Origin of the sequence: Shewanella gaetbuli (assembly GCF_023284065.1) — a bacterium.
GTDB lineage: Bacteria > Pseudomonadota > Gammaproteobacteria > Enterobacterales > Shewanellaceae > Shewanella > Shewanella gaetbuli.
Map to the genome: position 1 here is coordinate 230,685 of NZ_JAKIKP010000005.1, position 46,585 is coordinate 277,269.

The window sequence follows — 46,585 nt, forward strand, 5'->3', positions numbered from 1 at the left end:
ATTCATGTTTCGATGCCGAAGCCGTTTGTCGTTATCGAGAGTGGTACTTGCTCAAGGTTGAAGACGGCATTCTTGGCAAACGTTACTATGTTCAAGAAGTCGATTACAAGCGAAATGATTCTCAAAGTGAATGGTATAGCTTTATTGATTTTCGGTTTAACCAGTATGAGTTAATTGATTTAGACTACTTTAATCAATCTACGTCAGAAGTGCAGGCAACAGAGTTACAACGAGTAATTAATAATTTTGGTTATACTCACTTGGGATTTAATGCTCTTTTTCAGTAGCTTATAAATAGAATAAAAAAACCAGTTGCCCAGCAGCTGGTTTTTTATGTTTGACGTTAATTAATAATAGCTACAACAGTATTCTGAAATAACCGAATTACGAATACTAAAACTAACGTTTGCAGCTAGCTCGAATTGATTGCCTGCCGCTACGGTTATCCACTCTGTTGCATCTGGTAATAACACCTCAAACTCACCTGAAGTGATTTGCATAATCTCGTTTTCAGTGGTGCCAAAAGTGTATTCTCCCGGTAATACCACACCCAGTGTTTTGCGAGTGTTGTCTGCAAAAGTGATGGTACGACTAATAACTTTGCCGTCATAGTAGACATTGGCTTTAAGGTTTACGTTAACTTGATTGATGGTATCCATTAGAGATCTCTTAAAAATATTGATGAAGTGAATTTATAGTTATTTTTTATAAATATCTATTCATTTTTAAGTGTTGGTCATGAATCTTTTTTATGAGAAGAATAAACGGCCACAAAAAAGCCCAGATTAACTGGGCTTTTATTGGTTACTGATATTCGCTACTTACTGATTATGCACCAGCGCGACTTGCGCGTTTACGGTCATTTTCAGTTAGGTTTTTCTTACGAACACGAATGTTTTTAGGGGTTACTTCAACTAATTCGTCATCATCAATGAACTCAAGCGCTTGCTCTAGTGTCATTTGAATATGTGGCGTTAACACCTGTGCTTCGTCAGTACCTGATGCACGCATGTTAGTTAGCTGCTTACCTTTAAGACAGTTAACCGTTAAGTCATTTGAACGTGAGTGAATACCCACTACTTGACCTTCGTAAACTTCAGCAGCGTGACCAATCATTAGGCGACCACGATCTTGTAAACCGAATAGTGCGAATGTTAGTGCTTTACCCGTTGCATTTGAAATTAATACACCGTTTGCACGTTGACCAATTTCGCCACCTTTATGTGGACCGTAATGGTCAAACGAGTGGTAGATTAAGCCAGTACCAGACGTTGCAGTTAAGAATTCAGTTTGGAAACCAATTAGACCACGGCTTGGAATGATGAAGTCAACACGTACACGGCCTTTGCCATCTAGTTGCATGTCTTTCATTTCAGCTTTACGAGTACCTAATTTTTCAATCACAGTACCTTGATGATCTTCTTCTACGTCAACGGTTAGAGTTTCGTATGGCTCACATAGCTCACCGTCAATTGTTTTAGTGATAACCTCTGGACGAGATACCGCTAATTCGTAACCTTCACGACGCATGTTTTCAATTAAGATTGAAAGGTGTAATTCACCACGGCCTGAAACGCGGAAACGATCTGGTGAATCAGTTTCTTCAACACGTAGTGCCACGTTATGAACTAATTCTTGCTGTAAACGCTCAAGAATATTACGTGAAGTAACATACTTACCTTCTTTACCAGCAAATGGTGAAGTATTCACTTGGAATGTCATGGTCAATGTTGGTTCGTCAACAGATAACGGTGGTAATGCTTCAGCATGACCCACAGCACATACAGTGTCAGAGATTTTTAGCTCACCTAAACCTGTGATTGCAACAATGTCGCCTGCACTTGCAGAGTCAACTTCGTGGCGGTCAAGACCCATGTAACCTAATACTTGGCCAACTTTACCGTTACGGGTTTTGCCATCAGCGCCCACTACAGTCACTTGTTGGTTAACTTTTACGCTACCACGCTTAATACGACCAACACCGATTACACCAACATATGAGTTGTAATCAAGTTGCGAAATTTGCATTTGGAATTCGCCTTCAGCATCTGCATCAGGGAAAGAGACTTTTTCAACAATTGTTTGGAAAAGTGGGTTCATGTCTTCGCTAGTTTCGTCTGGATCTAACGTTGCGAAACCATTTAATGCAGAAGCGTAAACAATTGGGAAGTCTAATTGCTCGTCAGTAGCACCTAAGTTATCAAATAGGTCAAATACTTGGTCGATTACCCAGTCAGGGCGTGCGCCTGGACGGTCGATTTTGTTGATAACAACAATTGGCTTAAGGCCTTGAGCAAAGGCTTTCTTGGTAACAAAACGCGTTTGTGGCATTGGGCCGTCAACTGCGTCAACAAGAAGTAATACTGAATCAACCATAGATAGTACACGTTCTACTTCACCACCGAAGTCGGCGTGACCAGGAGTGTCTACGATGTTAATACGGTAGTCGTTCCATTTGATGGCAGTGTTTTTTGCAAGAATGGTAATACCACGTTCTTTTTCAAGAGCGTTAGAATCCATTACACGTTCTTCGGCTTCGCCTCGACTTTCAAGGGTGCCTGACTGAGCCAAAAGCTTGTCTACCAAGGTCGTTTTGCCATGGTCAACGTGAGCAATAATGGCGATGTTACGTAAATTCTCTAACACGGATAAAACCTCTAATACCATCAAATAAAAAATAGGACTTTATGATAACAATTAATACCTAGTCACCATAAAAAAGCGTGCCATTCTACTCCACCACGACAATAGTAGATAGGATTTTTTTTGAACACATTAAAATTCACCTTTATTAAATGATGAGAAAAATGGCTGTTTGTCTATTATATCGCCACTTTATGACACTGTAATTAAACACTAAAAACACTGTTTTCTGTATTAGGTTCAGTAAATTGCTATTTGGATAGTCTTTTTCTATCTCAGTCTCTATATACTCAGTTTGAGCACGATGCACTAAACTGGTGTGTTGCACCAAAATGGTTCATTGTGTGGATCTTTATGGTGCGTTTTAGTGTGTAAATGATTACTCTCTAAAACTAAACCCTTATAAATCATTGGGTTATATTTGTGGCATGAAACTGGCTTTGTAAGCGCATCATGTTTCAAAGAATTCGTTATATCGGTTTATTCATAGCAGTGCGCTGAGTAAACAACAAAATTAAATTAAGAAGACCCTACCGGAGGCTTAAGAATGTCAGTTGAATCAGTTTTAAAGCAACTTGAAGAATTAGAAGTAAAGTTTGTTGATTTACGCTTTACCGACACTAAAGGTAAAGAGCAGCACGTATCTATTCCTAGCCATCAAGTTGATGCGGATTTTTTTGAAGACGGCAAAATGTTTGACGGTTCTTCAATTAACGGTTGGAAAGGCATCAATGAATCAGACATGGTGTTAATGCCTGATCCATCTACTTTTGTTTTAGACCCTTTCACTGAAGAAACAACTGCACTTATCCGTTGTGATATTTTAGAGCCAGGTACAATGACGGGTTATGATCGTGACCCACGTTCTATCGCTAAAAAAGCAGAAGAATATTTAAAGTCTACAGGTATTGCTGACACAGTATTAATTGGTCCTGAGCCAGAGTTCTTCTTATTTGACGATGTTCGTTTTGGTACTGACATGTCTGGTACTTTCGTTAAAATTGATGCGAAAGAAGCAGCATGGAACTCAGCTAAAGAATACGAAGATGGCAACACTGGCCACCGTCCAATGGTTAAAGGCGGTTACTTCCCAGTTGCACCTGTTGACTCTTCACAAGACCTACGTAGTGCTATGTGTTTAGTACTAGAAGAAATGGGTCAAGTTGTTGAAGCTCATCACCATGAAGTTGCGACTGCTGGTCAAAACGAAATTGCAACTCGCTTCAACACCCTAGCTAACAAAGCTGACGAAATTCAAATTCTTAAGTATGTAGTACATAACATGGCACATGCTTACGGTAAAACTGCAACCTTTATGCCTAAGCCAATTGTTGGTGATAACGGTAGTGGTATGCATGTTCACCAATCTTTAGCAAAAGACGGTGTTAACTTATTCTCTGGCGACAAGTACGCTGGTTTAAGTGAAACCGCACTTTACTACATTGGTGGTATCATCAAGCATGCTCGTGCATTGAATGCATTCACTAACCCAAGCACTAACTCATACAAGCGTCTTGTTCCACATTTCGAAGCGCCTGTAATGTTAGCTTACTCTGCACGTAACCGTAGTGCTTCAATCCGTATCCCAGTGGTACCAAGCCCTAAAGCGCGTCGTATTGAAACTCGTTTCCCAGATCCAACTGCTAACCCATACTTAGCGTTCTCTGCGCTATTAATGGCTGGTCTTGACGGTATTCAAAACAAGATCCACCCTGGTGATGCAATGGACAAAGATTTATATGACTTACCTGCTGAAGAAGCGGCTGAGATCCCACAAGTTGCAACTTCATTAGAAAATGCACTAGAAAACTTAGCAGCTGACCATGAGTTCTTAACTAAAGGTGACGTATTCAGCAAAGACTTTATCGAGTCTTACATTGCGCTTAAGTCTGCTGAGTGTGAGCGTGTATCACGTACAACTCACCCATTAGAATTTGAAATGTACTACAGCTTATAATTCAGGCTTTAGTCAGTTAATTTAATTACTGACTTAAAAATAAAACCCCACTTTTTTGAAGTGGGGTTTTTTATTGGCTGATATTGTTGTTTGCTGCTAAACGAGTTACCTAATTAAAATAATTACAATTTTTTACAAACTTAGCTCATCAAAGCTTACTCACTTCAATAGCGTTGCCTACCATTATTTCAGCTTACTAATGTACTCAATAAACTCAAGGTTAAACCAGCCTTAGTTGTTGATAATTATGATTAATATATATAGTTACTTTATCTTGATAAAACTTCAGTAAACAGTGCTGCAATTTACGATTGTGCAGTATGTAAAGTGTGATCTAGTTCTCAATGTTGTTTTTTGGTGAAAATGTAACAACTTGGTTGCAATGACGTGTTTTATGGGTAAACTTGCGCGCACAAGTGTCGAGTATTTGCTCTAATCTGGGGAGGTTAGTAGGCAATGGCACCCATAATAATCACGAGAATGACAATGAAAAAAACATCACTAACTTTGGCCATGACGTTGGCTTTTTTAGGTACGACCTCGCAAATACATGCCGCTGGATTTCAACTAGCTGAGTATTCTTCTACTGGATTAGGTCGTGCTTTTGCTGGTGAAGCTGCTATGGCCGATAACGCAGCATCTCAATCACGTAACCCTGCTATGTTATCTTACCTTGAAGGTCGTCAACTTTCTGCTGGAGGCATTTATGTTGTGCCTAACATTGATGTGACCGGCGACATTGCTATTTCATCGCCTGTGTTTGGCGATCAGGTTATGCACGTTCCAGCTAGCGCACATGATGTAGCAGGTCCTGCATTAGTCCCTAACTTTTATTACTCAAACCAGCTAAATGACCAATGGACTTGGGGGTTAACCGTTAACTCAAACTATGGTTTGGCCACTGAAATTGATAAAACCCATGCAGCGGCATTATTTGGTAATGAAACGGCTATCACTACTGTTGAGTTCAACCCTAATATTGCCTATAAAGTGAATCAACAGTTCACCATCGGGGCAGGGGTACGTGTTGTTTATGGCGAAGGCAGTATTAGTGCAACAACCCCTTACTGGGTTGATGGTATTAAATATAACCCAGCGGTACCTGCTGAAGTTGCGGCGCGTTTACCTGAGTCAGGCACTAGCTTGAAAGCAATGGAAGGCGATGACATTAGTTATGGTTGGAAAGCCGGTGCAAGTTGGCAAATTAATCCGCAGCATCGTATTGGTTTGGCTTATCACAGTGGCGTTGAGCTGGAGTTAGATGGTTATGCATCAGGATTGCTTTACGATGGTGGCCAAGATTTATCAATTGAAGGCTATTTACCTATTGAATTACCAGCCTTTGCTGAGTTAGCGACACACCACCAGATATCTGAAAAGTTTGCTCTGCATGCCAGCATTAACTGGACGCAATGGAGTGTTTTTGATGAGTTAGTTGCCTACTTCCCTGGCGAGCAAAAACCGATATCGGGTGTAGATTCTGACTTAGTTAAAGATGAAAACTTTAAAGACAACTGGCGTTATGCTGTGGGTGGAACTTACCAATTAAATCATGATTGGGCTTTGCGTGCCGGATTAGCTTTAGATACTACCGCAGTTGAAGATGATTACCGCACCACAACAATTCCTGATGCTGATCGTTTATGGTTTAGTGTGGGTGCAAGCTATCAAGCGACCGAAAATTTAACTATTGATTTTGCGGCTACCTATATCAAAATGTATGGTGATGCGCCGATCAATGAAGCCCAAGATCTTGCTGGTTTAGCTTTAGTTAATTTTAGTGGTGAAGCCACCGGTGATGTTTGGTTAGCGGGTATTCAGTTCAGTTACAAAATGTAATGGTGAATACTTTGCTTGTTAACCTGTTTGTATAACGCGGTTGATGCTTCAATTAATGTGAAAAGGCCTACTGTTATCGGTGATAGTTGGCCTTTTTGTTATATTAGATGCCATTAACTTAAGTATATGACCCCTTTCAATGTCAAAAATTGATCTGCTATATCAATTTTATATGAGTTCCTTAGTGATTGCGGTATTGAATAGTGTGGTTAAGCCAATAGCTTAAAATTGCTGATAATATTCGATGCTTTTAGGTAACTGAGTCATAGACTTAGATGACTCATCTGCTAAAAAGAAGTAACTCACACCTTGTTTTATTGCTTCTTTCACTATTTTATCAATATCTCCTTTATCAAGGACAGCATTTGATTCTGATTCGGCTAAATCATTAGCAAATACTGGTTTATTTACTACTCGGTCTTTTAAATGAAATGAGCTAAATCTTCCTGGATACCGTCTTAATAAAGTCAGCGGGTCAACCTTAGCGTGTGCAACTCCAAAGACGTCCATCTGAAACTCTGTATATAGAGTATGAGTGACCATATAGTCGAACACAGTGCTATTGAGGTAAGGTGCAAATTCATAGCCATGCAGATGATATTGAAGAGTAATCCCATGTTGTAGAAGAAGTTTTCCTGCGGTGTTTAATACAGCAACCGCTGCTTTGGCATCATCGATAGTAAATTGACCTGCGTCGTCGTGTGGAATCCAATAGAATATGGCAAATTTAGCGTCAAAAAAACGGGCTTTGTAAACCGCAGCAATCGGATTATCACGTAACTCTTCAAAGTGAGTTTCAATACTGATGAGCTGTAATTTATGTTTTTGGAGTAATGAGCGATATTCATCAATAGTTAAGCCACTTAAGTCTCGACCACCTTCAACCTGGGTGATTCCCCAGTTGTGGATTATTTCAAAGGCTGAGTCTGTATCTTGTTTGATTTGTTGACGCAAACTATAAAGTTGTATGCCAGGCTTAGGTTTGGTTGTGTTTATCATGTTCGGGTCGATTGCTAACGAGTCAAAAGACACTATTAGCAAAATGCCCAACAAAGAAACTAGCAATATTCCAATTAATGATTCCATTTTAAATTGTCCATATCCTTGTTTTAACAGCTCACTTTTTGAGTAGTCTTAACTGATGGTTGAGAAACTTTTCATGAAAGCCGATTTTACCGTCTTCCTTAACTGTCATCGTTTGACTAACAGAATCTTCGTCTTGCATAAAGCGTTTATGAGGTATTTATTTAATTGAGGAGTGTCACTGTATTCACTCGATAATGTGTTGGCAATTCTCCAAACATCGCTTTAAAGTGCTGACTAAAATAGCTATGACTAGCAAAACCTGCATTTTGCGCAATATCAGAGATAGGTAATTGTGTTTCGATTAACATTCTTCTGGCTTTTTCTAACCTGAACTCTCTGAGGAATTGTTTTGGGGTTTTTTGTAAATGCTTTTTAAAACGCCTTTCTAAGGCACTTACGGATAAATGAGAAGCATTGGCTAATTCTTTTATGCAAATATCTTGCGCATAGTGTTGATTAATATATTCGATGGGTTTTTTCAAAATATCCACGCCCATTAAATTTTTTACCGTTTCCTGAACATTTCTGGCCACCCCATAAGATCCAATAATTTTACCTTGTTCATTTTTAAGGGGTCTTTTAGAGGTCAACAACCACTTAGGTGGGCAGTTATATCCAAAATTCATTTCTAAATGATTAACGATGACATGACCTTGTAAGACTTTTTGATCATCTAACATAAACTTTTTTGCAATATATGCCGGAAAGAGGTCTATATCATGCTTTCCTACCACCTCAGAAAATGAATGCTTGCCGACACTTTTGATATAGGCATCATTACAAAAAACAATCTGACCTAAATCATCTTTTATCCAAAAAACAACATCCGAAACTAAATCGAACATTTTTATAATCTTTCGAATCGAGATGCTTTCCAATACCTGCTCCATGGAGAATTCCTAGTGATATCGTATTTACTGTATTTCTAGTATTGTCGAACAAGCTTTAATAGATTAATTATTAATTATTATTTTGAATGATGAATAGAGCGACCTTTTTGCCTTATGAATCTATAGCGGGCATTATTGGTAGTCTTTTACCAAAATTTAGAATGGTTGTGTCTAGTCAGTAAGATAAGGTGAGTCGTGATGATGTGTCGATTACCGAAATAACCTTTAAGCAGTGGATAACGATGGCTGAATAAGTGCTTATTTAGGCGAGGCTATCACTCCCTCTGTGGTGATTAAGTGTGCCTAGGTAATGCTTATTTGTTGGTTTTGGCAGCAAAATAAAGGCCTATTCTGTTTATAGAATAGGCCTTTATATGGGGGATTAATTCAGTATTAGTCAGTTTTGTTAAACTGCATCTATGGCGCTAACTTTTGCAGGTGAATGAACCTTGCGGATAATAAATGCTAGCAGAGCAAAAATAATGATTAAGCTACAAGGGAAAATGACCAAGTTACCTAAAACTATTTGCCCGGCAATTAAATCGATTTTTTCAGCTGAGGTTTCTGTAAGTGCAGCATGTTCTTTTGCTGAGTCAATCCAGCCCCCAATAACAGGATTCCACATACTCACTGCAAACATGCCCATGCCTCCCGCAACAGACAACCCCATAGCGCCAGTTTTAGGAGTATACTCTGCTACACAACCTAGCACCGTAGGCCAGAAGTAAGTTACTCCAATAGCAAAAAGAATAGCGGCTAAGTAAACCATATTGCCCGTTGCAATACTCATTGAGTAGATACCTATTGCCGCAATAATGGCCGAGAAGAATAGTGTCCCAACAGGGCTTAATCGATGTACTAATGCCCCAGCATAAAAACGTCCAACCGCCATTAAACCAGTAATTAATGCCAAAATAAGCATGGGTGATGCACCGCTTGCGCCTAGTATGCTTTCAATCCATTGTTGTGTGCCAAGTTCGGTTGTTGCGGTAAGGCTAATGCACAATAGAAATAGCAGATAAAGCGGAGAAAACAAGCTTTTGATATTGCTAATTGTTGAGTGTTTTTGGGTATCAAATTGGGGGAATGTGCTTTTAAGTAACATGACACCATATATCAAGGTTGGGATGATAATGATGGCCACCTGTAATTGCCAAGCCAGACCAAAACTGGTCATCAAGTTTGAAATTAATGCGCCAATAACGATTCCTCCAGGGAACCAAACATGGAACTTATTTAGCATTGTGGTTTTATTTTCTGGATGTAAATCTGCTATCAGTGGATTACAGCCCGCTTCAACAGAACCGTTAGCGAATCCGATACAGAATGTTGAGATTAACAGCCCCCAAAACCCTCCTGCTGTGATGGTTAAAATTAAGCCTAACAAATGACAGCTAAATGCCAGAGTAATGAGTTTTTTAGCACCTAAAAGGTTATATAACGCCCCTCCCACAATGGTGGCAACAGGGAAACCCAAGAATGCCATGGCATTTATCCAGCCAAGTTCCTCTCCTGTTAGCCCAAACTCTTGGCCTAAATCGCCTAAAATGCCTGCTCTAATAGCAAATGTCATTGCTGTTACGATTAATGATACACAGCAAAGGTTAAATATTCGTACTTTATCAACTTGATTTATCATCATTATTATTCTCTAGTTGTTGAGCTAATTAAGCTTTATGGGTTAGCGTATATTTAACCCTAACACTCTGTTATTCAGTTCTGTGTTCGTTTCAACGGCTGCAAAGTCATCAAATGCTTTGTCTGTTGGACGAATTAAATGCTGTTGAATAAATCTAGCGCCTTCAGCTGCACCATCCTGTGGATGCTTTATACAGCACTCCCACTCCATAACGGCCCATCCATCAAATCCATAGGCAGTGAGTTTGGTAAATATGGCTTTAAAGTCAATTTGTCCATCACCTAGCGAACGGAAACGGCCAGGTCTATTTATCCATGACTCGTATCCGCCGTAAACACCGGCACGACCGGACATGACAAACTCAGCATCCTTAACGTGAAATGCCTTAATTCTATGATGGTAAATATCAATAAAAGCTAAATAATCAAGCTGTTGAAGTACAAAGTGACTCGGGTCATACAATATGTTTGCTCTTGGGTGATAGTCAACAGCCTTTAAAAAACGATCAAAAGTTACCCCATCATGCAAATCTTCGCCGGGATGAAGTTCATAACAAACATCAACGCCAGCAGCATCGAATTCATCTAAAATTGGCTTCCAGAGAGCGGCGAGTTCTTCAAACCCTTGTTCTACTAACCCAGAAGGTCTTTGTGGCCAAGGGTAGACGGTATGCCATAGGAGCGAACCTGAAAAAGTGGCATGCGCCTTCAGCCCTAAACGAGCGCTAGCTTTTGCGGCAAGCTTCAATTGCTCTATCGCCCAGGCTTGTCTCGCTTCAGGATTGCCCCGTACAGAAACTGGAGCAAATCCGTCAAACATCTCATTATAAGCAGGGTTTACGGCAACAAGCTGGCCTTGCAAGTGTGTTGATAGCTCACTAATTTCTAAGCCGTGCTTTCTGACCGTTGCCAAAACATTATCACAATAGTCTTGGCTATGAGCGCCTTGAGTCAGGTCGAAAAAACGCTCATCTCCGGTGGGAAGCTGGATGGCTTTAAAGCCTAATTCAGCTGCCCATTTACAGATGTCATTTAAGTTATTAAATGGCGCATGATCTTCAATAAACTGCGCTAAGAAAATGGCGGGTCCTTTGATTTGTTTCATACTGCTTACTCCTTATCTGCCGCTTGATTAAGCATCGGATACCACTTGTTAGATTGCTTGCTTGCAGCCACAACCGAATCGATAAATGCCATGCCTCTAACGGCTTCTGTAATGCCTGGGACAGACTGGCTATGATGATGAGTTTCTGAATTAAAATGACGAACTTGCTCTATGAATTGCAGATAAATATTGGCAAACGCTTCAATATAACCTTCTGGGTGGCCCGCGGGAGTACGAAGTAAACTATTCACTTCTGGTGATAGGTTTGCGACTCCGGTGCGAATAACTTGCATGGGTTGATTTTGGTATTTTTTATAGAGGCTATTGGGCTCTTGTTGACGCCATTCGAATGAGGCTTTGGTGCCGTAAATACGAATTGAAAGATTGTTTTCTTCGCCAATAGCGACTTGGCTAGCGAGTAAAACCCCTTTAGCACCATTATCAAACTTCAGCAAAACGGTGCCGTCATCGTCTAAAGTGCGTCCATTGACTAAGGTATTTAAGTCAGCACAAACCTCGGTAATGTGCAGGTTACTAATGTATTCGGCTAAATTGGCTGCGTGGACACCAATATCTCCCATACAGCAACTCGAGCCTGACTTTGCTGGGTCTAAACGCCAACTGGCTTGTTTTGAAGACTCGTCATCAGCACTGCCTAACCAGCCTTGCGAATACTCAACTATGACTTTAACAATGTCACCAAGCTCACCTTGCTGTACTCGGTAGCAAGCTTCTTTGACAAGCGGGTAGCCGGTATAGGTGTGTGTGAGGCCATATAAGCGATTGTGCTGTTTTACGATGTCTTCAAGCAATAATGCTTCGGGTAGATTCATTGTTGCAGGTTTATCAGATAGCACGTGGAATCCGTGTTCTAATGCACATTTTGCCACGGGGAAATGCAAAAAATTAGGCGTAACAATCACCACAAAATCCATTCTTTGATCGGCAGGTAGTTCAGCCTCGGCGGCAAACATTGCTTGATACGTGGGATAACATCTTTGAGGTGAAACCCCCAAAGACTCACCTGTGTCGATACAGTTTTGATGATTAGAACTAAAAGCCCCTGCCACAAGCTCAATTTGGCTATCTAAAGCGGCGGCCGCTCGATGAATAACACCAATAAAAGCGCCTTTTCCTCCGCCGACCATGCCCATTTTTACTTTTTTATTTTTTAACATTGACTGCTTCATACCTAAAAATTTGCCTATAAATTCAGTATAAAGCGCAGGGAATGGTGTCAATACATAGATTTCGGTGGAAAATATAACATTTTCAGCGTTAGCGTAAGAAGGTTATCGTGGTTGTGATGCCTCGAAGCCCCGTAAGATAGGGTTGAATAGGGGCTGAGGCGACGATGTTAATTATAAGCTGAGGTAGTATTGTAAGCTTTGCGGTAATTGGGTCATTGAACGAGAGGACTCATCCTCTAAAAAGAAATCGTTTACGCCCTGCTTTTTGGCTTCTTTTACAATATCTTCTATTGCAATATCCCCTTGCCCTAATACAACATTTAACTCAGGATCTGCCAAACCATTAGCCAATTTGGGGGTATTAGCCACTCTATCTTTTAAATGGAACGAACTAAATCTACCAGGATATTTCTTTAGCAATGCTAACGGGTCAACATTGGCGTGGGCAATCCAGAAAACATCCATTTGGAATTGTGCAAAATGAGTGTTTTGCACCATATAATCGAATACCGTGCCATTGTTATAGGGAGAAAACTCATAACCGTGGAGATGATATTGTAAGGTAATTCCGTGTTTTTTTAATAGCTTTCCTGCAGAGTTTAATACCTCGACCGCCGCTTTTGCTTCGTCGATGGTGAATTCGCCTTCTTCACCGTGAGGTATCCAATAGAACGTCGCAAACTTTGAGCCGAAGAAACGCGCTTTATACACTGCGGCAATCGGGTTATCCCTGATTTCTGTATAGCTAGTATCGACACTGACTAACTTCAGTGAATGTTTGTCTAAATAATCACGATACTCATCAATAGTTAAACCATTTAAATCTCGCCCACCCTCAACGTGAGTTATTCCCCACTGATGGATATGCTCAAAGGCTTGGTCGGTATTGTGTTTAATCTCGTTACGCAAACTATAAAGTTGTATTCCAGGTATAGGAGTCTCAAGCTGAGCGGTTAGGGATTCACTAGCAAACAATGTTGGGGATGCGAATAAAATTGCCCCTAATAATCCAAATTTTAACGTATTCATAAGATCCTATTTAAGTCGTTAATTGCTCATTGATAAACCTTGAGTTGTTAACATAACATTGCCGACAAAGATCGGTATCATTAAAGCGGCAATTAATGCCACATTTTCAGCGTTATCACTCTTAGGTTAAAAATGTTTTATTGTTATATTTCTTTAATTTCAGTCGTTTAGGTTTTTTGGTGTTGTTTTTGTCTACTCGGTAGGCTCTATAAATCACAAAGTAGATTCATATAATATCAGCATCATAAGTGGATATATGGAGTGAAATATGCGGATTGGCATTGACTTAGGTGGCACAAAAATTGAGGCGGTAGCCTTGTCTCAACAAGGATTAGAATTACATCGAAAACGTGTGGTTACCCCTAAAACATACCCAGAAATTGTCAATGCAATTGTTGGACTGATTGAAGATGCTGAACAAATAACACAACAGACTGGGACTGTTGGAATTGGTATTCCAGGGATAGTGTCGTCAGTCACTCAAAAGGTCAAAAACTCTAATACGACTTGTCTTAACGGTAAAATGCTCACACATGATTTAGAGAACAGGCTAAAGCGATCGGTTCGAATAACCAATGATGCTAATTGTTTTGCCGTTTCAGAAGCCACTGATGGTGCTGCCCGTGGTTATTCTGTGGTTTTTGGCGCTATTTTGGGCACGGGATGTGGTGGTGGTGTTGTTTTTAATGGTCAGGTTCATAATGGCCGAAATGGTATTGCGGCTGAATGGGGACATAACCCACTACCTTGGTTAACTGATGCAGATAAACATGATACTCGCTGTTTTTGTGGAGCAGAACATTGTATTGAGACTTTTGTATCTGGTACGGGCTTTTTAAGAGATTTTCATGCTTTAGGCGGCAACGCTAAAGGATGTGAAGACATTATCGCTCTAGTCGAGCAGGGAGACTCAACGGCAATACAGGCATTTGACCGATTTATTGATAGATTGTCTCGAGGGCTTGCACAGGTGATTAATACTATTGACCCAGACATTATTGTGTTGGGAGGAGGCTTATCTCAGGTGGATAGGATTTATGATGCCCTTCCTCAGTGCCTCCCTCAATACGTATTAGGTAAAGAGTGTTCTACCCAGATTGTTAAAAATGTTTTTGGTGCATCATCAGGGGTGAGAGGGGCGGCTTGGTTATGGCCTGAGCAATAGTCATGTTTTCGCCGTTATAACGCACAAAAGCCACGTGATTAACGTGGCTTTTTGTTTGTGATTACATTTGGCTTATGCTTCTAAACCTAATTCTTTAAGCACTTTATCTAAATGATCTTTTGCTTCAGGTGTTGGCCCTGGGTAGTCACCTACAATGGGGACGTTACCCATATATCCAATATCTTTCATTCCTGCTGGGCTACAGAAGTAAGCGGCTAAAACGAGTCCTCTGAATAACGCAAATGCTTCTGCAATTTGAACAAATTCTTCAGCTAAATCTGGAGCTCGGTAGGCAATGTCATCCATAATGGCGAGTTGTTGCTTATTTGATAGCTGTACGAATTCTTTATTGAATCTTAGCTTCGCTTCATCATCAATCCAAATTAATGTCGAAAGAATGACGACTCTATCATTCTGTTGGCGACTATAAGGGGCACTGACCCATTCATCCACAACATCAGGGACATTGACTTGAGACGCCGCTGGAAAACCATTTTCTTCTGGGACAATAATATCCGCTAAAACCGCGACCAAATTTAACTGTGACGCAGTTAATGTTTTCGGCCAAGGTGAGCTTGGAGGAATAATTAAATTAGGATCTTTACCATAGCCTTTAGCCGTTATTGGGGCTAAGTTTAATGTTGGCCAATGACCTTTAGTGGATTTACTGGTTAAACTACAACCTGTCACCATAGGGATAATTGTCATCGCTGACAATGTGCCCAGTAATTTTAATGACTCACGTCGGCTCATGTTTGAATGATAGCTGTTCATGTTTTCTGTCGACATATCAAATATTCCCCTTAGTCATTTCTTGCGCTAACCAGGTTGAGTTTCGCATGGCTAATGTCATGATGGTGAGAGTACAGTTTTTATGAGGGTTAGAAGCAAACACACCACCGTCCATAACAAACAGATTTGGACAATCCCACGTTTGGCTGTATTGATTGGTCACTGAATCTTTAGGATCAGCGCCCATACGTGTTGTACCAATTTCGTGGATGATTTGACCACCTTTAGCAATAGCTTGCTCTGGAGTTGGTAGCGGGTCTTGCACCTTGGCTCCCATCGTTTCTAACAACATTTTTGCTGTTTTCAAACCATGAGCCACTTGATTTAGTTCGTGTTCTGACCATTTCCAATGAAACTTAACAACGGGAATACCCCATTTATCTTTGACGTTTTCATCAATTTCCATGTAGCAATGTTCATTAGGCAGCATTTCACCTCGTAGTGCGAAATAAACCCCTGTGCCGTAGTCTTTCTTCACTTGGTCTTTAGCAAATTTACCGTAACCTTGAATATTACCGCCGACGCCTGAACCCGGCTGGCCAAAACCTGTGCCCAGCTCGAAATGATAGCCTCGTGGGAAGTCTAACTCACCGCGTTCTTGCATTTCATGTCCCCACCACGGAATGAACAGATGATTCCCGGTGTGGCCGTCTTCGTTATACCTTGGTCGATTTTCTAATGCTGGAATATGCGCACCTAAACCTGCACCAGTAGAATCCATAATATTTCTACCCACTTGACCGCTTGAATTTGCTAATCCGTTAGGGTGGTGTTTACTTTTAGAGTTTAATAATACACGAGCCGACTCACAGGCACTTGCTGCTAGAATAACGACTCTTGCGGGTAAACTAACTGCTTTGGCTGTTTTTTTATCAATATAAGTGACGCCATTCACTTGGCCGTTGTTATCAACATCGACAGATTTAACCATCGCGTTGGTAATCACTTGTAAACGACCTGTCTTTTTCGCCATTGGAATAAGTGATGTGGTGGTTTGGAATGCCGCTCCAATAGAACAACCATGACCACAAGGTGTGGCATAAAAACAGGCTTGGCGATCATCTTTTGGACGAGTTAATACTGCTCGGTGCATAGGAACCACTGGAATTCCATGCTTTTTAGCTGCAGCCTGAACTAATAACTCAGGGACTCGAGCTACCGGTGGCGGCTGTAATACACCTTCGGCAGAGTCAGGCATATCAGGCAGACCGGTGTTTGTGCCACAAATACCAACAAGCTCTTCGGTTTTATCATACCAAGGAGCAATATCTTTATATTCAAATGGCCAGTCAGCCCCTAATCCATCACGACTTTTTCCTTTAAAGTCATGTTCGCTAAAACGCAGAGAATAGCGACCCCAGTGATTAGTGCGCCCACCTAACATACGTGCACGCCACCATAAAAAATCACTGTCTTCGCCGGTGGTGTATGGCTCATCAGGGACGGTCCAGCCGCCGTCTACAGTCGCATCATAAAAACCAAAGTCTTTGTCTACATTCCCCGCACCCAATAATGGTGCTTCAGCATTGGTTTTGAACATAGGTGATTCAGTTTTTGGGTCATAATCACGACCCGCTTCTAACATTAATACTTTTTTGCCTTCTTTGGTTAAGGTGTAGGCTGCCATTGCACCACCTGCACCTGAGCCAACTACAATGGCATCATAATCAAAATCTTTCATTGGGTACTACTCCTATAAAATAGCTTGCATGTTTTATAATGCTTTGATTTTTATATTTTTAAATGCTACTTCATCACCATGATCTTGTAGGCCAATTTGACAGCCTTCATTGGTGGAGAATCCTTTCCAGTTTTTAAATTTACTTTGCTGAACAAGTTGCTTCCACTCAGGGCTGTTAATTAGGATATCAGTGGTTAATACATTGTTTTGCCATACATTAAGTTGGTTATTAACCAGTTTAATACGGGCTTGATTCCATTGTCCTGCAGGTTTGTGTGAATCTGCAGGAGAGGCTATTAAGTCGTAAATTGAACCAGAAAGATGTGAGTCGATTTCAGTGTCTGAGTGGCGCTCGTTATCAATAATTTGAACTTCAGGCGCATGAGAGTAGATATAATCACCGGCTTCATCAGCCATGATGAAAATGCCGCTGTTACCAGCCAAGGATATTTTCCATTCAAGCATTAGGTCGAAGTTTTTGTAACATTGTTTGCTAATCAAGTCACCACCGCCTTTAGCGGTTAATACCATGGCACCATTTTTTACCTGCCACTGTGGGTTGACGTCTTGTTGTTTAAAGCTACGCCACTGAGACATATCTTTACCGTTAAATAGTAGTGACCATCCTGCTTGACGCTCTGTTTCGCTAAGGAGGTTATCTTGTGCAAATGAGGTTGAAGAAATACTGAGTAAAGGGATAAGTAAAATAGACCTCAATAAAAGCATTTTATTCTTATTCATAATTAACCTTTTTATTTAGTTTTTTATTTAGTTTTTTATTTAGTTTGGTTTATATGTGTGCATTATATTTTTTGATTAAAATGCAGTAATGCCTGAGTAATAAACAATCTATTACCCAGGCATTCTGCACTGGGGGGAACCCTAGAAAATATAATTCATGCCTAGATAGAAACGTCTTCCACTGTATGAGTTATAGGTAAAGCGATTCTCTTGTTTCCAGTAACCTTCTTCTACTTCCTTAGTTAAATTTACGACAGCAGCAGTGATGGAGATGCTGTCAGTGAAGTTGTATCCCGCATTAATATCTACTTGTCCGTAGTCTTTGGTGTACAAGTTGTAACCTTGGTGAATACCATTAGCGCGATCATCTTTCCAGTTATAGGAAGCGCGAACGCTAAAGTCATCATTTTCAAAGTAGGCCGATAAGTTATATTGGTGCTTTGCAGTACCAGGAATCTCAGCCTTAGTTTCTACACCATTCGTTGATACAGAACTGGTGCTGGTTTCGGTAAATGTATAGTTACCTAAAATACCAAACCCGCTTTCAAATGAATGCTGGAAAAATAGTTCGATACCATCTGAACTGGCTTCACCACCACCGACTTTAGTATTCATTTCTACTTCAATAGGGCCGTTACAACATGAATGCTCACGCTCAACAATTTCAACACTTGAAATAGGTAGATTAGAAATATCTTTAGTGAATAAGGTTGCGCCTAACGCTGACCCATCGCTGTAATACCATTCAAAGCCTAAATCAAATTGATCTGACAACATTGACTCTAAACCCGTATTGGCAGAAGTACCTGTTCCACGGCCAGTCCATGAATCTGGGTTATTAATATTGACTGGTGGGCCATAAGACTCAGCTTGGCTTAAATCTGAGTAACTCACTCGAGCCATTGTTCTGGCTGCTGCAAAACGAACAACGAGGTCTTCAGTGGCATCCCAAGCGATGTTTAAGCTAGGTAAAAACTCTCCATTATCACTAGAACGTGTATTAGGGGTTAAGTCATCGTCATTTTGACCAACAATGTCATCATAAGTGATGGTGCTAAGATCAGTATTTACATACCTAACACCTATATTGCCTCGCAGATCTTCCCATTGGAAATTTGATTGCGCATAAGCAGACCAAATTTGTTCCTCTAGACGATAGGTGCCTGATAATGTTGGCACCACAGTTTGAGTGAAATTTTTTCTTAAATAAGAGTCTAATGCGGCAAAGTCAAAGGCCAAGAAGTTAAATGCCCCAGTATTACCTGCACCGTTGTCAACAACATGGTCGCTGACTAAATCTGCTGCATCTGGGTGATAGTCTGGGTTATGGAACCACCAGTCACCTGGTAACCAACCACGGTATCCGCCATTGTCAGCAATGCCATCATCCCAACGGAATTCATTTCTTAAGCCTTCAATCTCATGATCTCTAAACTTAACACCGGCATATAATGTGGTGAAAAAACCAGAATCTAGCTCTAACTCATAGTCAACTTGGGCGTAGTTTTCACTGTCCAAATTTTCTGATGAATATGAACTAAACCAGTCATAGTATTGATATGCTTGCTTATCTTTAGCTAGATCCGTTGACACATCATAATTAGGTTTGCCATCTTCAATTGACCAGTGCCAGCTGTTAACTGAGCCTTGGCGTGCGTCAATATTGGCGTAGGTTTCACGGCCAGTGCCGCCTTCGGCTTCTGTTCTACCTAGTTTCAGTGCCAAGCTATAGCTGTCGCCTTGATAAATCGCTTCAAAATCGTAGGTGTTCGATGTTGACTCACCTTCTTTTTCACGACCGGTTAATTGTGGAGATAATAGCCCTCGACGAACAGGCACCCCATTATTGACGTCACTGTCACCCCAGTTATTGTCATTGAGTAATCCGTTATCAGCATTACCGTATGCCACAACTGTATCGCCATCTAGAACGATGCCGTAGTATGGATTATGATTGTCGTTCCACTCTGCGAAAGTAATACTTTGTCCTGACTCGTCATATCCAAGTTTTGAGCCAAAGTAATTTAGGTTTAATTCTAGGTTTTCGGTTGGCAACCATTGTGCTGCAAATTGGTAGCCATCACGGGTTCTATTTTGAAGGTTATTATTAACATGCATGGCACGTGGAGCCCAAACATTGTTATAAACTTCACCAGTAGCTTGATCGACAAGGGCTGGACGTTCTGCACCCTCAACCGTATCTGAGTGGAAACGCCAATGAGAGGCATCATTTCTGATGGTGTTTACAGTGCGGTCTTGGCGAGTATATCCGGCTAAAACACCAAAAGTTTCTTGTTCATTTTTCCACGCATAAAGCGCATTGAACTGTGGTTCTGTTTTTTCAGTTACATCAGCATAGGTCGCTTCAGCACTGAGAACCCCTGAGTTAGCATCCATTTCTAAAGGCTTGCGGGTATGTAAGATTACCGTACCGCCAATACCACCTTCATCAATTCTGGCTTCAGCACTTTTATATACTTCAACGCTGCTGATCATGTTTGAAGGTAATAATGCATAATTAAAACTACGCTCTGGTGAACCCGAACCAGATGAGGCGATATAGTTGCCATTAAGTTGGGTTAATGTCCAATCTGGAGACGTACCACGGATACTTACTCGACTTCCTTCGCCTCCGTCACGGTCAATGAGCACTCCTGAAACACGTTGCAAAGAATCTGCAACGTTTTTATCTGGAAATTTACCCACATCTTCAGCGGTAATAGCATCAACAACTGAATTAGATGTGCGTTTTAGCAATAGGTTTTTGGCGGTACTTGAGTAGATACCTCTAACTTGGATAACCTCAATTTGATCATCTTGTTCAACATTTTCTGCGTAAGCAGGATTAGCAAGTGCTCCCCAAATGGCACAGCTAATGAGTGATGCTTTGAAAACGAGTGAAGGTTTTCTTGTTGGCTGTAATCTTATCTCTCGCATAATTAAGTTCCTTTTATGTAATTATAATTGTACTTAGATGCTTTAATTAGCTTCAGATTGATTATCAGATTATTGGGTATTTTTTGGCTATCTTAAAATCGGTTACAAATGCAACGAATTAAGCGTTGTTGATAAAAAATGTACAGTGGTTTTTATGTTGGCTTACTCAGTTTTTGCTTATTTGTTATTATAAATCATTTGCTTAATGCTTTTTTGTTTTGGTTTGTAAAAAGATGATTAAATGCATCATTGCTTGTTTTTCTGTATCTCTTTTCTCATCTTTTGACGGTACTGAGCCGGTAATTCGCCAAACATGCTTTTAAAATGTTGGCTGAAATAACTATGGCTAGTAAAACCACAATTTTGCGCAATATCAGAAATTTGTGCTTGTGATTCAACGAGTAACTTGCGTGCTTTTTCTAGGCGTACTTCACGAATAAATTGTTTTGGGGTTTTTTGTAAGTACTTTTTAAAACGTCTTTCAAGTGCACTGACAGAGAGATGAGAAGCATTCGCAAGGTCGGTAATACTGATGTCGCTTGCGAAGTGTTGATGAATATGAGTAATCGGTTTATGTAAGACATCAACTCCAGTGAGGTTTTTAACTGTTTCTTGAACATTTCGCGCTACGCCATAAGTGCCAATAATACAGTCGTTTTCATTTCGGAGAGGCCTTTTTGAGGTTAATACCCATTTGGGGTCACCACTGTAGCTAGAGTTAATTTCTAGTCGATTTAGAATAACCTCACCCTTGAGGACTTTTTTATCATCGAGAATAAAGTTTTTTGCGATATAAGCGGGAAATAAATCGACATCCGTTTTTCCTACCACATCAGAGAATGAACGCATTCCGACACTTTTAGCATAAGCGTCGTTACAAAAGACGATTCTGCCCTCATCATCTTTAATCCAAAAGACAACATCTGATACTAAGTCGAACATTTTAATCACTTTTTGGATGGAGATATTTTGGAGTATTTTTTCCATAGCGGTTTCCACACAAAGGGTATTTTGTTATAGGGTTTAACTAAAAAATGTTGCTGAATTTTTTAGTTAGTACTGTTCACCAAGTGATTATTTACATAAAAAAGTTAAATAATCTCGTGGAAAATTGTTGATATTTGTAACGGCTATTAGTTTTACATGCCCACATTACTCTACACTATGACTAAAAGTACTAATAATTAGTCTTAAAAAGGGGGAATATGATGCGTCTGTTAGTCAGTAGTTTACTGTGTATATTGACGGGGTGCTTTGCAGTTGGGGCTGCTCATGCTGATGAAAAATTGTCAATCGTTAATGCTTTTGTTGAGGCCTTTAATCAACGTGACCCAGATAAAATGGGGACTTTTGTGACTAATGATGTTGTGTGGTTTGATGTGGCTAAAACAGAAATGAGTCACCAAACGGACTCAAAAAAACAGTTAATACGCTCTATGCAAGATTATTTCACTGACGCCAACCGAGCGCACTCTAGGGTGATTAACGCTATTTCGAGTGGGCAATTTATTAGTACGGTTGAGCAAGTGTCTTGGCAAAAAGGCGATCAGTGGATGTCGCAGTGTAGTATCGGAGTGTATCAATTTAAAAAACAAAAGATTGCCGCAGTTTGGTATTACAAATCACATGACTGTGACTAAATACCGGTGGTTGCCCCCCTTCATTATGTGAGTACAACAAACCATGAATCCGAAACAATATATTGTGGCTTTAGATCAAGGAACAACCAGTTCTCGTGCCATAGTGTTTAATCATCAAGCTGATGTTGTGGCAGTATCTCAACGTGAATTTAGCCAACATTATCCACAAGCGGGCTGGGTTGAACACGACCCAATGGAAATATGGTCTTCACAATCTTCTTCACTAATTGAGGTATTATCGCGAGCGGGTATTAGCAGGCATGACGTTGCTGCAGTAGGTATAACCAATCAGCGTGAAACTACGGTTGTTTGGAATAAGCATACTGGTAAACCCATTTATAATGCCATTGTATGGCAGTGCCGTCGTAGCCAAAAAATTTGTCAGCAATTAAAAGCGTCTGGCAAAGAACAGGTTATTCAACAGAAAACTGGCTTGGTTCTCGACCCTTATTTTTCGGCGTCAAAAGTAAAATGGCTGTTAGATAATGTTGAAAATGCCCGTGAGCAAGCTGAAGCAGGTGATTTGTTATTCGGCACCATCGATACTTGGTTAGTATGGAAGCTGACCCAAGGTCAAGTGCATGTCACTGAGCCAACCAATGCTTCGCGTACCATGTTGTATAACATTCATTCACATCAATGGGATGACGAATTACTCGAGCTATTTACTATCCCCAAATCCATGTTGCCTGATGTCAAACCATCTTGTGCTGTTTATGGTGAGACAGAGCTAGTCGGTACAAAAATTCCTGTGGCGGGAATGGCAGGCGATCAGCAATCTGCACTTTTTGGCCAACTGTGTTTACAAGCAGGCATGATAAAAAATACCTATGGTACTGGGTGCTTTTTATTGATGAACACTGGTAATGAAGCTGTAGAGTCCACTCACGGATTGCTGACCACGCTGGCTTTAGGGGAAAATGGTCAATCTTGTTACGCCCTAGAAGGCTCAGTATTTATGGGGGGAGCGATAATTCAATGGTTAAGGGACGAATTAGGGTTAATTCAACATGCGCAAGATACCGAGCTTTATGCCAATAAAGTTGATAACACTAATGATGTCTATTTAGTGCCTGCATTTGTCGGGCTGGGTGCGCCTTATTGGAATGCGGATGCTCGAGGAGCCTTAGTGGGATTAACACGAGGCGCGAATCGTCATCATATTATTCGTGCGGCTCTTGAATCGATTGCTTATCAATCTAGAGATCTTATTGACGCTATGTGCCAAGACTCTCAAATCACCTTAAAACAAATTAGAGTTGATGGCGGAGCTGTGGCTAATAACTTTTTAATGCAGTTTCAGGCTGATATTACTAACGTGAGTGTGTTAAGGCCTAAAGTGGTTGAAACAACCGCAATGGGTGCCGCATTTTTAGCTGGATTAGCGGTTGGTGTATGGCAGTCAACTGATGAGCTGCATCGTATTTTGAAAACAGATAAAGTGTTTGAATCAACGATGTCAGCAGTAACACGTCAACACTTGTATCAAGGTTGGTTAGATGCCGTTAAGCAAGTGTGTCGTAATGGATAGCGTATTAAATTTCAACATCAATGTGTTTCTTGGGTGCGGAGTTATCTGTAATGGGCGCATCGTCATCGGTAACGTAATCACCGCTACCCAGCTGGTAATCTGATTTTGATTTTTGCTTTATATCTGTTTTGCTATTTTTTGATTGAGTCGTTTCAAATGCGGTATGCTCTTCATGAGAGTCCGCTGCAATATTGCTTGTGGTTGTCACAGGCGCAACATTTCGTTTTTTGGGGTTAACGGCCTGCACAGGTTTATTCAACATGGCATAAATGCTATCTAAACTCATATTGTTATCTCCTATGTTTGGCTTACATTTCACTTTCGCAATTCTAAATATCATTGTTTAACTTATATCGGCCAATGTCGATGAAAATTTAACCAAAATTAATTTATGTCTATTTACGATAAAAAACTAAAACGAACGGTTTAATCGAGCGCTTGTTAGAATATGAACAGAAATTCAGGTTAAATTTTATGATGCCAACGATCAATTTCGGCTTAAAAATTCACCTTAATTTCCGCTAAATGGTGCGTAAATTGGCGTAATCCTATCTTGTAATTGTCCTTAAAAAGTGATCATAACTGTTGAAATATCCATCGATATGTCTCTGGTTTCATTCATTAACTCGAAAATCTCGCCAGTAAAATAAGCCCGATCTGTGCTTTTTGTATCTCGGTTTGAAATTGCGTCGTAACCCGCTTGGCTGCTGGATTTAATATATTGTGACTTCCCTTGACAACCCTTGTGTTGTATCCCTAAACTTAGCATTTGTGGGAAAAAGTGGATCATTGTGGATCAAATGATATAAATAAGGATTTTTTAAACGTGTTTAGAGGTGCTAGTGCAATCAATATGGACGCAAAAGGACGGATCGCAATGCCTGCGAGATACCGTGATGCGTTACGTAATGGGCACGATGGCACATTAATCATTACCGTTGATATTAACTCGCCTTGTTTACTGATCTATCCGCTGCACGAATGGGAATCAATAGAAGCAAAATTGCTGAAGCTTTCTGATATTGATCCCGTAGAGCGCTCATTAAAAAGAAAACTATTAGGTTACGCACAAGAGTGCGAGCTAGATGGTCATGGCCGCATTGTTGTGCCAGCTGTTTTGAGAAATTTTGCCAACTTGGAGAAAAAGGCCATGTTGGTGGGGTTTTTAAATAAATTTGAATTATGGGAAGAAGGTACGTGGCAGCAACAAATGGACCAAAGCCATGAGATGACCACTACCGAGAATTTGGCTAACCACGAAAGGTTAAGCGATTTCACCCTTTAATGTATTAAAAAGAAGACCTATATGAGTCAAGAGTTTGCACACTTAACCGTACTACTAAAAGAAACGGTAGACGGCCTGAATATTCAACCAGATGGCATCTATATTGATGGCACATTTGGACGCGGTGGGCATTCAAGGTTGGTATTAAGTCACTTAGGCCCTAATGGTCGACTTATTGCGATTGACCGAGACCCACAGGCAATTGAGGCGGCAAAACAATTTGCTGACGATAGTCGATTTCAAATTGTTCACGGCGGTTTCGGCCAATTAGCCGATTACATTGACGAGCTGGGATTAACAGGCCAAATCAATGGTGTGTTGTTAGACCTTGGAGTGTCATCACCACAATTAGATGATGCTGACCGAGGGTTTAGCTTTTTACGTGATGGTCCATTAGATATGCGCATGGACAACAGCCAAGGTGAAACCGCTGCCCAATGGTTAGCAAGAGCAGAAATTGAAGATATGGCATGGGTATTTAAAACCTATGGTGAAGAAAAAAATGCTCGTCATATTGCCAGATGTATTGCTGCAGATAGAGATGAAAAACCTTTTCTGCGCACTAAAGATTTAGCGGATTTAATTGCGCGTATTACCAAAAATAAAGAGCGTAATAAACATCCCGCGACAAGGGTTTTTCAAGCGATTCGAATTTATATCAATAGTGAGTTAGAGCAAATCGATCAGGCACTAGAAGGTTCGTTAAAGGTGCTTGCTCCAGCAGGACGATTATCGGTTATTAGTTTTCACTCACTTGAAGATCGCATGGTGAAGCGTTTTATTCGTCGACACAGCCAAGGTGAAAGTGTTCCTCACGGATTACCGATTACCGAAGCAGAAATTAATAAGTCACGGAAATTAAAAGCACTTGGTAAGGCAATGAAGCCATCTGATGCAGAAATTGAGCAAAACCCTCGCTCGCGTAGTTCAGTCTTACGCGTTGCAGAGCGTTTACCGTATTAAGGTCAATTCTTGTGGGCCAGTCGTCATTGAATTTACCGCGCATTGTTTTACATGATATTTGGCAGCATAAGTGGGTGCTGCTGCTCAGTATTATCGTCATGATAAATGCGGTAGCCGTGGTGTACACCAGCCATGTTAGTCGTAAATTGACCTCGCAGTGGGATCAATTACTACAACAGCAAGATAGCTTAGATATTGAATGGCGCAATTTATTGTTAGAAGAACAGTCGCAATCAGAGCACAGTCGTGTGACTCGAATTGCCACTAAAGAACTGAATATGTCTAGACCACTTCCAAAAGAGGAAGTGATTATTAGAGCACAGTGAGCATAGGGAAAATGTCCAGACAAGCAAAGCGTAAACAAAATCCAGAATTGATTCCATGGCGGTTATACGTTGTGGTGGGTTTTGTCATGCTGTTATTTGTGAGTTTGGTGGCTCGAGCGGCTTACATACAAATTATTGAGCCTGACAAATTACGTCACGAAAGTGATATGCGTACGTTAAGAACCACTAGTAATCAGGTGCAACGTGGGCTTATTACTGACCGCAACGGCGATATGTTGGCGGTGAGCGTGCCAGTGCGAGCGGTGTGGGCTGACCCAAAACATGCTCATGATCAAAACGCCTTTGAAGATATGCGACGTTGGCAAGCATTGGCGGATGTATTGCAAGAGCCTGTCGAAAAACTGGTTAAAAAAGTCAAACATAATCCTAAAAAACGTTTTGTGTATTTAAAACGTCAAGTCACTCCTGCGGTAGCGGATTATATTGAACAATTAAAAATTGGCGGTATTTACCTTAAATCAGAGTCCCGTCGTTATTATCCTGCTGGCGAGATTGCCGCGCAATTAATTGGTATCACCAATATAGATGATGTCGGTATTGAAGGTATTGAGAATACTTACAACACTTGGCTTACCGGCACACCATCAAAGCAAAAAGTGCGTAAATCACGTGATGGCAGAGTAGTAGAGCGCCTAGATATTGTTCAAGAAGGCGAAAACTCCAATGATATTGTGTTGAGTATCGATCAACGTATTCAACAACTTGCTTATCGTGAGTTAAAACGCGCCACTGAAATGTATCAAGCCACTTCGGGGTCCGTTGTTGTTATTGATGTATTAACCGGTGAAGTACTCGCGATGGCGAATACGCCATCTTATAACCCTAACTCGCGTGAAAACTTGCAATCGCATCGTATGCGTAATCGTGCATTAACCGATACCTTTGAGCCAGGCTCAACTGTTAAACCCTTTGTGGTTGCTGCCGCTTTAGAAGCGGGCACCGTTAAAGCAGATGAGCTTATTCCAACCTCACCCGGCTGGATGAGAATTGGTGGTCGTCAGGTGCGAGATTCTAACAATTATGGCGACATGTCGTTGTCTAAAATTTTGGTCAAGTCGTCAAACGTCGGTATTAGTAAGCTGGCGTTATCTATGCCTGTTCAACAGCTATTAGGTACCTACCAATCAATGGGGTTAGGGAATTACTCTGGCATTAATTTAACTGGTGAAAGCGCTGGCTTAATTCATGACCGTCGCCGTTGGTCTGACTTTGAACGTGCAACACTTTCATTCGGCTATGGCTTCACCGCCACACCGTTACAGCTAGCAAGAATGTATGCCACGTTAGGCAGTGGTGGTGTGCTTTATCCTGTGTCTATTTTAAAGCTTAAAGAGCCGCCAGCAGGCCAGCAAGTGTTATCACAAGATGTGGCTAAATCAGTTATGCAAATGCTGGTGGGTGTTACTGAACGTGGTGGTACAGCAACAAAAGCCCATATTGATGGTTACCCTATAGCGGGTAAAACAGGTACTAGCCGAAAAGCCATTGCTGGTGGATATGGTGATGATTATGTTGCTTTGTTTGCCGGTGTCGCACCTGTTCATAATCCAAGGTTGGCTATATCAGTGGTCATTAACGAACCTAAGGGCGATAAATATTACGGTGGTGATGTTGCAGGCCCCGCTTTTGCAAAAATCATGTCGGGAGCACTGCAAATGCTCAACGTTGAACCAATTTCAAAACGCGAAGCTGTTCAGTTAGCGTCTGCGCCAAGGAGCGCAGAATGATGTATTTAAAAGATTTACTTGCGCCCTGGTTTCATTATGCCGGGGCTGAAACCATTAATGGACTCACATTAGATAGTCGAAATGTCAGCGAAGGGACAGTTTTTGTCGCGCTTCCAGGGCACAGTGTTGATGGAAGAAAATTTATTCAAGCCGCCATTGAAAATGGTGCAACTGCGGTGCTAGCTCATACTGACTCATCTGAGTTACACAGTAAAGTTGAGTGGGTAAACCAAACGCCTATCATTCATTTTTGCCAATTATCCCGCCAAATTTCGGCTGTCGCTGCACAGTATTATCCCGTGGCTAACACGTTAAATATTATTGGTATTACTGGTACAAATGGTAAGACTTCAGTGAGCCAAATTATTGCTCAATTAGCGACGCTGCTTAACCGGAAGTCGGCCGTTATGGGTACTCTAGGCAATGGTTTATGGGGTGAGTTAGTTGATAGCGGTAATACTACTGCCGATGCTATTACGGTAATGCAGCAATTGTCTGAATATCAACAGCAGGGTGCTCAAGTGTGTGCCATGGAAGTTTCTAGCCATGGGCTTGTACAAGGCAGAATTGAAGCTGTGCCTTTTAAAACGGCGGTATTTACTAATTTAAGTCGTGACCATTTAGATTATCACGGTGATATGGATGCCTATGCCGCTGCGAAGAAAAAACTGCTCAAGTTCGGTAGTTTAGCGAATGCGGTGATAAACCTTGATGATCAAGTAGGACAACAATGGTTGAAAGAAGTGGCAGACGATGCTGCGTCGAACGCCAATAATGTTGATTATTATAGCTTTAGTGTCGCCAATAGTGCTGCAGATTTTTATTGTGAAGATATTGATTTTAATCATCACGGTGTGAAAGCAACCTTAGTGTATGTTAATGCTCAGCAACAGCAGTGCAAAGCGATACTCAACTCGCCTCTACTTGGTCATTTTAATTTAGCCAATGTGATTGCTGCCATTGCCGCATTGTCATTTCAAGGTTTTGAAATATCACAAATACTTGATGCACTTCCGCAAATAAAGCCTGTACCGGGCAGAATGGAGCGCTTTAGTAACGACACTCAAGCAACACTGGTCGTGGATTATGCTCATACTCCTGATGCGATTGAGCAAGCATTAACGGCGTTGCGAGTGCATTGTCATGGTCAGCTATGGTGTGTGTTTGGCTGTGGTGGCGACCGAGATAAAGGTAAGCGCCCTTTAATGGCACAAGCGGCTGAAAAATTTGCAGATAAAGTCATGGTTACCAGTGACAATGTGCGTAGTGAAGACCCGCAAAATATTATTAATGATGTATTGGCAGGGTTGCAGCAACCTCAACAAGCGTTAAGTGTTGTCGATAGAATTGAAGCGATTAAACAGGTGGTTAGCTTGGCCCAGCCAGAAGACATTATTTTACTGGCGGGCAAAGGCCACGAAACCTATCAAGAAATTGCTGGTAAACGGATTGAATATGACGAGCGTGCACTAGCGACATCTTTAATGGAGGCTAAAGTATGATTACGCTTTCATTAAGTCAAATTGCCGCTGCGTTAAACGGTCAGTTAGTGGGTGACGATATCACTATTAATGCGGTTAGCACTGACAGCCGAGCTTTCACAGGCGACGGTTTATTTATTGCTCTTAAAGGCGAACGTTTTGACGCGCATAACTTTGCGGCCAGCGCAGTTGATAATGGCGCTAAAGCCTTGTTAGTTGAAAAACAGCTGGATGTCAGTGTTCCTCAAATTGTTGTTAACAACAGCCATACAGCATTAGGTGAACTCGGGGCATTAGTTCGCAAAATTGTTGCCCCTATTTCAGTCGCACTGACCGGCTCAAACGGTAAAACCAGTGTAAAAGAAATAGTGGCCACTATTTTAAGCCAGCAGTTTCAAGTGTTGTTTACTGCGGGTAATTTTAATAATGATATTGGTGTGCCATTAACCTTGCTACGGTTAACTCAAGGCGATCAATATGGCGTGTTTGAGTTAGGTGCCAATCACAAAGGTGAGATTGACTACACCAGTCATTTAGTGCAACCCACGGTTGCGCTAGTGAACAATATCGGCAGTGCTCATTTGGAAGGCTTTGGTTCTGTAGAAGGTATTGCTCACGCCAAGGCGGAAATATTTAATCATTTAGCTGAAGATGGTGTGGCCATTATTAATGCTGATGATGCCTTTTGCGACTTCATGTTAGATAAAACAGCAGCCTATAAGCAGCTGACCTTTTCTCGAGACTCTGCAGTTGACGCGGATGTATCTGCAAGTGACATACAGCCAGATGATAACGGCTGCTATCAATTTACATTGAAGTATTTATCACAAACCGCTGAGGTTAAATTGCCTCTAGCGGGTATTCATCAGGTCAGCAATGCCTTAGCAGCTAGTGCCATTTGTTTAGCGCTTGGATTAGATATTGCAAAGATTATTAGCGGTTTAAGTCAATTACAACCTGTTAAAGGCAGAATGATGCCTATCACCTTCGGGCGTTTTGTTGTGGTTGATGATAGTTACAATGCCAACCCTAGTTCAGTTGGGGTTGCGATAAATTGGTTGCAACAACGTGACCATTATCGCTGTTTAGTGCTGGGAGATTTGGGTGAATTAGGGGACAATGCTCCCCTTTTGCATGAACAACTTGGCCAACAAGCAAAACAGGCCAATATAGATGCACTATTTTGCTGTGGTACATTGTCCGCAAGTGCGAGTCAGGCTTTTGGTTGCCCGCATTATGCAGACATTACTGAGTTATCTGCAGCATTAATTAAACAGTTAAATCAACTGCCAGGACAGGCAACGATTTTAGTTAAAGGTTCTCGAAGCGCTGCAATGGAGCGCGTTATCGACAAGTTATCAGATGCCTTCGGGCGTGGGGAGTTAGTGTAGATGCTGGTTTATCTGGCCGAGTATTTAACCCAGTTTTATAGTGGGTTTAACGTTTTTTCATATGTAACGTTTAGGGCCATTTTAGGGTTGTTAACCGCATTGGTGTTCAGCTTATGGTGGGGCCCCAAACTGATTGAACGTTTGCAATTGTTGCAAATTGGACAAGTGGTTCGAAATGATGGCCCTGAGTCCCACTTTAGCAAGCGTGGAACGCCAACAATGGGGGGAATCCTTATTCTGGCGGGTATTTTTATCAGCGTATTGCTATGGGGCGATTTATCAAGTCGATACGTACTTGTAATGCTGTTTGTATTAGCTGCGTTTGGTGGTATTGGCTTCTTAGATGACTATCTAAAGGTCGTTAAAAAAGACTCTAAAGGCTTAATTGCTCGTTGGAAGTATGCTTCGCAATCTATTGCTGCATTAATCGTGGCGTTTTTCTTGTATTCATCAGCCTCTTTACCGGGTGAAACTCAATTAGTGGTGCCGTTTTTTAAAGATGTGATGCCACAGTTAGGCTTCTTATTCATCTTTTTAGCTTACTTCACGATTGTTGGAGCCAGTAATGCGGTTAATTTAACCGACGGACTAGACGGTTTAGCCATTATGCCAACGGTGATGGTGGCAGGTGCGTTTGCGTTGGTTGCGTATTTATCAGGCCATGCTCAGTTTGCCAACTATTTGCATATTCCACACTTACCACAAGCGGGTGAACTAGTGATTGTTTGTACTGCAATTGTAGGGGCTGGCTTAGGTTTTTTATGGTTTAACACTTATCCTGCACAAGTGTTTATGGGGGATGTTGGCTCATTAGCACTAGGTGCGGCTTTAGGTACCATCGCTGTTTTAGTGCGCCAAGAGATCTTGCTCGTGATTATGGGCGGGGTGTTTGTGATGGAAACCGTGTCGGTTATTTTACAGGTTGGTTCATATAAGCTGCGCGGGCAACGTATTTTCCGCATGGCACCAATTCATCATCATTATGAATTAAAAGGTTGGCCAGAACCGCGAGTCATTGTGCGTTTCTGGATTATTTCATTATTCCTTGTGTTATTAGGTCTAGCGACCTTGAAGTTAAGGTAAGTCATTATGCAGTCAACTTATACGCACATTGTTTTAGGACTGGGAGCGACAGGGCTTTCTGTTGTGCGTTATTTAGTGGCGCAAGGTATTAAGCCTTTAGTTATGGATAGCCGTCGTCGTCCACCGGGTGTTGATGTGCTTAATACTGAGTTTGCTGATATTGAGTTAATTGCAGGTGGTTTTGATTGCCGGTACTTGGTACAAGCTAGCCAAATTATTATTAGCCCGGGCATTGCTCCAGATACACCAGAAATTCAAGCCGCAAAAGATATGGGCATTGAAGTGATTGGTGATGTGGAATTGTTTGCCAGAGCGGTGGCAGATAGAAAACCTTGTGTTATTGGTATTACGGGATCAAACGGTAAATCAACCGTCACCACGCTAGTACATGACATGTTGGCTGAAGCCGGTTTAAAAGCGGTTATGGGCGGTAATATTGGTATTCCAGCCTTAGATTTGCTCGCAACAGATGCTGACTTTTTTGTGCTCGAATTATCTAGTTTTCAACTGGAAACCACCTATTCATTAAATTGTATCGCTGGCACATGTTTAAATATCAGTGAAGATCATATGGATCGCTACTGCAGTATTTCAACTTACCGTGAAGCTAAGTTAAGCCTTTATCCGCAATGTAAATTTGTCATGTTTAACCGCGATGATGAGTTAACGTTCCCATTTGAACCTATGAACCAAAATACATTTGGTTTAGGTGTGCCAGAGGGCGATGAGTGGGGGATAAGTGATGGCAAAATATTTCATGGTGACAGTGAAATTATCAACCTGAACGATGTGAGCTTAATTGGCTCGCATAACCATGCCAATGTACTAGCGGCAATGGCGTTAGTGGATGCTTGCGGTGTTGAAAAAGAAGCGCTAGTCACTGTAGCGAGTCAATTTAAAGGGTTAAGTCATCGTTGTGAGTTAGTCGCTGTGGTAGATGGCGTGACTTACATTAATGACTCTAAAGCTACTAACGTGGGAGCTACCGTTGCTGCTTTAGAAGGGCTTAATACTCATTTAGGCGATGTCTTTTTGATTGCGGGTGGCGATGGTAAAGGGGCTGACTTTAAACCGTTAACAACTGCACTTGAGCATGTTTCTAAAGTCATTTGTTTGGGTAAAGACGGTCCTAAAATTGCCAAGCTAAAACAAGACAGTTTACAAGTTTCTTCAATGAAAGAAGCAGTTGACGCCGCAGCTGAATTAGCTTTTTCTGGTGATATTGTGTTGTTATCCCCGGCCTGTGCCAGCTTAGATATGTATAAAAACTTTATGGCTAGAGGTGACGACTTTAAACAGTGTGTGGAGCAACTTGATGGCCAGTAATGAGCAGCAGTTAAGCTTGTTCAAACAAGGGCTACAAAGTCTTTGGCCATCATTGCTGAGTGAGCAAAAAGCGCCCAGCATGCAGCTGTATGATAGAACTTTTATTATTGCCGTGTTTGGGTTGATGCTATTTGGTTTTGTCATGGTGATGTCTGCCTCAATGCCTGAAGCAGAAAAACTCACTGGCAACCCGTTTCACTTTATTTATCGGCATGTTTTCTATTTGCTGGGTTGTGTTGTTATTGCAGGATTTGTGCTGAAGTTTGAAGTGAGCTACTGGGAAAAAAACAGTGGCATGCTGATGATAGCGGTATTGGTTTTATTGTTTGCGGTATTAGTTGTTGGTACTTCAGTTAACGGCGCTAGAAGGTGGCTTAGTGTTGGGCCTATTCGAATACAAGTAGCAGAAATAGCAAAGTTTGTTTTTATTGTGTACATGGCGGGTTACTTAGTTCGTCGGCATGGCGAGTTAAGGGAAAATAGAAAGGGATTTTATAAGCCCATTGGGGTTTATGGCCTATTTGCAGTGTTGATTTTATTACAACCTGACTTAGGTACGGTAGTGGTGCTGTTTGTGTGCACAGTAAGCCTGTTGTTTTTAGCTGGCGCCAGAATTATCGACTTTATGGTGTTGATATTGTTGGGTGTGGCAACCTTTGTGTTGTTAGTGCTCTTTGAGCCATATCGTATGCGACGGGTTACCTCATTTATGGACCCATGGGATGACCCCTTTGGTAGTGGATACCAATTAACTCAATCCCTTATGGCTTATGGACGTGGTGATTGGTTAGGTCAGGGGTTAGGTAACAGTATTCAGAAACTGGCCTATTTGCCTGAAGCACATACCGACTTTATTTTTGCGGTGATCGGTGAAGAGTTAGGGTTTGTCGGCATTATTTTTGTGCTAATCGTATTGTTTTTTATAGCTCTTAGAGCCATTCGATTAGGCAACTTATGTTTAAAAATGCAACGTCCATTTGAAGGGTATCTTGCCTATGGCGTGGGTATTTGGATTTGTTTTCAAACCGTAGTAAATGTAGGCGCGAGTATCGGTATGCTTCCCACTAAAGGGCTCACATTGCCTTTTATTAGTTATGGCGGAAGTAGTTTATGGGTAATGACCGCAGCAGTGATGTTGTTGGTAAGAATCGATCATGAAAGGCGCGTAAGTGAAATTCAAGCAATACAAGGGAGAGCAAAGTAATGACGCCTAATAGTAGTGCCGTTGCATATAACGACTCTCCCAAATTATTAGTGATGGCTGGTGGTACAGGAGGCCATGTATTTCCTGCATTAGCTGTAGCGAAATATTTAGCTGAAAAAGGTTGGCAAGTAAGGTGGTTAGGTACAGCAGATAGAATGGAGGCTCGGTTAGTGCCGCAGTATGGCTTTGATATTGAGTTTATCGATATTAAAGGAGTACGAGGCAATGGCTTGCTGAGGAAATTGGCAGCACCGTTCAAAATCATCCAATCAATTATTCAAGCTAAAGCGGTAATTGATGATTTTAAGCCAGACGTAGTTCTTGGTATGGGGGGCTTTGCCAGTGGTCCAGGTGGTGTTGCCGCCAAGCTTGCTGGAATACCTGTGGTGTTGCATGAGCAAAATGCTATTCCCGGGTTAACCAATAAATTGCTGTCAAAGATTGCCACCAAAGTGTTGTGTGCGTTTGACAATACCTTTGCTGCAGATTTGAAAAATGTTGAAGTGGTAGGAAACCCTATCAGGCAAGAGTTAGTGACCTTGGGTAGCAGTGATAAACACCTGAATACCTCAGCATTAAAAGTACTGGTTGTAGGCGGTAGTTTAGGCGCAAAAGTGTTTAATGATACGTTACCGCATGCGATATCGGATATCGCGAAACGCCATTTAATTACGGTTTGGCATCAAGTAGGTAAAAACAATGTCGAGCCAGTTAAAGCCGTGTACCAGAACGTTAACCAGTTAGATAAGGTTAACGTTGCTGAGTTTATTGATGACATGGAAGCGGCTTACCGCTGGGCAGATGTGGTTGTTTGTCGCTCAGGCGCATTAACCGTTTCAGAATTAGCGGCTGTTGGTTTACCTAGCATATTGGTGCCATATCCACATGCAGTAGATGATCATCAAACTAAAAATGCGTCGGTATTAGTTAATGCTGAAGCCGGTATCTTAATACCACAAAATGAATTTAATGCAGACCTGCTTGCAGATAAATTGCAGCAGTTTGCCAGTGACAGACAAGTTTTACGCCAAATGGGGCAAAAAGCTCGAGGTGTTGCCGTTTTAGATGCCACTAAAAGAGTGGCAGACATATGCACCTTAGTAGCTAAAAAGGGTTGAAATGACAAAGACAGAAAAGTATGCACAGTTAAGAAGCATGATCCCAGAAATGAGACGGATCAAGCGTATCCACTTTGTCGGCATTGGCGGTGCTGGCATGGGTGGTATTGCAGAAGTATTAGTGAACGAAGGCTACAAAATTAGTGGTTCAGACATTGCGACCAACAGTGTCACTGAGCGTTTAGCCAAGTTAGGTGCACGAATTATTATTGGTCACCAAGCCGAAAATGTTGCCGGTGTGGATGTGGTTGTGGTGTCAACGGCAATTGATAAGCAAAACCCTGAAATCATTGCCGCTCAAGATAACCGTACTCCAATAGTACGTAGAGCTGAAATGTTGGCAGAGTTGATGCGTTATCGCCATGGTGTGGCTATTGCCGGTACGCATGGTAAAACCACAACAACCAGTTTAATTGCCAGTATTTATGGGCAAGCAGAGCGTGACCCAACATTTGTTATTGGTGGCTTATTAAATAGTGCAGGCACCAATGCTCGCTTAGGTAACAGCCGTTATTTAATCGCTGAAGCCGATGAAAGTGACGCAAGTTTCTTACATTTGCAGCCTATGGTGAGTGTTGTTACCAACATTGAAGCAGATCATATGGATACCTATGGTGGCGACTTTGAAGTGTTGAAAAACACCTTTGTTGAGTTTCTACATAACTTGCCATTTTACGGCGTAGCAGTGATGTGTATTGATGACCCAGTGATTGGTGAAATCATCCCGCGAGTTGGGCGTCAGGTGGTGACTTATGGCTTCAGCGAAGAAGCAGATGTCAGAGCCAGTAACTTTGTTCAACAAGGCCATCAATCACGCTTTACGGTACACAGAAAAGATAAGCCTGAGCTTAATATAGTGTTGAACCTACCAGGGCAACACAACGTGTTGAACTCACTGGCTGCAATTGCGGTCGCCAGTGAAGATGACATCGATGATGCATCAATTGTGCAAGCGCTTGCTGAGTTTGAAGGTATCGGCCGTCGATTCCAGCATTTAGGCGAATATGACACTCCTAACGGCAAAGTGATGTTAGTTGATGACTACGGACATCACCCAAGTGAAGTGCTAGCAACAATCAAAGCGGTTAGAGCCGGCTGGCCTGAAAAGCGCTTAGTGATGGCTTACCAGCCTCATAGATATAGCCGTACACGTGACTTATACGAAGACTTTGTTGACGTATTATCACAGGTAGATTGTTTATTACTGTTAGATGTTTATGCTGCTGGAGAAAATGTCATTCCAGGTGCTGATGGACGCGCATTATGTCGTTCAATTCGGGTTAGAGGACAAATGGATCCGATATTTGTGGCAGAGCCAGGCCAGTTGGCAGGGATGTTACCTGATGTATTACAAGAAGGTGATTTACTGTTAACCCAAGGTGCGGGCAATATTGGGGCCTTGTCACGAGAATTGGCATTGACCCAGTTAGGGTTTTGTTTAGCGAAAGATAACAATGACGCTGAGTAGTTTTTATACAGCTATGCGGTTGAAAAATCGTGCTTTTATACGGTCATTAAGCACTATATAATGGCCGGTTTGTTGCCTAGATATCATCGGCCAAAATCGGGAGTGACTATCGGTGTCGTGGAGTGAAAAAGGACGCCAGTTAAAACAGAGACTCAAGCGAATAGATTGGTATTTGTCTTTGGGGTTATTGTTTTTACTCAGTGTGTTAGCCACATTCGCATGGGGTGGGATAAAACTTCATGAATTGTTAAATGATGCTGACGCTTTGCCGATAGAAGCGGTTGCGATTAAAGGTGAGCGAAAGTTCACTACGGATGAAGAAATTCAAACGGCTTTGCAGTCGCTAATGCAAAGTAGTTTTTTCAACGCCGACATTGTTGATGTGCAACATGCGCTAGAAGATTTGCCCTGGGTTTACAAGGTGTCTGTAAGACGTGAGTGGCCAGCAAAGTTCAAAGTGACATTGCAAGAGCAACAAGCCGTGGCGCATTGGAATGAAGAGGCTTGGTTGAATATTCATGGTGAAGTGTTTGATGCTCTAGCACAGGCAGAGTTGATTGATTTACCGAAGCTTTCTGGCCCTGATGATATGGCCGAAGCCGTGCTAACCAGTTTTATACAGCTTGACGAGTTATTAACAATTAATGGCTTCAAGTTGGCAAGTTTACGATTAAGTCCACGTCATGCGTGGCAAGCCGAATTGGCAAATGGAATAAAAATAGAGCTTGGACGTGAGGATAAAATGACTCGAATACAGCGTTTTATTAATGCCTATCCGACATTAGTTAACAGTGATAAGACTGTTGCAAAAGTCGACTTACGTTATGACACAGGCTTTGCCGTCGGTTGGGATGAGACCAATAAGAGAACTGAAAATAAATGACCAAAAATCAGGAAAGAAACCTCATTGTAGGCTTAGATATCGGAACATCCAAGGTCGCTGTGATCATTGGTGAAGTATTGCCTGACGGTGAAATTAGCATCATTGGTCTAGGTAATCATCCTTCTCGAGGCATGGATAAAGGTGGTGTTAACGACCTAGATTCAATTGTTAAAAGTGTTCAACGAGCATTAGACCAAGCTGAGCTAATGGCTGATTGTCAGGTTTCGTCGGTTTACTTAAGTATTTCGGGTAAACACATCGCTTGCCAAAATGAAAATGGCATGGTGTCGATTAATGACGAAGAAGTGACGCAAGAAGACGTTGATAATGTTATTCACACAGCGCGTTCAGTCAAAATTCCTACGGAAAGACGTATTTTGCACGTTTTACCGCAAGAGTATTCGATTGACGTACAAGACGGCATTAAGAGTCCAATTGGCATGTCTGGTATGCGCATGGAAGCCAAAGCGCACATCGTTACCTGTGCTAATGATATGGCTAAAAACATTACTAAAAGCGTTGAACGTTGTGGTTTGAAGGTCGATGACTTGGTGTTCTCAGGTATTGCCTCTGCTGACTCAGTATTAACCGCAGACGAAAAAGATTTAGGGGTGTGTATCGTTGATATTGGTGGCGGAACGACAGACATTGCTGTTTATACCAATGGTGCATTAAGACATTGCGCAGTCATTCCCGTTGCGGGTAATCAAGTCACTAATGACATTGCAAAAATTTTCCGGACGCCACTAACACATGCCGAGCAAATTAAAGTCCAATTTGCCAGCGCTAGAAGTTCAACGGTTAGCCGAGAAGATAGTATTGAAGTACCGTCAGTGGGCGGCAGACCTTCTAGAAGTATGTCTCGACACACTTTAGCTGAGGTTGTTGAACCAAGATACCAAGAATTATTCGAATTAGTACTAAAACAATTACAAGACAGCGGTTTAGAAGATCAAATTGCTGCAGGCATAGTACTAACAGGCGGAACATCCTCAATTAGTGGGGCGGTGGATATAGCCGAGGCAACCTTTGGTATGCCAGTACGTGTAGCCTCGCCATTACCGATTAAAGGATTATATGAATATGTGGATCAACCAATTTACTCAACAGGGATAGGGTTGCTTCACTATGGGGCGAGAAGGGTAATTGAGCGTCAGTTCGAGCGGCCAGATCGTCAAGGGGTTACTAGCTTTTTAAATCGGGCAAAAAGCTGGTTTAAGGGTGAATTTTAAATAACGCAGACAAACGGAGATCAGACAATGTTTGAGATCATGGATACACATTCAGACGAAGCGGTGATTAAGGTCATCGGTGTCGGTGGTGGTGGTGGAAACGCTGTCGAACACATGGTTAAACACAGCATCGAAGGTGTTGAGTTTATTGTTACAAACACGGATGCACAGGCGTTACGTAAGTCAGGTGCTGGCTCAACGATTCAACTCGGTCGCGATGTGACTAAAGGGCTTGGCGCTGGCGCAAACCCAGATGTCGGTAGACAAGCCGCAGAAGAAGATCGTGAAAACATTCGCGCAGCGATTAAAGGGTCAGACATGATCTTTATTGCAGCAGGAATGGGCGGCGGAACAGGTACTGGTGCTGCTCCAGTTGTTGCTGAAATTGCTCGTGAAGAAGGAATTTTAACGGTGGCTGTTGTCACTAAACCGTTTCCTTTTGAAGGCAAAAAACGCATGACATTTGCTGAGCAAGGCATCAACGAACTTGCAAAGCATGTTGACTCTTTAATCACCATTCCTAATGAAAAACTATTAAAAGTATTAGGCCGTGGTACGTCATTATTAGATGCTTTTGCCGCAGCGAATAACGTATTACTTGGCGCTGTACAGGGCATTGCAGAGCTAATTACCCGTCCAGGTTTAATTAACGTGGATTTCGCCGACGTGAAAACGGTTATGTCTGAAATGGGTAACGCCATGATGGGTACGGGGGTTGCTACAGGTGACGACCGTGCAGAAGAAGCTGCAGAAGCAGCAGTTGCAAGTCCATTATTAGAAGATATTGATCTAGCTGGTGCTCGTGGCGTATTAGTGAATATTACCGCCGGTATGGATATTAGTATCGAAGAGCTAGAAACGGTTGGTAACCACGTTAAAGCTTATGCTTCTGACAATGCGACAGTGGTAGTGGGTGCAGTAATTGACCCAGAAATGAGCGAAGAATTACGTGTAACCGTGGTTGCTACAGGTATTGGTGCAGAGAAAAAACCAGATATTCAATTAGTACAAAAGCCAACTCCACGTCCTGAGCCTGTGGTGATTGAACCAAGACCAGAACCAGCAGAAGAGGTGGTAGCACAACCAGCTTATAGTGCACCTAAAGGGAATACTGTTCCTCAACAGGCACCAGCACCAAAAGCGGATACTGAGTATTTAGATATTCCAGCATTTTTGCGTAAACAAGCTGACTAAATCGTTGATGGGTTAAGACGACTTTTAGCCCGTCAATGTTTGAGAATATCGATGTAGATGTTACCAATAACTGCAATTGTGTAATAGCTTGTGACGAAATGACATGTAGGTGGGTGAATAGCAATTTTTTTGTGAATTTGCCAACTTATGATAGCATGTCGTACCAGCTATGCCCGATGGTATAGTGTGTTTTTATTAAGTTTTTGTTTTTATTGTTATTTACGGGTAAATGAATGATTTTTCAAAGAACTGTTCAAAAAATGGTGAAGAGTACAGGTGTCGGATTACACTCTGGCAACAAGGTGACTCTGTGCATTATGCCCGCACCAGTAAATACAGGGATTGTGCTAAAGCGAACTGACTTAACGCCTGCAGTGTCTATTCCTGCCAAGGCTGAATTAGTGCGCGAAACAACCATGTGTACAGCACTTGTAAATGATGCTGGTGTACGTATTTCAACAATTGAGCACTTATTTGCAGCGCTTGCTGGGCTGGGTATCGACAACGCAGTGATTGAAGTTGATGCACCAGAGATTCCTATTATGGACGGCAGTGCTAGCCCGTTTGTGTTTTTGCTGCAATCTGCAGGCATAAAAGAGCAAGCAGCACCTAAAAAATACTTAAAAATTACCAAGCCTATTCGTGTTGAAGACGGTGATAAATGGGCAGAGTTAACGCCATTTAAAGGGTTTAGAGTGAATTTTAAAATTGACTTCTCTCACCCTGAAATTGCTCGCAGCCAACAACATATGGTGATGGACTTTTCTACATCGGCATTTGTCAAAGACATCAGCCGCGCAAGAACGTTTGGTTTTATGCGTGACATTGAATATTTACGTGCAAACAACCTAGCTTTAGGTGGCAGCATGGAAAATGCTGTAGTGCTTGACGAATATCGCGTTCTTAATCCTGATGGTCTGCGTTATGACGACGAATTTGTTAAGCACAAAATTCTGGATGCTTTTGGTGACTTGTATGTTGCAGGTCATGCAATTGTTGGTGAATTTACCGCATTTAAAACGGGTCATGCATTAAATAACCAGTTGGTCAGAGCCTTACTCGCTCAGCAGGATGCTTGGGAGTTAGTCAGCTTTGAACATGAAGCCGACGTACCGGTTAGCTTCATGGTGCCAGGTTCGGCCGCGCTCGCGTAAAATTTGAAATTGCTTATTTACGGCTGGCTAATGCAGCCAGCCGTTTTAGTTTTTCACCCAATGAACCTTCTACATGATTTGCTAAAGCCTCAATATGTTGAGCCGCTTCAGTACTCAAATGTTTGTGGCCAATAGTAGATTTTTCATTGGTCAATGCTAAACCTGGGTTGACTTTAACCTCAATAGTAGTGAGCATGGGAAGTGTTTCAGCCTGAAGTTGTCGTAGTAGTTTAGGCTTTTGAAAATTAATTCTGGCGGCCCACGCGGCGGCAGAGGTTTCAATAACAAGAACACCCTGGCGGAGATTAGCTACTTTTAAGTGCTCCGTCGCAGGACCATCAATAATTTGCTTAACATGACGGTTTAAATTATTGAGTAGTTCTGCTTTCTCAGCGATTTCAGGCAATTTCCCTGAACCGTGTAACAAATTGCTGAGGTCTTGAGGGGTCTTTTTCATATGATAATAAGATGGCTGAATTAGGCTATGAGTGTAACAGTATTTGTTCAAGGTCGAAATGGGGTCACGCGCTGGCAACCCAGTAAACGATGGTTTCTTTTACCAATAATGCTTATGGTAACCGGAACAGCAATCTACCAATATAGCGCGGATCGTTTTGCGAGCCAGCAAGCTAAAGTAGATGAAAACCAACAACTGCGTGAACAACAAAAACAGCAAGTTATCGAGCTCAAACACGCAACCGAAACGCAATTAGCTATGTTAGTGACCCACGTCGCGAAGATGCAAGCTAAGCTCACCAGACTTGAGGCATTAGGCCAGCAAGTTGCCCAGAAAAATTTACTTGAAGATCAATTCGATTTCCATGCCGAAGTAGGCATAGGAGGTTATAGCGAATTGGGAACAGGTGTCGAATTAAGCCAGCTGATCAATGACATGGATAAGCTGGCATCCAGAATTGATAATAATAATCTTCAGTTGTCACTACTTGAAACAGTGTCAACGAATCTCCATATAGATGAAGAGCGTTATATATCAGGGCGACCAATCGATAAAGGTTGGTTATCTTCGCCCTATGGTTTACGCAATGACCCTTTTAATGGTCGAAGAACAATGCATAAAGGTATTGATTTCGCAGGTCGAGAAGGGGCCGATGTTATTGCAACTGCCGCAGGTGTAGTAACGTGGTCAGGAAGTATGTTTGGATATGGCGAGCTTGTAGAGATTGATCATGGAAATGGTCTACGAACTCGTTATGGACACAATAAATCTCTGTCAGTAAACGTAGGTGACGTAGTTGCCAAAGGCGATAAAATCGCCAGTATGGGAAGCACAGGTCGTTCAACCGGCCCTCATGTGCATTACGAAGTGCTACGTGGTGGACAACAAATAGATCCAAGAAAGTTTGTTTACCGCAAAGCAAGTTAATAATATTAACGGTTAATGCGCTCTGAAGAGCCAAACCTACAAGAGATAAGTGACTAAGATGTTAGGCAAATTACTGACAAAAGTATTTGGAAGCAGAAACGACCGCACCCTAAAAAGTTTAGGTAAAGTGGTTACCAAAATTAATGCATTAGAAGCAGATTACGAAAAACTGTCTGATGAAGAATTAAAAGCAAAAACGGCAGAGTTTCGACAACGTTTAGAAAGTGGAGAAACACTCGACAGTATTATGGCAGAAGCCTTTGCTGTTGTTCGTGAAGCCTCTAAGCGTGTTTTTGAAATGCGTCACTTTGATGTTCAGCTATTAGGTGGCATGGTACTAGACAGTAACCGTATCGCTGAAATGAGAACCGGTGAAGGTAAAACACTGACCGCAACCTTGCCCGCTTACCTTAATGGTATAAGTGGTAAAGGCGTTCACGTTATTACCGTTAACGATTACTTAGCCCGTCGTGATGCTGAATTTAATCGCCCATTGTTCGAGTTTTTAGGCTTAACCGTGGGGATTAATGTTGCTGGTTTAGGCCAAGTTGAAAAGAAAGAAGCCTATAACGCAGATATTACCTATGGTACCAACAATGAGTTTGGTTTCGATTACCTGCGTGACAACATGGCATTTTCGCCACAAGAGCGTGTTCAACGCCCACTTCACTACGCACTAATTGATGAAGTTGACTCAATCTTAATTGACGAAGCGCGTACGCCGTTAATTATTTCAGGTGCCGCCGAAGACAGCTCTGAGCTATACACACGAGTAAACACCTTAATTCCTAACCTTGTTCGTCAAGATAAAGAAGATACAGAAGACTTTACCGGTGAAGGCGACTTCACAATTGATGAAAAAGGCAAACAGGTTCACCTAACAGAACGTGGCCAAGAAAAAGTAGAGCAGCTGTTAACTGAAATTGGCTTATTGCAAGAAGGTGACTCACTATATTCAGCTTCTAATATTTCATTATTACATCATGTTTATGCCGCACTTCGTGCACATACGTTATTTGAGAAAGATGTAGATTACATTATTCAAGATGGTGACGTGGTTATTGTTGACGAACACACGGGTCGTACAATGCCTGGACGTCGTTGGTCTGAAGGTTTACACCAAGCTGTTGAAGCTAAAGAAGGGGTAAACATTCAAAATGAAAACCAAACATTAGCGTCTATCACTTTCCAGAATTACTTCCGCCAATATGAAAAGTTAGCGGGTATGACTGGTACAGCAGATACTGAAGCATTTGAGTTTCAGCATATTTATGGTCTTGATACCGTTGTTGTACCCACAAACCGTCCAATGGTTCGTAATGATATGCCAGACTTGGTTTATCTTACCGCCAAAGAAAAATACGACGCAATCATCAAAGATATCCAAGGTTGTCGTGAACGTGGCCAGCCCGTATTAGTGGGTACAGTGTCCATTGAACAATCTGAGTTATTACATAGCTTACTTAAAAAAGCCAAAATACCTCACAATGTTCTTAACGCTAAATTCCATGAAAAAGAAGCTGACATTGTTGCGCAAGCAGGTCGTTTAGGTGCTGTTACTATTGCAACCAATATGGCCGGTCGTGGTACCGACATCGTGTTAGGTGGCAACTGGAATATGGAAATTGAAGCACTTTCGAATCCAAGCGCCGAACAAAAAGCCAAAATTAAAGCTGATTGGCAAGAGCGTCATGATGCCGTATTAGCCGCAGGTGGTTTACACATTCTGGGCACCGAACGTCATGAGTCTCGTCGTATCGATAATCAGTTACGTGGTCGTGCAGGTCGACAAGGTGATGCAGGTTCTTCTCGTTTCTACTTATCTATGGAAGATAGCTTAATGCGTATCTTCGCATCAGACCGTGTTTCAGGAATGATGAAAAAATTAGGTATGGAAGAAGGCGAAGCAATCGAACATCCATGGGTGTCACGTGCTATTGAAAATGCCCAACGTAAAGTTGAAGCGCGTAACTTTGATATTCGTAAGCAATTGCTTGAATACGATGATGTTGCAAATGATCAACGTCAAGTGGTTTATTCACAACGTAATGAGCTAATGGATGCTGAAAGTATTGAAGATACCATTAAGAATATCGAGCAAGATGTTATTGCCGGTGTTATTGATACTTATATTCCACCAAACTCAGTTGAAGAGTTATGGGATGTGCCAGCATTAGAGCAAAGATTACAAAATGAATTTGCACTTCAATTGCCGATTCAAGAGTGGTTAGATAAAGAAGACGATCTACACGAAGAAACCTTACGTGAAAGAATTGTTGAATCTTGGACTAATGCGTATAAAGCGAAAGAAGAAATGGTTGGCCCACAAGTGTTACGTCAGTTTGAAAAAGCAGTCATGCTGCAAACTTTAGACGGCTTATGGAAAGAGCATTTAGCAGCGATGGATCATTTACGTCAAGGTATTCACCTTCGTGGTTATGCTCAGAAAAATCCAAAGCAAGAATATAAGCGTGAATCATTTGAGCTATTCCAGCAAATGCTTGAGTCATTAAAGCATGATGTCATCAGCGTACTGTCAAAAGTACAAGTGCAAGCTCAATCAGATGTAGATGAGATGGAGCAGCGTCGTCGTGAAGAAGAAGCGAAAATCCAGCGAGACTATCAACACGCTTCTGCACAAGCATTAGATGCAGAAGAAGCACCAGCACCAGCAGCTAAACCACAGACAGTGATCCGCAATGGTGAAAAAGTGGGTCGAAATGATCCATGTCCATGTGGTTCGGGTCAAAAATATAAACAGTGCCATGGAAAATTAAGTTAAATCTTTCATGAGATAACTCAAAACATAAAAAGCAGCTATTACAGCTGCTTTTTTATTTCTGAAATTTAGCTATAACGATTCAATAAATCCGAAATTGTGGATAACTTTGGGGGTAAATGGTGTGAAAAGTGTAGGTAAGTGAATAACTATAAAAAAGATCGCAAAAAGTAAGTTTTTTTACACAAAAGCACTTGCACATTATCAGAACCTGCCTATAATGCGCATCCACTGACACGGCACAGCAGCAAACACAAGGTGTATGCAGCAAGCCTGACAGGTTGATTTACAACGTTTAATAAGCAGTAAATCAACGGCGAAAAGAAAGTTTGAAAAAACACTTGACGCTAACGAAAAGGTCTGTAGAATACGCAGCCCTGACCCGCTACAAAGTAGTTGAGGTCGCTAAACGAAAACGCTTTTAAAGTGACTAAGTTTAGCAATGCTCTTTAACAATTTATCAAGTAATCTGTGTGGACATTCACGGGTATTGAGTTATTCGAAATGACTTCTTTGAAGTCATCAAAAATTTAAATCTCAATGCTAAATCTTCGGATTTAGGATGTTCATACTTGACAAGTTAACTCTTTCATTAGAGTTAGCGCATGACAGTAGAATTCATTGAGTCGAACATTGTTCGAAAAAACTTTTAATTGAAGAGTTTGATCATGGCTCAGATTGAACGCTGGCGGCAGGCCTAAC

The 46,585-nt window shown here is 41.6% G+C and carries 38 protein-coding genes (1 of these 38 running past the window's edge); 23 read left to right on the forward strand and 15 right to left on the reverse strand.

The window, feature by feature from the left end; all coding sequences use genetic code 11:
* Positions 1–287: the 3' portion of a PKD domain-containing protein gene (locus tag L2672_RS09245; RefSeq protein WP_248995556.1), read on the forward strand. 2,113 nt of this gene lie to the left of the window's left edge; the window shows 287 of its 2,400 coding nt (coding positions 2,114–2,400); its start codon lies beyond the left edge, outside the window; the stop codon is at positions 285–287.
* 60 nt (positions 288–347) lie between these two features.
* Here the strand turns inward: L2672_RS09245 and ppnP are convergent, their stop codons facing one another.
* Complete coding sequence (ppnP, locus tag L2672_RS09250) at positions 348–659, reverse strand: pyrimidine/purine nucleoside phosphorylase (RefSeq protein ID WP_248995557.1); 312 nt, start codon at positions 657–659, stop codon at positions 348–350.
* Between the two features lie 169 nt (positions 660–828).
* On the reverse strand, positions 829–2,646 hold the full coding sequence (typA, locus tag L2672_RS09255; RefSeq protein WP_248995558.1) for a translational GTPase TypA: 1,818 nt from the start codon (positions 2,644–2,646) through the stop codon (positions 829–831).
* A 544-nt stretch (positions 2,647–3,190) separates the two neighbouring features.
* On the opposite strand from typA, the gene glnA reads away from it, so the two are divergent.
* Both glnA and L2672_RS09265 read left to right on the forward strand, forming a co-directional pair.
* A complete protein-coding gene (glnA, locus tag L2672_RS09260; protein ID WP_248995559.1) occupies positions 3,191–4,600 on the forward strand; it encodes a glutamate--ammonia ligase in 1,410 nt (469 codons plus the stop codon).
* A gap of 486 nt (positions 4,601–5,086) precedes the next feature.
* The gene (locus tag L2672_RS09265; protein WP_248995560.1) at positions 5,087–6,439 is read left to right on the forward strand and encodes an outer membrane protein transport protein; all 1,353 of its coding nucleotides are present in this window, start codon (positions 5,087–5,089) and stop codon (positions 6,437–6,439) included.
* 222 nt (positions 6,440–6,661) lie between these two features.
* On the opposite strand, the gene L2672_RS09270 is transcribed toward L2672_RS09265, so the two are convergent.
* The 6 genes from L2672_RS09270 to L2672_RS09295 form a co-directional block, all read right to left on the reverse strand.
* On the reverse strand, positions 6,662–7,525 hold the full coding sequence (locus L2672_RS09270) for a sugar phosphate isomerase/epimerase family protein (protein WP_248995561.1): 864 nt from the start codon (positions 7,523–7,525) through the stop codon (positions 6,662–6,664).
* Positions 7,526–7,686: 161 nt separating this feature from the next.
* The gene (locus L2672_RS09275) at positions 7,687–8,415 is read right to left on the reverse strand and encodes an AraC family transcriptional regulator (RefSeq protein WP_248995562.1); all 729 of its coding nucleotides are present in this window, start codon (positions 8,413–8,415) and stop codon (positions 7,687–7,689) included.
* Positions 8,416–8,821: 406 nt separating this feature from the next.
* Complete coding sequence (locus tag L2672_RS09280) at positions 8,822–10,054, reverse strand: MFS transporter (RefSeq protein WP_248995599.1); 1,233 nt, start codon at positions 10,052–10,054, stop codon at positions 8,822–8,824.
* A 42-nt stretch (positions 10,055–10,096) separates the two neighbouring features.
* Positions 10,097–11,158, reverse strand: a complete 1,062-nt coding sequence (locus L2672_RS09285; RefSeq protein WP_248995563.1) for a sugar phosphate isomerase/epimerase family protein — start codon at positions 11,156–11,158, stop codon at positions 10,097–10,099.
* Positions 11,159–11,163: 5 nt separating this feature from the next.
* Positions 11,164–12,336, reverse strand: a complete 1,173-nt coding sequence (locus L2672_RS09290; RefSeq protein WP_248995564.1) for a Gfo/Idh/MocA family protein — start codon at positions 12,334–12,336, stop codon at positions 11,164–11,166.
* Between the two features lie 183 nt (positions 12,337–12,519).
* On the reverse strand, positions 12,520–13,377 hold the full coding sequence (locus L2672_RS09295; RefSeq protein WP_248995565.1) for a sugar phosphate isomerase/epimerase family protein: 858 nt from the start codon (positions 13,375–13,377) through the stop codon (positions 12,520–12,522).
* A 268-nt stretch (positions 13,378–13,645) separates the two neighbouring features.
* On the opposite strand from L2672_RS09295, the gene mak reads away from it, so the two are divergent.
* Positions 13,646–14,542, forward strand: coding sequence for a fructokinase (gene mak / locus L2672_RS09300; RefSeq protein ID WP_248995566.1), 897 nt, complete (start codon positions 13,646–13,648; stop codon positions 14,540–14,542).
* A 72-nt stretch (positions 14,543–14,614) separates the two neighbouring features.
* Here the strand turns inward: mak and L2672_RS09305 are convergent, their stop codons facing one another.
* The 5 genes from L2672_RS09305 to L2672_RS09325 all read right to left on the reverse strand — a co-directional run bounded on the left by L2672_RS09305 (position 14,615) and on the right by L2672_RS09325 (position 21,680).
* The gene (locus L2672_RS09305) at positions 14,615–15,331 is read right to left on the reverse strand and encodes a gluconate 2-dehydrogenase subunit 3 family protein (RefSeq protein ID WP_248995567.1); all 717 of its coding nucleotides are present in this window, start codon (positions 15,329–15,331) and stop codon (positions 14,615–14,617) included.
* A 1-nt stretch (position 15,332) separates the two neighbouring features.
* Entirely contained in the window at positions 15,333–17,015 is a 1,683-nt protein-coding gene (locus L2672_RS09310) for a GMC family oxidoreductase (RefSeq protein ID WP_248995568.1), read from the reverse strand.
* Positions 17,016–17,048: 33 nt separating this feature from the next.
* On the reverse strand, positions 17,049–17,756 hold the full coding sequence (locus L2672_RS09315) for a 3-keto-disaccharide hydrolase (RefSeq protein WP_248995569.1): 708 nt from the start codon (positions 17,754–17,756) through the stop codon (positions 17,049–17,051).
* A 141-nt stretch (positions 17,757–17,897) separates the two neighbouring features.
* Complete coding sequence (locus tag L2672_RS09320) at positions 17,898–20,693, reverse strand: TonB-dependent receptor (protein ID WP_248995570.1); 2,796 nt, start codon at positions 20,691–20,693, stop codon at positions 17,898–17,900.
* A 246-nt stretch (positions 20,694–20,939) separates the two neighbouring features.
* On the reverse strand, positions 20,940–21,680 hold the full coding sequence (locus L2672_RS09325; RefSeq protein ID WP_248995571.1) for a helix-turn-helix domain-containing protein: 741 nt from the start codon (positions 21,678–21,680) through the stop codon (positions 20,940–20,942).
* Positions 21,681–21,898: 218 nt separating this feature from the next.
* On the opposite strand from L2672_RS09325, the gene L2672_RS09330 reads away from it, so the two are divergent.
* Together L2672_RS09330 and glpK are read left to right on the forward strand one after the other, a co-directional pair.
* On the forward strand, positions 21,899–22,333 hold the full coding sequence (locus L2672_RS09330) for a nuclear transport factor 2 family protein (RefSeq protein ID WP_248995572.1): 435 nt from the start codon (positions 21,899–21,901) through the stop codon (positions 22,331–22,333).
* 43 nt (positions 22,334–22,376) lie between these two features.
* Complete coding sequence (glpK, locus tag L2672_RS09335) at positions 22,377–23,864, forward strand: glycerol kinase GlpK (protein ID WP_248995573.1); 1,488 nt, start codon at positions 22,377–22,379, stop codon at positions 23,862–23,864.
* A 4-nt stretch (positions 23,865–23,868) separates the two neighbouring features.
* Here the strand turns inward: glpK and L2672_RS09340 are convergent, their stop codons facing one another.
* The gene (locus L2672_RS09340; protein WP_248995574.1) at positions 23,869–24,150 is read right to left on the reverse strand and encodes a hypothetical protein; all 282 of its coding nucleotides are present in this window, start codon (positions 24,148–24,150) and stop codon (positions 23,869–23,871) included.
* Between the two features lie 540 nt (positions 24,151–24,690).
* Between L2672_RS09340 and mraZ the strand changes: the two genes are divergently transcribed.
* From mraZ to lpxC, 15 genes are all read left to right on the forward strand, one after another.
* Complete coding sequence (gene mraZ / locus L2672_RS09345; protein ID WP_248995575.1) at positions 24,691–25,149, forward strand: division/cell wall cluster transcriptional repressor MraZ; 459 nt, start codon at positions 24,691–24,693, stop codon at positions 25,147–25,149.
* Positions 25,150–25,170: 21 nt separating this feature from the next.
* Positions 25,171–26,112 carry a 16S rRNA (cytosine(1402)-N(4))-methyltransferase RsmH gene (rsmH, locus tag L2672_RS09350; RefSeq protein WP_248995576.1) on the forward strand — a complete coding sequence of 314 codons (942 nt, stop codon included), beginning with the start codon at positions 25,171–25,173 and terminating at the stop codon, positions 26,110–26,112.
* 11 nt (positions 26,113–26,123) lie between these two features.
* Entirely contained in the window at positions 26,124–26,438 is a 315-nt protein-coding gene (ftsL, locus tag L2672_RS09355) for a cell division protein FtsL (RefSeq protein ID WP_248995577.1), read from the forward strand.
* Between the two features lie 11 nt (positions 26,439–26,449).
* Positions 26,450–28,186 (forward strand): penicillin-binding transpeptidase domain-containing protein, encoded by a 1,737-nt coding sequence (locus L2672_RS09360; RefSeq protein WP_248995578.1) that lies wholly within the window; start codon positions 26,450–26,452, stop codon positions 28,184–28,186.
* Positions 28,183–29,688, forward strand: coding sequence for a UDP-N-acetylmuramoyl-L-alanyl-D-glutamate--2,6-diaminopimelate ligase (gene murE / locus L2672_RS09365; RefSeq protein WP_248995579.1), 1,506 nt, complete (start codon positions 28,183–28,185; stop codon positions 29,686–29,688). Before L2672_RS09360 ends, murE begins: the two co-directional genes overlap by 4 nt.
* Entirely contained in the window at positions 29,685–31,058 is a 1,374-nt protein-coding gene (locus L2672_RS09370; protein WP_248995580.1) for a UDP-N-acetylmuramoyl-tripeptide--D-alanyl-D-alanine ligase, read from the forward strand. Before murE ends, L2672_RS09370 begins: the two co-directional genes overlap by 4 nt.
* Positions 31,059–32,141, forward strand: a complete 1,083-nt coding sequence (mraY, locus tag L2672_RS09375; protein WP_248995581.1) for a phospho-N-acetylmuramoyl-pentapeptide-transferase — start codon at positions 31,059–31,061, stop codon at positions 32,139–32,141.
* A gap of 6 nt (positions 32,142–32,147) precedes the next feature.
* Positions 32,148–33,467, forward strand: a complete 1,320-nt coding sequence (murD, locus tag L2672_RS09380) for a UDP-N-acetylmuramoyl-L-alanine--D-glutamate ligase (protein WP_248995582.1) — start codon at positions 32,148–32,150, stop codon at positions 33,465–33,467.
* Entirely contained in the window at positions 33,457–34,671 is a 1,215-nt protein-coding gene (ftsW, locus tag L2672_RS09385; RefSeq protein WP_248995583.1) for a cell division protein FtsW, read from the forward strand. Before murD ends, ftsW begins: the two co-directional genes overlap by 11 nt.
* Positions 34,671–35,789: an undecaprenyldiphospho-muramoylpentapeptide beta-N-acetylglucosaminyltransferase gene (murG, locus tag L2672_RS09390; RefSeq protein ID WP_248995584.1), complete on the forward strand. Its 1,119-nt coding sequence runs from the start codon at positions 34,671–34,673 to the stop codon at positions 35,787–35,789. Before ftsW ends, murG begins: the two co-directional genes overlap by 1 nt.
* 1 nt (position 35,790) lies before the next feature.
* Positions 35,791–37,257, forward strand: coding sequence for a UDP-N-acetylmuramate--L-alanine ligase (gene murC / locus L2672_RS09395; RefSeq protein WP_248995585.1), 1,467 nt, complete (start codon positions 35,791–35,793; stop codon positions 37,255–37,257).
* Positions 37,258–37,369: 112 nt separating this feature from the next.
* Complete coding sequence (locus L2672_RS09400) at positions 37,370–38,140, forward strand: cell division protein FtsQ/DivIB (protein WP_248995586.1); 771 nt, start codon at positions 37,370–37,372, stop codon at positions 38,138–38,140.
* Positions 38,137–39,372 (forward strand): cell division protein FtsA, encoded by a 1,236-nt coding sequence (ftsA, locus tag L2672_RS09405; RefSeq protein ID WP_248995587.1) that lies wholly within the window; start codon positions 38,137–38,139, stop codon positions 39,370–39,372. The genes L2672_RS09400 and ftsA overlap by 4 nt, the downstream gene beginning before the upstream one ends.
* A gap of 27 nt (positions 39,373–39,399) precedes the next feature.
* Entirely contained in the window at positions 39,400–40,566 is a 1,167-nt protein-coding gene (ftsZ, locus tag L2672_RS09410; protein WP_248995588.1) for a cell division protein FtsZ, read from the forward strand.
* 233 nt (positions 40,567–40,799) lie between these two features.
* Entirely contained in the window at positions 40,800–41,720 is a 921-nt protein-coding gene (gene lpxC / locus L2672_RS09415) for a UDP-3-O-acyl-N-acetylglucosamine deacetylase (protein WP_248995589.1), read from the forward strand.
* 13 nt (positions 41,721–41,733) lie between these two features.
* Here the strand turns inward: lpxC and L2672_RS09420 are convergent, their stop codons facing one another.
* A complete protein-coding gene (locus L2672_RS09420) occupies positions 41,734–42,177 on the reverse strand; it encodes a DUF721 domain-containing protein (RefSeq protein ID WP_248995590.1) in 444 nt (147 codons plus the stop codon).
* 27 nt (positions 42,178–42,204) lie between these two features.
* Here L2672_RS09420 and L2672_RS09425 point away from each other — a divergent pair, with 27 nt between their 5' ends.
* Positions 42,205–43,104: a M23 family metallopeptidase gene (locus L2672_RS09425; RefSeq protein WP_248995591.1), complete on the forward strand. Its 900-nt coding sequence runs from the start codon at positions 42,205–42,207 to the stop codon at positions 43,102–43,104.
* A 58-nt stretch (positions 43,105–43,162) separates the two neighbouring features.
* Positions 43,163–45,886, forward strand: coding sequence for a preprotein translocase subunit SecA (secA, locus tag L2672_RS09430; protein ID WP_248995600.1), 2,724 nt, complete (start codon positions 43,163–43,165; stop codon positions 45,884–45,886).
* Positions 45,887–46,585: the final 699 nt, after the last annotated feature.

Excerpts from the sequence above, each read along its gene's own strand:
- L2672_RS09285 (WP_248995563.1), bottom strand. The coding sequence starts at position 11,158 with ATGAAACAAATCAAAGGACCCGCCATTTTCTTAGCGCAGTTTATTGAA.
- L2672_RS09315 (WP_248995569.1), bottom strand. The coding sequence starts at position 17,756 with ATGAATAAGAATAAAATGCTTTTATTGAGGTCTATTTTACTTATCCCT.
- glpK (WP_248995573.1), top strand. The coding sequence starts at position 22,377 with ATGAATCCGAAACAATATATTGTGGCTTTAGATCAAGGAACAACCAGT.
- ftsZ (WP_248995588.1), top strand. The coding sequence starts at position 39,400 with ATGTTTGAGATCATGGATACACATTCAGACGAAGCGGTGATTAAGGTC.
- L2672_RS09310 (WP_248995568.1), bottom strand. The coding sequence starts at position 17,015 with ATGAAAGATTTTGATTATGATGCCATTGTAGTTGGCTCAGGTGCAGGT.
- glnA (WP_248995559.1), top strand. The coding sequence starts at position 3,191 with ATGTCAGTTGAATCAGTTTTAAAGCAACTTGAAGAATTAGAAGTAAAG.
- L2672_RS09270 (WP_248995561.1), bottom strand. The coding sequence starts at position 7,525 with ATGGAATCATTAATTGGAATATTGCTAGTTTCTTTGTTGGGCATTTTG.
- L2672_RS09305 (WP_248995567.1), bottom strand. The coding sequence starts at position 15,331 with ATGTCGACAGAAAACATGAACAGCTATCATTCAAACATGAGCCGACGT.
- ftsW (WP_248995583.1), top strand. The coding sequence starts at position 33,457 with ATGGCCAGTAATGAGCAGCAGTTAAGCTTGTTCAAACAAGGGCTACAA.
- L2672_RS09280 (WP_248995599.1), bottom strand. The coding sequence starts at position 10,054 with ATGATAAATCAAGTTGATAAAGTACGAATATTTAACCTTTGCTGTGTA.
- L2672_RS09325 (WP_248995571.1), bottom strand. The coding sequence starts at position 21,680 with ATGGAAAAAATACTCCAAAATATCTCCATCCAAAAAGTGATTAAAATG.
- L2672_RS09420 (WP_248995590.1), bottom strand. The coding sequence starts at position 42,177 with ATGAAAAAGACCCCTCAAGACCTCAGCAATTTGTTACACGGTTCAGGG.
- L2672_RS09320 (WP_248995570.1), bottom strand. The coding sequence starts at position 20,693 with ATGCGAGAGATAAGATTACAGCCAACAAGAAAACCTTCACTCGTTTTC.
- secA (WP_248995600.1), top strand. The coding sequence starts at position 43,163 with ATGTTAGGCAAATTACTGACAAAAGTATTTGGAAGCAGAAACGACCGC.
- murC (WP_248995585.1), top strand. The coding sequence starts at position 35,791 with ATGACAAAGACAGAAAAGTATGCACAGTTAAGAAGCATGATCCCAGAA.
- murD (WP_248995582.1), top strand. The coding sequence starts at position 32,148 with ATGCAGTCAACTTATACGCACATTGTTTTAGGACTGGGAGCGACAGGG.
- L2672_RS09330 (WP_248995572.1), top strand. The coding sequence starts at position 21,899 with ATGATGCGTCTGTTAGTCAGTAGTTTACTGTGTATATTGACGGGGTGC.
- L2672_RS09290 (WP_248995564.1), bottom strand. The coding sequence starts at position 12,336 with ATGTTAAAAAATAAAAAAGTAAAAATGGGCATGGTCGGCGGAGGAAAA.
- murG (WP_248995584.1), top strand. The coding sequence starts at position 34,671 with ATGACGCCTAATAGTAGTGCCGTTGCATATAACGACTCTCCCAAATTA.
- lpxC (WP_248995589.1), top strand. The coding sequence starts at position 40,800 with ATGATTTTTCAAAGAACTGTTCAAAAAATGGTGAAGAGTACAGGTGTC.
- L2672_RS09370 (WP_248995580.1), top strand. The coding sequence starts at position 29,685 with ATGATTACGCTTTCATTAAGTCAAATTGCCGCTGCGTTAAACGGTCAG.
- L2672_RS09425 (WP_248995591.1), top strand. The coding sequence starts at position 42,205 with ATGAGTGTAACAGTATTTGTTCAAGGTCGAAATGGGGTCACGCGCTGG.
- mraY (WP_248995581.1), top strand. The coding sequence starts at position 31,059 with ATGCTGGTTTATCTGGCCGAGTATTTAACCCAGTTTTATAGTGGGTTT.
- L2672_RS09295 (WP_248995565.1), bottom strand. The coding sequence starts at position 13,377 with ATGAATACGTTAAAATTTGGATTATTAGGGGCAATTTTATTCGCATCC.
- L2672_RS09265 (WP_248995560.1), top strand. The coding sequence starts at position 5,087 with ATGAAAAAAACATCACTAACTTTGGCCATGACGTTGGCTTTTTTAGGT.
- L2672_RS09275 (WP_248995562.1), bottom strand. The coding sequence starts at position 8,415 with ATGGAGCAGGTATTGGAAAGCATCTCGATTCGAAAGATTATAAAAATG.
- rsmH (WP_248995576.1), top strand. The coding sequence starts at position 25,171 with ATGAGTCAAGAGTTTGCACACTTAACCGTACTACTAAAAGAAACGGTA.
- L2672_RS09360 (WP_248995578.1), top strand. The coding sequence starts at position 26,450 with ATGTCCAGACAAGCAAAGCGTAAACAAAATCCAGAATTGATTCCATGG.
- L2672_RS09340 (WP_248995574.1), bottom strand. The coding sequence starts at position 24,150 with ATGAGTTTAGATAGCATTTATGCCATGTTGAATAAACCTGTGCAGGCC.
- ftsA (WP_248995587.1), top strand. The coding sequence starts at position 38,137 with ATGACCAAAAATCAGGAAAGAAACCTCATTGTAGGCTTAGATATCGGA.
- murE (WP_248995579.1), top strand. The coding sequence starts at position 28,183 with ATGATGTATTTAAAAGATTTACTTGCGCCCTGGTTTCATTATGCCGGG.
- mak (WP_248995566.1), top strand. The coding sequence starts at position 13,646 with ATGCGGATTGGCATTGACTTAGGTGGCACAAAAATTGAGGCGGTAGCC.
- ppnP (WP_248995557.1), bottom strand. The coding sequence starts at position 659 with ATGGATACCATCAATCAAGTTAACGTAAACCTTAAAGCCAATGTCTAC.